Source organism: Stappia sp. ICDLI1TA098 (genome assembly GCF_054880955.1).
Genome location: NZ_JBTZBT010000001.1, coordinates 1644171 through 1699587, shown reverse-complemented (window position 1 = coordinate 1699587; position 55417 = coordinate 1644171). Strand labels below are relative to the sequence as shown.

Here is a 55417-nt window from a genome sequence, read left to right as displayed (position 1 = left end):
AGCATCGCATGGCCGGCTATGCCGTCGTCGCGCTGGCCGTCCTGCTCGCGCTCGCGGTACGCCGCCGCGCCGCTGGCAGCCAACTCGGCTGGGCGAGCGCGCTTGCCGCGCTGTGCCTGCTGGCGCAGATGACGATCGGCATCGCAACGCTTCTTGGTCAGGTGCCTTTCACGCTGGCTCTCATGCACCAGGGCTTCGCCGTCGTCGTTCTCGGTGCCTGCCTTGAATTCTGGGCACGGGCCCGGTTTGCGCCGACGCGCTGACTGAACGCCCGGGTTTCTCCTCGTCAAACAAGACGGCCGCCCGGAGGTTCCGGGCGGCCGTTTGCGTTCGTGCGCGGTGTCGACCTCAATCGGCCTTGTCGGTGGGCTGCTTCGCGCCTCCGGTCGTGACCGGGCTCGGGCAGATCATTCCCAGGTCTCCGACGGTGATGCAGGCGCTGCACCAGGTGATCCCCTGGCTCTCGGCCTGCGCGGCGAGCTCCTCCTCGCTCATGCCTTCCGGTGCGGGGATGCAGCTTTTTCCGCAAGGGGCGATCTCGGCCTTCTCGCCCGACAGCAGCCGGTAGAGCTTGCCCGTTGCGCACATGGCCGGGGCCGGCAGGAACCCGCCCACCGGCACGGCGCCCGGACCCGCGGGGCCGCTGTCCGCCGTCGCGTCAGCCGCCGTCGCGCCGTCATCAGCGGTTGCTGCGCTGTCGTTGCCCTGCGTCGCCGGCGGCGGGCCGCCGGGGGCGTCCGCCTGACAGGCGGCAAAGAGCTTCGCCAGCGTTTCCGGGTCGGTGTAGGGCACATCGGCATCGCCAAGCCCCGCCTCGTCGCGGAATTCGCTCCAGGCGGACTTCGTCTTGCGTCCGACCAGCCCGTCCTCGGGGCCGGCGTCAAAGCCGGCGGCGTTCAGGCAGGTCTGGATCCAGGTGATGTTCTCCTGCGGCGTCGGGCGCGGCTTGTCGGGCGCGCAACCGGTTCCATAGGCGCTGTAACCCTGGGCGCAGACACAGCGGTTCTTCGATCCCGAATAGACGAAGGGGAAGGTGCAGGACTGCGAGTCCCGACGCACGCATTCGCCGTTCACCACGACATTGCCGCTGGGGCAGATGCAGCCGCCGGCGGAGGCCGAGAACCTCCAGGGGGCGTCGCAGGCCGGGGGCGGCAGGATCGGGGGCACCGGAACCGGCAGCACGCAGCGGCGTTCGATGCCGGAGTAGATATAAGGCAGGCGGCAGTTCGGACGGTCCGGCAGGACGCAACGCCCGCCGCGCATCACGCGCGGCGACCGGCACTCCGGCGGGCGGGGCGGCAACACGCAGCGCCCGCCGCGCAGCACCTGCGGCGGCCGGCAGACGATGGGACGCAGCGGGTCGACGCAGCGGCCGTTGCGCCAGACCTTGGGCGCGCGGCACAGCAGCGGCGTCTCGGGGATGACGCAGCGTCCGTTCCTGAGAACGCGCGGCGCGACGCACACGACCGGCAGGTTCGGCACGACGCAGCGCCCGTTTCTGAGCACCTTGGGCGGCGTGCACACCACGACGCGCTCGGGGGCGACGCAGCGTCCGAAGCGCAGCACCCTCGGCGGCAGGCAGATGACCGGCCTGAGCCCCTCCGCCCCGCGATCCGCCGGCCGGATCTCGATGGGTTGCGCGGTGGCCGGGGCGGACAGCACGAAGCCGCCCAGGAGCAGCGCGAAGGCCGCGATGAGAAGAGAAAGGGGGCGCAAGGCCCGACCCGGCGAAAGGCTGGGGCCGGGAGGCAGCCCGGAAGTGGCAACGCATGTCATGACCAGTCCTCTGCGTTCGGTGTGCGGTCGCGGCATCCTGTCGCGGAGGCCGGCGGAACAGGAGCAGCATGCGCCCGGCAGGACAGATCATGCGTGACGGAGATCACGCCATCGCCTGCGTCTTTCGACTTTACCTTAACGCAGCGTTTTTCAGAGCGCTCATTCGCCCATCGTCGGACGCGAGGCGACGAATCCGGCGCAGGCGAGCATGACCAGCGCGACGCCGAGCGAGAGCGCCGGGCCGGGGCGGGCGCTGGCGAGGAAAACCAGATAGCCGGTCGTCATGCCACCAAGGGCGAGCAGCTTGCCGTTGCGCGAGATGGCGCCGTGTTCGCGCCAGGCGCGGATGCCGGGACCGGCCACCGGATGGGAGAGCAGCCACGCTTCGAGCGCGGGCGAGGAGCGGGCGAAGCAGCCGGCGGCGAGAATGAAGAAGATTGTCGAGGGCAGGAGCGGCAGAAACGCGCCGATGACGCCGATGACGACGAGAAGCACGCCCAGACCCGCGAAGACGAACCGACCGATACGCACTGACCTGCGCTCCATTTCATCAAAGACGCTCATATTTTCGCCAGCGACCTTCTATCAGGTTCATTTGACGGGCGACCTGACATATCTATGGCAAAGGGCAATGAAAGAAACCGTTTGCGCCAGAACACATTCCGGGGCGGGGATGAGGCGAACGGGCGGCGCATGGCGCCGCCAGAGGCAGGGCAGATCCGACACATGACGTCCGAAAACAATGCGCAGCATCTGGAAGGCGACATCAAGCCGCCGCGTCCGAGCGCGATGACGCGCCTTCGAAACTACTTCCTGACGGGCCTCGTCGTGGCCGGTCCGCTCGGCATCACCGCCTATCTGTCCTGGTCGATTGTCCAGTGGGTCGACGGCTGGGTGAAGCCGTTCCTGCCGCATTACTACAATCCCGACACCTATCTGCCGTTCCCGGTCCCCGGCGTCGGCCTCATCGTCGCCTTCATCAGCCTTGTCTTCATTGGCTTCCTGACGGCAAACATCGCCGGCCGCACGCTGCTCTCCTACGGCGAACTTCTTCTCGGCCGCATGCCGGTGGTGCGCAATCTCTACAGCGGCCTGAAGCAGATCTTCGAGACGGTGCTGGCGGAGCGCTCCAACAGCTTCAAGAAGGCCGCGATCATCGAGTATCCGCGCCCCGGCCTGTGGGCGATCGTCTTCATCGCCACGGACGCCCGAGGCGAGGTCGCACACAAGCTGGACCAGCAGGGGCGGGAGGTGACGGCGGTCTTTCTGCCGACGACGCCGAACCCGACCTCCGGCTTTCTGCTCTACGTGCCGAAATCCGAGATCATCGAACTCGACATGACCGTGGAGGAGGCGGCCAAGCTGGTCATTTCCGCCGGTCTCGTCAGCCCTGAATACGCCGATCTTGCAAGGATCGGAGACGAGGCCGCGCCGGAGCGTACCACCGCGAGGCGGGAGCGCTGAGCTGCCTCAGCCCGCCCTGAGCAGGCGGATCGCCTCGTCGCGGGCAAAGAGATAGAGCAGCACGCGAAGCGCCTGTCCGCGCGGCGAGACGAGATCCGGGTCGGTCTCCAGGACGAGGCGCGCGTCGTCGCGGGCGGTCTCGATCAGGTCGGCATGGGTCGAGGCGTCGCCGATACGAAAGCCGGGCATGCCCGACTGCCGCGTGCCGAGGATCTCGCCTTCGCCGCGCAGCCGCAGGTCCTCCTCGGCGATCAGGAAGCCGTCGTTGGTCTCGCGCATGATCGAGAGACGCGCGCGTGCGGTCTCGCCCACCGGCGCCTTGTAGAGAAGCAGGCAGGTCGAGGCCTCGGATCCGCGCCCGACGCGGCCGCGCAACTGATGCAGCTGCGACAGGCCGAAGCGTTCGGCATGCTCGATCACCATGATCGTCGCCGCGGGCACGTCGACGCCGACCTCGATCACCGTGGTGGCGACCAGCAGCCCGACCGGCCCGTCCTTGAAGGCGGACATGGCGTTGGCTTTTTCCTCGCCGCTCATGCGGCCGTGGACGAGCGCGACGCGGGGCCCCAGCATTTGTGTCAGCGTCTCGAAACGCTCTTCCGCCGCCGCGAGGTCCGACTTTTCCGATTCCTCCACCAGCGGGCACACCCAATATGCCTTGGTTCCGGCGTCGAGCGCCGAGCGTAGCCGCTCCACCACCTCGTCCATGCGCTCCTGCGGCACGGTCACCGTCTTGATCGGCTGGCGGCCTGCCGGCTTCTCGGCCAGGCGCGAGACATCCATGTCGCCGAAATAGGTGAGCACGAGCGTGCGCGGGATCGGTGTCGCCGTCATCACCAGCATGTCGACGCCTGCTCCCTTGGAGGAAAGCTGCAGGCGTTGATGAACGCCGAAACGGTGCTGTTCGTCGACGACCGCGAGCCCCAGGTTGTGGAATGCGACATCGCCCTGGAAGAGGGCGTGGGTGCCGACCACGAGGTCGATTTCACCCGCCTCCAGCGCCTCGCGGGTCTCCCGTCGGTGGCGGGTGCCGTCGCGCCCGGTCAAAACGGCGATGCGGATGCCGGCCGCCGCGCACAGCGGCGCCAGCGACTGGTAGTGCTGGCGGGCGAGGATTTCCGTCGGCGCCATCATCACCGCCTGGGCGCCCGACTCCACCGCCGCTGCGATGGACAGCAGCGCGACCGCGGTCTTGCCGGCGCCGACGTCGCCCTGGATCAGCCGCAGCATGCGGGTCGGGGCGGCCAGATCGGCCTCCACGTCGGCGATCGCCTGGTTCTGCCCGTCCGTCAGCCGGTAGGGCAGGGCGGCGAGGATCTTCTCCTTCAGCCGGCCGGAAAAGACACGGGCGATGCCGCGCGTCTGGCGCATGGAGCGGCGCACCAGCGCCAGCGCCAGCTGGTTGGCCAGGAACTCGTCATAGCTCAGCCGGGCCAGCGCCTGCTTGTCCTCCACCTCGAGTTCCTCGGGCGAGGGCTGGTGCATGGCGCGTAGCGCCTCGGCGAAACCCGGCCAGTTTGCCTGCGCCAGATAGGCCGGCTCCACCCATTCGGGAAGCTGCGGCAGCAGCGATAACGCGGCCGCCATCGCCTTTTGCAGCATCTTCGAGGAGAGGCCCTGGGTCAGCGGATAGACCGGCTCGATCAGCGGCAGGCTGTCGGCCTCGTCCGCCGGCACCACATGGTCGGGATGCACCATCTGCGGGCGGTCGTTGAAATGCTCGATGCGTCCCGAAACGATCAAGTCCTCGCCGACGGGAAAGGTCTTTTCCAGGAAAGGCGCGCGGGCGTGGAAGAAGACGAAAGTGATCTCGCCGGTGTCGTCATGGGCAAGGATGCGATAGGGCGCGCGGCTGCCGCGCGGTGGCGCCTGGTGGCGGTCGATGTGGACGTCGAGGGTGACGATGGCGCCTTCTGGCGCATGGGCGACGCCCGGGCGCAGCCGGCGGTCGATGATGCCGCTCGGCAGGTGAAACAGGAGATCGGCGACATTCGGCTCGCGCTCGGGCTCCTTGCCGAAGAGGCTGGCGAGCGTGCGCGCCGTGCGCGGACCGATGCCCGGCAGGCTGGAAACGGGCGTGAACAGGGGGTCGAGCAGGTTGGGGCGCATGTCTCTCCCGCCGGGCGGCGTGGTCCTGGTGTTGGCGTGTTCCGGTGCGTCTCGCCGGAGATCCCCGGCCTGCGTCGCCGGGTCGCGTTCGACTCGCACGGATTGAGTTTCCCGCCAAGGCCGTTATAACCCGCGAACCGGACGGTCCGTGTCAAGGCACGCGGCCGCCCTCGGCATTGGAACGGCGACAGGAGAGTGCGGATGTCCCATGATGCGGATACCCCCAAGGACGTGCGGTCGGCCGGTGGCGAGACGGGCGGAATGCTCGATGCGCGTCGCAAGCGCATGCTCTACCGCTGCCAGCATCGCGGCATGAAGGAGATGGACATTCTCCTCGGCGGTTACGCGAAGGAGCATCTTGCGGGGCTGGACGACGCCCAGCTCGACGAGCTCGAGCTGCTGATGGACGTGTCCGACCAGGATCTCTTCAAGTGGATGATCGGCAGCGGCGCGGTTCCGGCCGAGCATGACACGCCGCTCTACCGCGCCATCGTCTCCTACAAGCGCGACCTGATCGCCTCGGCCCGCTAGGCCGCAGACGCATCTGCGCATCCGGTTCCGTCACCGCGCGGCCCGGTCCATCGCGAGGACACGCAACCGTGTTGAAAGACTTATTGTCGGGAACGGCGAATGCCGTTGTCAGCGGCGTTCCGGACGGTGCTGAGGCCTATGTGCTCGCGCGTCTGGTCGCCGACGGGTCGGCGGGGCTGAAGCTCGTCTTCGTCGCCCGAGATGCCCAGCACGCGCGCACCGTCCAGGACGCGCTTTCCTATTTCGCGCCCGCCACCGAGGTTCTCGACTTTCCCGCCTGGGACTGTCTGCCCTACGACCGCGTCTCGCCAAACTCGGGCATCGTCGCACGGCGGCTCAGCTGCCTCAGCCGGCTTGCCGCCGGCGAGAAGACCTTCTCCGCGCCGGCGGTGCTGGTGACGACGGCAAACGCCGTTCTCCAGCGCGTGCCGGAGCGCGAATTCGCCGCCACGCAGACATGGCGGCTGGCGCCGGGCAATCGCGTCGATCTCGCAAAGCTTATCCGCTGGCTGGAGATCAACGGCTTCGCCCGTGCCTCGACCGTGCAGGACACGGGCGAATACGCCGTGCGCGGCGGCATCGTCGATGTCTATGCGCCCGGCATGGAAGCGCCCGTCCGGCTCGATTTCTTCGGCGACACGCTGGAATCGCTGCGTTCCTTCGATACCGAGAGCCAACGCACCACGAAGCAGCTCAAGCTGCTCGAGCTGGTGGCGATGAGCGAGGCGGTGCTGTCGGAAGAGGCGATCTCGCGTTTCCGCACCGGCTATGTCGCGCGCTTCGGCGCATCCGAGCGCGACGACGTGCTCTACCAGTCGATCAGCGACGGGCGTCGCTACGCCGGCATGGAGCACTGGCTGCCGCTCTACCATGAACGGCTGGAGACGCTCTTCGACTACACCGGCGCGGCGACGGTCGTGCTGGCGGCGGCCATTGACGATGTCGTGCGCGAGCGGCTCGACCAGATCGGCGAGCACCACGCAGCGCGTCTCGAGGCGATGGGGCAGGGCGGGACCAGCGGTTCCGTGCCCTACAAGCCGCTGCCGGTCGACGCGCTCTATCTGACCGGGGACGAGTGGCGCACGCGCCTTGCCGACGGGAGCTCGATCCGTCTCAGCCCCTTCGGCGTGCCGCCGGGAACGGGGCAGCAGGTGATCGAGCTGGATGGCAAGCAGGGTCGCAGCTTTGCCGCCGAGCGCGCCGCCGGCGACGTCAACGTCTTCGACACGCTCACCGCCCATGCCGCCGACCGGCGCAAGGCCGGCAAGCGCATCGTCATCGCCTGCTGGAGCGAGGGCTCGCGCGAGCGCCTGGCGCATGTCCTGGCCGACCATGGTCTCGACCGCGCGGCGCCCATCGCCACCGACAAGGATGCCCGCGACCTGCCAAAGGGCATGACGGGCCTGGCGCTGCTCGGCCTGGAGCACGGGTTCGAGATCGACGACCTGGCGGTCATCTGCGAGCAGGACATTCTCGGCGACCGGCTGGTGCGCCAGCGCAAGCGCCGCGCCAAGGGGGCGAACGTCCTCACCGAGGCGTCGAACCTGTCCCAGAACGATCTCGTTGTTCACGTCGACCACGGCATCGGCCGTTTCATCGGCCTGCGGACGATCGAGGCGGTCGGCGCGCCGCATGATTGTCTCGAACTGCAATATGCCGGCGGCGACAAGCTGTTCCTGCCGGTCGAGAACATCGAGCTTCTGACCCGCTACGGCTCGGAGGACACCGAGGCCCAGCTCGACAAGCTCGGCGGCGGAGCCTGGCAGGCGCGCAAGGCGCGCATGAAGAAGCGCATCCTCGAGATCGCCGACGGACTGATCCGCACCGCGGCCGCGCGCGCGTTGCGCACCGCGCCGGCGATCGTCGCGCCGGAAGGCGTCTACGACGAATTCGCCGCCCGCTTCCCCTATGACGAGACGGACGACCAGCTCAACGCCATCGACGCGGTCTTCGCCGATCTCTCCTCGGGCCGGCCGATGGACCGGCTGGTGTGCGGCGATGTCGGCTTCGGCAAGACCGAGGTGGCGCTTCGCGCCGCGTTCCTCGCGGCGATGACCGGCCGCCAGGTGGCGCTGGTGGTGCCGACGACGCTGCTCTCGCGCCAGCATTACAAGACCTTCGCCGAGCGCTTCCAGGGGCTGCCGATCAATGTCGCCCATGCCTCGCGGCTGGTGCCGCCGAAGGAGCTGGCTGCAACGAAGAAGGGTGTGGCCGATGGCTCCATCGACATTGTCGTCGGCACCCATGCCCTGCTTGGCAAGGGCATCAGCTTCCGCGACCTGGGGCTGCTCATCATCGACGAGGAGCAGCATTTCGGCGTCAAGCACAAGGAGCGGCTGAAAGAGCTGAAGTCCGAGGTTCATGTGCTGACCCTGTCGGCGACGCCGATCCCGCGCACGCTGCAGCTTGCGCTCTCGGGCGTGCGCGAGCTTTCGCTGATCGCGACGCCGCCGGTCGACCGGCTGGCGGTGCGCACCTTCATCTCGCCCTTCGATCCGGTGGTGGTGCGCGAGGCTCTGCTGCGCGAGCGCTACCGCGGCGGCCAGAGCTTCTACGTCTGTCCGCGCCTTTCCGACCTCGCCGACACCAAGGCTTTCCTCGAGGATCATGTGCCCGAGGTGAAGGTCGCCGTCGCCCACGGCCAGATGCCGCCGGGCGAGCTGGAAGACGTCATGAACGCCTTCTACGAGGGCGGGTTCGACGTGTTGCTCTCCACCACCATCGTGGAATCGGGCCTCGACATTCCGACCGCGAACACGCTGATCGTGCACCGGGCCGACATGTTCGGCCTTGCCCAGCTCTATCAGCTTCGCGGGCGCGTCGGGCGGTCGAAGACGCGCGCCTACGCGCTCTTCACGGTTCCGGCCAACAAGACGCTGACGCCGACCGCCGAGCGCCGTCTGAAGGTGCTTCAGTCGCTCGACAGCCTGGGGGCGGGCTTCCAGCTCGCCAGCCACGACCTCGACATTCGCGGTGCGGGAAACCTTCTCGGCGAGGAGCAGTCGGGCCACATCAAGGAAGTCGGCTTCGAGCTCTACCAGCAGATGCTGGAGGAGGCGGTCGCCCAGCTCAAGACCGGCGACGACACGCTGTCCAACGAGGCGTGGTCGCCGCAGATCCAGGTCGGCACGCCGGTGCTCATTCCCGAGGACTATGTTCCCGACCTGCCGCTGCGGCTGTCGCTCTATCGCCGGCTTGCCGATCTTTCGACGCCGGAGGAGATCGACGGCTTCGGCGCGGAGCTCATCGACCGCTTCGGCTCGCTGCCGGAGGAAGTCGATCACCTGCTCAAGATCGTCTACATCAAGGGCCTGTGCCGCCGCGCCAACGTGGAGAAGATCGACGCCGGTCCCAAGGGCGTCGTCATCGCCTTCCGCGGCAGCGAGTTCGCCAACCCCGGCGGGCTTGTCTCCTACATCGCCGAGCAGGGCGTTCTCGCAAAGATCCGTCCCGACCAGAAGGTGGTTCTCTCGCGCGACTGGCCGACCGCGGAGCAGCGCCTCAAGGGCGCGGCCTCGGTGCTGCTCAAGCTGGTTCGTCTCGCCGAGCAGGGGGCTGCTGCGGCATAGCCGGCGCGCCCCGGCCATGCTGTGATCCGCATCGGCCTTGCGCGAGAAAAGCACGCGAAACGCAAAGGGCCGGGCGTCACCGCCCGGCCCTTGCCGTTTGCACCGTTTGGATCGCCTCAGATCTTGCTCAGGGCGTTGTCCAGATCGGCGATGATGTCTTCCGCGTCCTCGATGCCGACGGAGATACGCACCACGTCGGAGCCAGCGCCCGCGGCCGTCCTCTGCTCGTCGGTGAGCTGGCGGTGGGTGGTCGAGGCCGGGTGGATCAGCAGCGAGCGGGTGTCGCCGATGTTGGCCAGATGCGACAGGATCTCGCAGTTGGAGACCAGCGCCACGCCGGCGTCATAGCCGCCCTTGACGCCGAAGGTGAAGACCGCGCCGGCGCCCTTCGGCATGTACTTCTTCTGGCGCTCGTGGTTCGGGTCGCCCGGCAGGCCGGCATAGGAGACCCAGGCCACCTTGTCGTGCCCTGCGAGGAATTCCGCCACCTGTTGCGCGTTGTCGCAATGGCGCTGCATGCGCAGCGGCAGCGTCTCGATGCCGGTCAGCAGCATGAACGAGTTGAACGGCGAGATGGCCGGGCCGAGATCGCGCAGGCCGAGCACGCGGCAGGCGATGGCGAAGGCGAAATTGCCGAAGGTCTCGTGCAGCACCATGCCGGAATACTCCGGGCGCGGCGTTGTCAGCAGCGGATAGCGGTCGGTCGAGGACCAGTCGTAGCTGCCGCCGTCGACGATCACGCCGCCCATGGAGTTGCCGTGGCCGCCCATGAACTTGGTCAGCGAGTGAAGCACGATGTCCGCGCCGTGCTCGATCGGACGGCAGAGGTAGGGGGTCGCCATCGTGTTGTCGACGATGAGCGGAATGTTGTGCTTCCTGGCGATCTTCGAGATCTCGGCGATGTCGGTGACGACGCCGCCCGGGTTCGCGAGGCTCTCGATGAAGATCGCGCGGGTGCGTTCGTCGATCTGCGCCTCGAAGGCGGCGGGGTCGGTGGCGTCGGCCCACTTCACGTTCCAGCCGAAGCTCTTGAACGAATGGTTGAGCTGGTTGATCGAGCCGCCATAAAGCTTGTTCGCGGCGACGATGTTGTCGCCCGGCGTCATCAGCGTGTGGAAGGCGAGGAGCTGAGCCGAATGACCCGAGGCGACGGCAAGCGCCGCCGTTCCGCCCTCAAGCGCGGCAACGCGCTCTTCCAGCACGGCCGTCGTCGGGTTGGTGATGCGGGTATAGATGTTGCCGAAGGCCTGCAGGCCGAACAGCGAGGCGGCATGGTCCACATCGTCGAAGACGAAGGAGGTCGTCTGGTAGATCGGCGTCACGCGCGCGCCGGTCGAAGGGTCGGGCTGGGCACCGGCGTGAATTGCGAGCGTTGAAAAACCGGGGATGCGGTCGGTCATGAAGTCCTCCTCGTTGAAACGTGGCCGGCATAGTGGCCGAAGGCGTTTTCCCCGTCAAAGCAAAGCAGTTGCGTTTTCCGTCACTTGGCGGAAAAGGTCAGGGGAGGTCCTCCGCGTTTCGTGCCGATGCACGCAGCAGGTGGGGAATGATTTTTCAAACCGCTCGGGAGGAGGGGCACGACGCACCCGCCTCAGGCAACCTCGCGCGGCCGGTTTACCTCGATTTTCCCGGAAAGCCCGTCGCGTGACCGGGCAAGGTCGTGGCGAGTCCGGAGGTTGATCCAGAACGCGGCGCTGGTATCGAAGTCGCGGCCAAGGCGCAGCGCCGTGCCGGTCGTCACGGGCGTTCTCCCTTGCGCGCGATCCTCATCCCCTTTGCCTGTAAAGCGCCTTGGAAGGGGGCATGCTCCTTCGCCAATCGCACCACCTGAGCCCGTTGCGATTGACGAAGATGATGCCGCTCAGAACGCGTCCTTCATTTGGTATCGTGCTGTGATGCAATCTGCCAATCAGCTCAGCCTCACTCTTTCCTGAGGCCGCGATGCTGGAAACCTGTCTTCAGCGCCGGTCGCTTCGACGAGATCATGCGCGAGTTGACGCCCGTCCAGCCGATCTCGCCGGAAAGCCGGCCGTATTCGATCTTCGGACACCGGTCCATGATCACCGTGAGGCCCTCGGCCTCCGCCAGCCGGGCGGCCTCGTTGTTCCTCACCGAAAGCTGCATCCAGATCACCTTCGGCTTCGGTTGCAGCGCAAGCGCGTCCCGCGTCACCCCGAGCGCGGCCTCTGAATTGCGGAAGATGTCGACCATGTCGATGGCGACAGGTGCCTCCGCGAGGCTGCCGTAAACGGGGCGTCCCAGGATTTCCTTGCCGGCAAGGCCCGGATTGATCGGATAGACCTCGTAGCCCTTGGCGATCAGGTATTTGAGCACAAGATAGGACGGCCGCGAGGTGTTGGCGCTCGCGCCCACCATCGCGATGGTCTTCACCTCGTCGAGGACGCGGCGGATCAGCGCGTCCTTGTAGCTGCCATGAGCGCTCATGCCGTCATTGGCGCTGCTGCTTTCCCCGTCCATGCCCATCTTACTCCCCGGTCCACGTCGGCGCGCGCTTCTCGATGAAGGCGCCGATTCCTTCCTCCGCGTCGCGGGCGAGCATGTTCTCGACCATCACCTGCGCGCAATGGTCATAGGCTTCGGCAAGCGGCATCTCCGCCTGCCGGTAGAAAGCCTCCTTGCCGATCTTCAGCGTCAGCGGCGACTTGGCCGCAATGGCCTCGGCGTATTTCGCCGTCACCTGGCCGAGGTAGTCCGCCGGCACCACCCGGTTGACGAGGCCGAACTCGCGCGCCGTGCCGGCGTCGATGATCTCGCCGGTGAGCAGCATCTCCATCGCCTGCTTGCGCGAGACATTGCGCGACAGCGCCACCATCGGCGTCGAGCAGAAGAGGCCGATGTTGACACCGGGCGTGCAGAAGCGCGCCTTGTCGCTGGCGATCGCCAGGTCGCAGGAGGCGACGAGCTGGAGTCCGGCCGCGGTGGCCATGCCGTCGACCTCGGCGATCACCGGGCGCGGATGGGTGACGATGGTCTGCATCAGCCGCGAGCAGCGCTGCATCACCTCGGTGAAATAGGCTCTACCACGGTCGTCGTGGCCGCGCGCGCCGGTCATTTCCTTCAGGTCGTGGCCGGCGCAAAAGACATTGCCGGTCGACTTGAGCAGAATCACCCGCACGTCGGCGTTGTCTGCCGCCGCCTCGAGCGCCTGCTGCAGGGCGGCCATCATTTCCTCCGACAGCGCATTGCGCCGCTCCGGGCGGTTCATCGTCAGCGTCAGAACGCCATCCGCCAGATGGCTTGCAACCGGCCCGCCATCACTCTTCGCGGAACCGTCCTTCGCCGCCAGTGTCGCCTCGCCCATGCGCTTGTCTCCCGTCCTCGCCGCACGTGCCGGCGGCTGCGTTCATTGTCGAATTCGCTCCCTTATAGCGGATGGCGACCCGCCCGACAAAGCGCTCCGGCGCGGCCTGGTGCTTGCCGGTTCGCGCGCCGGCCTGTAACCAGGAGAGGGTCAGGAATATGACGCGGCGCGCCGGGGAGGGCGGCCGGAACCGGGGGGAAAATCGCTTGCAGCCTGTGATGACCGTCGCCGAGCTCGACGCATTCCTCGAGCGCGACTTCCCGCAAATCCATGTCGACGGCCGCATCTATGCGGTGGAGGAGATCGCTCCGGGCCGGGCCGTGCTTTCGGTCAAGGCGCTCGAGCGGCACCTGCGCCCCGGCGGCACCATCTCGGGTCCGACGATGATGGCGCTGGCCGATCTGGCCGCCTATGCGGTGATCCTTGGCCATATCGGTCCGGTGGCGCTTGCCGTGACCACCAATCTCAACATCAATTTCCTCAGGAAGCCCGCGCCCGGCGATCTCGTCGCAACCTGTTCGCTGCTCAAACTCGGCAAGCGGCTGGCCGTCACCGAATGCGCCATCGCCGGACGGGAGGGCGGGGATCCGGTCGCTCATGCGACCGCCACCTATTCGATCCCGCCGAGATGAGCCGGAAAAGCGTGTGTTTTTGTGTGGTAATATAATACCGTTTTTGTAAGTATCTGATTTGTATTGTTATTTTGGAGCGCGGTGTGAATTAAGGTCGTTGACAGGTCGCGTGAAGCCGCGTAAATCCCCTGACGACGAGAGCGGGTCCGGTTCGGGCCCGTTTTCCTTGACCTCCAAACGGTGCGGCTGATGCGGCCCGCGCGAGGTCCCAACCCGCACCGAACACACGGATCGCACCCATGAAGACCTACTCCGCCAAGACGGCCGAGGTCGAGAAGAAGTGGATCTTGATCGACGCCGATGGCGTTGTTGTCGGCCGCCTGGCCGCCTTCATCGCCAACACGCTGCGCGGCAAGACCAAGCCGACCTTCACGCCTCATATCGACTGCGGTGACAATGTCATCGTCATCAACGCCGAAAAGGCAGTGCTGACGGGCAAGAAGTACACCGACAAGAAGTACTACTGGCACACCGGTTTCCCTGGCGGCATCAAGGAGCGCACCGCGCGCGCCATCATCGAAGGCCGCTTTCCGGAGCGCGTTCTCGAGCAGGCCATCAAGCGCATGATGCCGGGCGGTCCGCTGAGCCGCACCCAGCTCAAGAACCTCCGGATCTACGCCGGTGACACGCATCCGCATGAAGCCCAGTCGCCGGTTCCGGTCGACTTCAAGGCCTTCAACGCGAAGAACGACGGAAAGAGGGCGTAATCCATGGCTGAGCTGCAGTCCCTCGAGGATCTCGGCGGCGTGATGGACGCTGCCACTCCCGAAGCTCCCGTTCACGTCCAGAAGATCGATTCTCTGGGCCGTGCCTATGCCACGGGCAAGCGTAAGGACGCCATCGCGCGCGTCTGGATCAAGCCGGGCACCGGCAAGATCACGGTCAACAAGAAGGATTACGTCGCCTATTTCGCGCGTCCGGTCCTTCAGATGATCCTGCGCCAGCCGATCATGCTGACCAATCGCGATGGCCAGTATGACGTGATCGCCACGGTTTCCGGCGGCGGTCTGTCCGGCCAGGCCGGCGCCCTGCGCCACGGCATTTCCAAGGCTCTGACCTATTACGAGCCCGAGCTGCGCGGCCTTCTCAAGAAGGAAGGCTTCCTGACCCGCGACAGCCGCGTGGTCGAGCGTAAGAAGTACGGCCGCCGGAAGGCGCGTCGGAGCTTCCAGTTCTCCAAGCGCTGACCGCTTCGGACCGAACGCTTTCGACATCACGAAACGGCCCGCCAACTGGCGGGCCGTTTTGCGTTTGGCGGCACGGAAGGCGGGGTGGAGCCTGTCGGTCTGCCGCACGTCGCCCTCAGCCCTTGCGGGTGGCGAGCAGGATGCTCGTCTCCGAGGCGGCGATGCCGTCGACGAGGCGGATCGAGGACAGAAGCCGGTCGAAGTCGGCGAGCGTCTCCGTCTCCAGCTCGGCAACGAGGTCCCAGCGCCCGTTGGTGGAATGCAGCGCGCGCACCTCCGGGAACCCCTGGAGCCGCCGTGCGATGGTTTCCGTCCGGTGGCCCTCCACCTCCACCATCATCACTGCCCGCACGCCGGCGGCGGCCTGGTCGCTGCCAAGCTGCACGGTGAAGCCGAGGATGACGCCGGCGGCGACAAGCCGGTCGATGCGCGCCTTGACGGTCGCCCGCGAGACGCGAAGCTCGCCCGCCAGGCTTGCCACCGGCAGCCGTGCATCGTGACGAAGCAGGGCGATCAGCTTGCGGTCGAGATCGTCCATTGTCGGTTCTGGCCTTACATATTGATCAATTTTGCTTTTCAGATTGCGTTATCTTACGATCATATCGACACTTTTCCAACTATTCGTCATCCGGCTGGCGTTGCATCCTCTGCTCTGGGCGCCCTGACGTGGAACGACCCGCCAGTCTCTGGCGTTTCGTCCATGCGTCGGGTCGTTGCCTGGCGGGACAGCCCGAAAGGATGAGCAGATGACCACCGACAGAACCCGCCCGATCGCACTTCTCGGCGTGCCGGTCGAAGCCGGAACCGGCCGACGCGGCGCGGCGATGGGGCCTGCGGCCCTGCGCGTGGCCGAGCTTGCCGCCCGGCTCGAAGCGCTCGGCTGGCAGGTTTCCGACCGTGGCGACATCGCGCCCATTCCGCCGGGCGAGATCGCGCCGCTGCATTTCCCCGGCCGCGCCTATCTGCCCGAGACGGTTGCCGGCTGGGTGCGTCCGTTGCATGACGCGGCCTACGGGCTGGCCCGCGAGGGCATGGTTCCGGTCTTTCTGGGCGGCGACCATTCGCTCTCCATGGGTTCGGTCACCGGCGTCGCGCGCCACTGGCATGAGCAGGGGCGCCCGCTCTTCGTTCTCTGGCTCGACGCCCACGCGGACTTCAACACGCCGATGATCTCGCCCTCCGGCAACATGCACGGCATGTCGCTGGCGCTGGCCGCCGGCGAGACGGAGCTGCTGCCGATGATGGCGGAGCCTGACCGCCTCGCGCCCGTGTCGCCGGAGCGGATCTGCGTCTTCGGCGCCCGCTCCATCGATCCGCAGGAGCGCAAGCTGCTGCGCGCTCGCGGCGTCACGGTGCATGACATGCGCCAGATCGACGAGAATGGCGTGTCGATTCTCATTCGGGACTTCATCAGGCGTATCAAGCATGAGAACGGTGTTCTTCATGTATCGCTTGATGTTGATTTCCTCGATCCCGACGTTGCTCCGGGCGTGGGAACCACGGTTCCCGGCGGCGCCACCTACCGCGAGGCTCATCTGGTGATGGAGCTTCTGGAGGACGCTGGCGTCACCGTCTCGCTCGACGTGGTCGAGCTCAACCCCTTTCTCGACGAGCGCGGCCGCAGCGCCATCGCCCTTGCCGAACTGGTTGCAAGCCTCTTCGGCCAGGACGTGATGGACCGGCCGACACAGGCCTTCGCCTGACCCTTTCCCTAAACCCCAGCGGAGATACGCCGATGAGCCGCCTTCCCGAAGATTTCATTGCCGCCGAACACAGGCTCGGAGCGCACAACTACAAGCCCATCGACGTTGTCATCGAGCGGGGCGAGGGCGCCTGGCTGCACGATGTCGAGGGGCGTCGCTACCTCGATTGCCTCGCCGCCTATTCGGCGGTCAACCAGGGCCATTGCCACCCGCGCATCCTCAAGGCCATGACCGAGCAGGCGGGCAAGCTGACGCTCACCTCCCGCGCCTTTCGCAACGACCAGCTCGCCGGCTTCTACGAGGATCTGGCGGAGCTCACCGGGGCGCACAAGATCCTGCCGATGAACTCCGGCGCAGAGGCGGTCGAGAGCGCCGTCAAGGCGGTGCGCAAGTGGGGGTACGAGGTCAAGGGCGTGCCGGAGAACAAGGCGGAGATCATCGTCTGCTCCAACAATTTCCACGGCCGCACCCTCGGCATCGTCGGCTTTTCCACGGACCCGACGGCACGCGCCGGCTTCGGCCCCTTCGCTCCCGGCTTCCGCGTCGTTCCCTTTGGCGACTATGCGGCGCTGGAAGAGGCGGTGACGGAGAACACCGTTGCCTTCCTGGTCGAGCCGATCCAGGGCGAGGCCGGCATTCTCATTCCGCCTGCCGGCTATTTCACCCGTGTTCGCGAGCTTTGCACGGCCCGCAACGTCACGCTGATCCTGGATGAGATCCAGACCGGGCTCGGGCGTACCGGCCGGCTTCTGGCGGAGGAACACGAGGGCATCGAGGCCGATGTGACGCTGATCGGCAAGGCGCTGTCGGGCGGCTTCTATCCGGTCTCGGCCGTTCTTTCCAATTCCGAGGTCCTGGGCGTGCTGAAGCCCGGCGAGCACGGCTCGACCTTCGGCGGCAACCCGCTGGCCTGCGCGGTGGCGCGCATGGCGCTGAAGGTGCTGGTCGATGAGGGCATGATCGAGAACTCGGCCGAGCAGGGGACCTACTTCCGCGAGGGCCTGTCGCGGATCCGGTCGAATGCGGTGAAGGAGGTGCGCGGGCGCGGCCTGATGATCGCCGTCGAGCTGCACCCGGAAGCCGGCGGCGCACGGCGGTTCTGCGAGGATCTGCGCAATGAGGGGATCCTGGCTAAGGACACCCACGATCACACCATCCGCATCGCCCCGCCGCTGGTCGTCACGCGCGACGAGGTCGACTGGGCGCTGGAACGCTTCGACAAGGTGCTGACGCGGATGGCCGCGGCGGCCTGATAAGCCTCAGGAGCCAGTGCGCCGGCGCTTGGCGTCGCGGGTCCTGTTGTCATTGTCGGGAACGACGCTCCACGAGCGGTAGACCGGGTGCGCATCGCGCATCCGGTCGTAGAGCTTCGCCATGACGGCGAGAAAGGCCATCTTGCCCGCGTAGGTGAGCACCGTGCCGGCGACCAGCGCGGGCAGGTTGGTCGAGAGCGCACCCCAGACGCCAAGGAAGAAGCCGACGCCGGTGACCAGTGACAGCGCCATGGCGCGGCGGTTGTCACCGGCCGGGATCGGCACCACGAGCCGGTTGAGCCAGACGCGCTCGCCGAAGGTGGCGCGCGCGTGCCAGGTGTCGAAGCGGCGCGGCGGCGGGAACAGGCGCGGATTGATCCACAGCCACACGGCCACCAGCGCGAGCAGGCCAAGTGCCGCCGGCCAGCCGAGCCAGGCATGCGACCACAGCGCCAGATAGAGGAAGGGCAGAGTGGCGAAGCGCGTCCACACGCTCCAGCCGCTGGCGTGCCGGTGCCAGGTCTCGCTGTCCATCCCAAGGAGCCCGGCGCTGCCGGGCTTGATCGGCCTGTAGGCGGCATATCGCGCCGGGCGGGGAGCGCTGCCGTTGTCTTCTTGGTGTAGCGTCATGGACCTGGTCTTTCGGCTCGGCCCCCGGTTCCTCCTCCGGGGGAACGCGATCCTACCCCATCGCGCCGTCGTGTTCCATGCGCGCGCCCCCGACGTGGTGAAGCATGTCTTTAGGCTGTCGGCTCAGATCCGCGTCTTGCGCGGATCGGCGGCGTCGAGGATGCGCAACTGCGGCGTCTCCCGACCCTGCCAGGTGTCCAGCGACAGCGATCCGGCCACATGCACGGGCTCGCCGCGCTTCTCGAGAAGGAAGGCCCCGAGCGGCGTGTCCGCGGCCTTGAAGGCGATGGCCTTGAGGCTGCCACCACCGCCGTCGCCCAGTGTCAGGCGAATGTGACCGTTGCCGACCGTGTCGGCGAATTTCACCCGGTGGCTGGGAAGTGCGAAAACCGGTTCGGAATGGCCCGCGCCGAAGGGACCGGCCCGTTCCAGCTCCTTGATCAGGCTCACCGTGGCGGCACTCGCCGTCAGCGCGCCGTCGATCTTCAGTTCATTCGACAGCCGTGCCGCCTCGACGGCGGTTCCCAGTTCCGCGTCGAGGAACGCAGTCAGGTCCTGTGTCCTGTCGCGCCGCACGGTGAGACCCGCGGCCATCGCGTGGCCGCCGCCCTTTTCCAGGATGCCTTCGGCCACCGCCTTGCGCACCGCCGCGCCGAGGTCGACGCCGGGAATGGAGCGGCCCGAGCCCGTACCCTTGCCGTCGGCGTCATAGGCGATGGCGAAGGCCGGGCGCCGGTAACGCTCCTTCAGCCGTGAGGCGACGAGGCCGACGACGCCGGGATGCCAGCCGTCGGAACCGGTGAGCAGCACGGCGGGATCGTTTGACTGGGTCGCGGCGAAGGCCTGTGCGTCGCCCTCCAGCAGCATGTCGGCCTCGATCGCCTGACGTTCGGCGTTGAGCCGGTCGAGCGTTTCGGCGATGCCGCGCGCCTCGTCCATGTCGTCGGTGGTCAGCAGCCGCGCGCCGAGCGCTGCATCGCCGATGCGCCCGCCCGCGTTGATGCGCGGGCCGATCAGGAAGCCCAGGTGATAGGGCGAGGCCGGCCCGTTGACGCGGGCGACATCGGACAGCGCTGCGAGGCCGCAGTTGGCGCGCGCGTGCAGCGCCAGCAGGCCCTTGCGCACGAAGGCGCGGTTCAGCCCCTTGAGCGGCACCACGTCGCAGACCGTGCCGACGGCGGCAAGATCGAGCAGCGCCAGCAGATCCGGCTCGCGCCGTCCCCGGAACGCACCGCGCCGCCGCAGTTCGCGGTTGAGGCCGACGACGAAGAGAAAGGTCACGCCGACGGCGGCGAGATGACCGAGGCCGGAAAGATCGTCCTGCCGGTTCGGATTGACGAGGCCGCGTGTCTCGGGAAGCTCCTCGCCGACCTGGTGGTGGTCGAGGACGACCACGTCGAGACCGACGGCGCGTGCCTCGGCGAAGGCCTCGAAGGAGACGCTGCCGCAGTCGACGCAGACGAGCAGGCCGGCGCCATCCTCCCGCAGCATGCGGATCGCCGGGCCGTTGGGGCCATAGCCCTCGATGATGCGGTCGGGAATGTGGATGCGCGAGGCCGCGCCGATGGCCGAGAGATAGCGCGACAGCAGGGCGGAGGAGGTGGCGCCGTCGACATCGTAGTCGCCGAAGATGGCGATCCTGTCGCCGGCGGTCACCGCGTCGGCGACGCGGGCGACCGCCGCGTCCATGTCGGTCAGCGTCGAGGGATCCGGCATCAGCGCCTTGATCGTCGGATCGAGGAAGCCTTCCGCCTCGTCAAGGCCGACCCCGCGCGCGGCGAGCACGCGCGAGACGATCTCCGGCAGGCCGAGGCGCTGCGCCATGGCAAGCGCCGTCGTCGCCTGCTGGCGCGAGGGCCGCTCGCGCCAGATGCGCTCGCCGACCGAACGGCCGACGCCGAGGACCGTGCGGGCCCCCTCGTCGTCTGCTGCCTCCGGTCCCGCCATGCGGTCCTCGCTTGCCACGTTTTCCTTCAGCCGATCAGTCCAGCAGGAACTTCTCGACATGGGTGTGGCGCGCCTTGATGTAGCGCACCGTGCCAGTGGTGGAGCGCATGACCACGGTGTGGGTGGTCACGTCGTTCCGTCCGAAGCGCACGCCCTGGAGGAAGTTGCCGTCGGTGACGCCCGTGGCGGCGAAGAGCACGTCGCCGGTCGCCATCTCTTCCATCGTGTACTTGCGCTTGATGTCGTCGATGCCCATGCGGTAGGCGCGCTCGACCTGCTCGTCGCGGGTGATCACGAGACGGCCCTGCATCTGGCCGCCGATGCAGCGCAGCGCGGCTGCCGCCAGCACGCCTTCCGGTGCGCCGCCGATGCCCATGTAGAGATCGATGCCGGTCTCGTCCGGGTCGGTCGTGTGGATCACGCCGGCCACGTCGCCGTCGCCGATCAGGCGGATCGAGACGCCGGTGGCGCGCAGTTCCTCGATGATGCGGGCATGGCGCGGACGGTCGAGCACGCAGACCGTGATCTCGGCGAGCGGCACGCCCTTGGCCTTGGCCAGCGCGTTGACGTTGTCGGAGACGGAGGCGTCGAGATCGACCAGGCCGGCGGGGTAGCCCGGGCCGATGGCGATCTTTTCCATGTAGCTGTCCGGCGCGTTGAGCAGCCCGCCCTTCGGTGCCATGGCGATGACGGCCAGCGAGTTCGGCAGGTTCTTGGCGCAGATCGTCGTGCCCTCGAGCGGGTCGAGCGCGATGTCCACCGCCGGACCGTCGCCGGTGCCGACCGTCTCGCCGATGTAGAGCATCGGCGCTTCGTCGCGCTCGCCCTCGCCGATGACGACGGTGCCGTCGATCGGCAGGCAGTTCAGTTCGCGCCGCATGGCGTCGACGGCGGCCTGATCGGCGGCCTTCTCGTCGCCGCGTCCGCGCAGGCGCGCGGCGGCGACCGCGGCACGCTCCGTCACGCGGGCGAGCTCGAGGGTCAGGATACGGTCGAGAACGTCACTGTTTTCGGCGGCGGCGGAGGTGGACATCGGATTTCCTCGAAAGGGGATGGAGAAGGGATCAGGCGAGTTTCTCGATACGGATCATCTGCGGGGTGCCGGCGATGACGTTCTGCGCGGAAATCGTCGCCAGCGCCCGCTTCACGGCCGCCTCGGTGGTTTCATAGGTGATGAGTGTGACAGGCTGCGGGGCACCGGCCTCGCCTGCCTTGGCGCCGGCGCGGTCGCGCTGCATGATCGATTCAAGCGAGATGCTTTCGACGGCCATGATCCGCGCGATTTCGGCGAAGGCGCCGGGCCGGTCATAGACCGCCAGGCGGATGTAGTAGCCGCCTTCGTGCATGCGCATGCCCGCCGCCTTGTAGGGCGCCAGACCCGCGACCGGCTGGCCGAGCACCGGCACGCGGATGTCGCGGGCGATGTCGGCGACATCGGCAAGCACCGCCGAGGCGGTGGCGTTTCCGCCCGCGCCCGGTCCCGCCAGCACCACCTCGCCGACGACATCGGCGTCGATCGCGACGGCGTTGAGCACGCCGTCGATACGGGCGATGGCGGAGGTCTTGGGAACCATCGTCGGGTGCACGCGCTGCTCGATGCCGGTGTCGGTGCGCTGCGCGACGCCCAGCAGCTTGATCCGGTAGCCGAGTTCGTCGGCGGCCTGGATATCGGCGCTGGTGATCGAGGCGATGCCCTCGAGATAGATGGCGTCGACGTCGATCTCGCAGCCGAAGGCGAGCGAGGTCAGGATCGCCAGCTTGTGGGCGGTGTCGTTGCCCTCGATGTCGAAGGTCGGGTCGGCCTCGGCGTAGCCGAGCCGCTGCGCCTCGGCGAGGCAGGCGGCGAAGTCGAGCCCGTCCTGCTCCATGCGCGTCAGGATGTAATTGCAAGTGCCGTTGAGGATGCCATAGACCCGCGACACGTCGTTGCCGGCCATGGACTCGCGCATGGTCTTGACGATCGGGATGCCGCCGGCGACGGCCGCCTCGAAGGAGAGGCTGACGCCGTTGTCCTCGGCGAGGCGCGCCAGCTCGACGCCGTGGCGGGCGAGCAGCGCCTTGTTGGCGGTGACCACATGCTTGCCCGCGGCAAGGGCTGCGCGCACGCTGTCCTCGGCCGGGCCGCTGTCGCCGCCGATCAGTTCCACGAAGACGTCGATGTCCGGCGCGGCGGCGAGCGCCGCCGGGTCGTCGAACCAGGTGACATCGGCGAGGTCGATCCCCCTGTCGCGGCCGCGCGTTCGCGCGCTGACCGCGGCCACACGCACCGTGCGGCCGCAGCGCGCCGCGAAGGCGTTCGACTTCTTCTGCAACTGGCGCACCATCGAGGCGCCAACCGTACCGAGGCCGGCGACGCCGACGCGCAGTTCAGGTTTCATGAAGATCGCATTCCGTTTGCAAGCGGGCAGGGCCGGCCGAGGTGTCAGCCCTTGGCCCCGATGGGGATCACGTTGTGCAATTTTTCGTCCGCGGTTTCAAGGAAACGGCGCAGGTTGCGTGCCGCCTGGCGGATGCGCTGTTCGTTTTCCACCAGCGCGATGCGTACGTGGGTGTCGCCATACTCGCCGAAGCCGAGGCCTGGCGCCACGGCGACGTCGGCATGCTCGATGAGCAGCTTGGCGAATTCGACGGATCCCAGATGGCGGAATTTCTCCGGGATTGGCGCCCAGGCGAACATGCTGGCCTCGGGCGCGGGCACCGGGAAGCCGGCGCGGCCAAAGGCGTCAACCAGCGCGTCGCGGCGCTTGCGGTAGACCGAACGCGCGGCGACGATGCAGTCGTCGGGCCCGTTCAGGGCTGCGGTCGCGGCCACCTGGATCGGCGTGAAGGCGCCGTAATCGAGATACGACTTGACCCGGGCGAGCGCCGAGATCAGCCGCTCGTTGCCGACGGCGAAGCCCATGCGCCAGCCGGGCATGGAGAAGGTCTTCGACAGCGAGGTGAACTCGACCGCCACGTCGATGGCGCCCGGCACCTGCAGGATCGAGGGCGGCGGCGTCTCGCCGAAATAGATTTCCGAATAGGCCAGGTCGGACAGCACGAAGATGTCGTGCTTCTTCGCGAAGGCGACCACGTCCCGGTAGAACTCGATATCGGCCACATAGGCGGTCGGGTTGGCCGGGTAGCACAGGATCATGGCGATCGGCTTGGGCACCGAGTGGATGAGCGCACGCTCCAGCGCGTGGAACACCTCCGGTCCGGGCTCCGCCGGAATGGCGCGCAGGACCGCCCCGGCCATCAGAAAGCCGAAGGCGTGGATCGGGTAGCTCGGATTCGGCACCAGCACCACGTCGCCGGGCGCGGAAATCGCCTGCGCCATGTTGGCGAAGCCTTCCTTGGAGCCGAGGGTGGCGACCACCTGCGTTTCCGGGTTGAGCTTCACGCCGAAACGGCGCTCGTAATAGCCGGCTTGCGCGCGTCGCAGTCCCGGAATGCCCTTGGAGGCCGAATAGCGGTGGGTGCGCGGATCCTGCACGGTCTCGACGAGCTTTTCGACGATATGCTTGGGCGTCGGCAGGTCGGGGTTGCCCATGCCCAGGTCGATGATGTCGGCGCCACCTGCGCGTGCCTTTGCCTTGAGCCGGTTTACCTGTTCGAAGACATAGGGCGGCAGGCGCCGCGTCTGATAGAACTCTTCCATTGGCTCATTCCTCAAGGCGAAGGGGTCCCGCAAGCCGGTATCGTCACGCGACTGTCCTGACCGGGGCTTGCGGGCATATACCAGCAGGACCGTGTCCGCGCATCGGCAAAAAGGGTGAAATCCATCTCAAAAAAGGCCTCTCCTGTCGCCGCCGCGGCTTCGACAGGCCGGCGGCGCGCCGCCGCCACGAGGGCGGCCGTCAATCGCCTGCTGCTGCCTCGATCTCGCGGATGGCCGCGTTGCCATGGGTCGCGCGCAGCTCCTCGAGCTGGCCGGCCGTCATGGAGGCGCCGGGACCTGCGGGTCCACCGCGCGAACGGGCGATGCTGACGAGGCTGTTGCGCTGCGCGGCGGCCTCGTCCGCGCTCAGCAGGCTGCCGGGCGCGCGCGCCGTGCCGGCGGCGATGGCGGCGGCGGCCGATGTGCCGTTGCGCGGGGGCGTCAGAAGGTCGCGGGGGGCGGCATAGGCGGAAGGGGCGGCGGTCGTCGGCGTCGCCGCGACGCCTGTGCCGTCGGGAAGGGGTGTTGCTGCGGTGGATGTGGGCTCGAGCGCGTCGATCAGAGTTCCCGAGGGCGCATAGGCGCATCCGCCCAGAAGCGCGGCCATGCAGGTCGCCAGAGCCAGTCCTTGCAATCGCATCAGCGTCTTTTCCGGTTCGTCCCGAACTTTCGCATGTGCACGCCTTGCGTGCCCCGCAGGACGTACGACATTGTAGGCGCGTTGTCCAACTTGTCAGTCGTGCGTCACGAAGTGCTATTATGCCGGGAAGTGGGACCGGCTCCAATACAGGTGTTTCGGGACGCGGCCAGAAGGCCCCAGTCGCCATAAAAAGGGGGGATTTGCGGGAATGACGGACCAGACGCCCAATCCGCTGCTTCAGTATATCGTCAAGAACCCGGAGGCCTTCGCCCACAACCTCGCCCGTGTGGTGGAGAATGCCGGCAAGGCGATGGCCGCCTATGTGGAACCGCGCGAGAAGGGCGAGATCAAGTCCGGCCTCGCCGACGAGATGAGTGTCATCTTCAAGACGCTCGGCCAGGTGGGCGAGTTCTGGATGTCCGATCCGCAGCGCGCGATCGAGGCGCAGAGCCGTCTTTGGACCGGTTACATGAGCCTGTGGAACTCGTCGCTCAAGCGGATGATGGGAGAAACGGTCGATCCGGCGATTTCCCCCGACCCGCGCGACAAGCGCTTCGGCGATCCGGAGTGGAACGACAACCAGTTCTTCGATTTCGTCAAGCAGCTCTACCTGATCACCTCCCGATGGGCCGAGGAGATGGTGGTCGAGGCCGCAGATCTCGACGAGCACACCCGCCACAAGGCGGATTTCTACGTCAAGCAGATCGCGAACGCGCTGTCGCCGTCGAACTTCGTGCTCACCAACCCCGAACTCCTGCGCGAGACGCTGGAATCCAACGGCGAGAACCTCGTGCGCGGCATGAAGCTGCTGGCCGAGGACATCGCCGCCGGCAAGGGCGAGTTGAAGATCCGCCAGTCCGACCTGGGCAAGTTCAAGGTGGGCGAGAATCTCGGAATGACGCCGGGCAAGGTGATCGCCGAGAACGACGTCTGCCAGGTGATCCAGTACACGCCGGTGACGGAGACGGTTCTGAAGCGTCCGCTGATGATCGTGCCGCCGTGGATCAACAAGTTCTACATTCTCGACCTCAACCCCGAGAAATCCTTCATCCGTTGGGCGGTGGAGCAGGGCCATACGGTGTTCGTCATCTCCTGGGTGAACCCGGACGAGCGCCAGATGCGCAAGAGCTTCGAGCACTACATGCGCGAGGGCGTGCTGGAGACGCTCGACGTGATCAAGCGCGCCACCAGGACCGAAGAGGTCAACGCCATCGGCTATTGCGTCGGCGGCACGCTTCTCTCGGTGACGCTCGCCTACATGGCGGCGGTGGGCGATACGCGCATCAAGAGCGCGACCTTCTTCACCACGCAGGTCGATTTCACCCATGCCGGCGATCTCAAGGTCTTCGTCGACGAAGAGCAGATTGAGGCGCTCGAGCGCCAGATGGTCGAGAAGGGCTATCTGGACGGCTCGAGGATGGCCTCGGCCTTCAACCTGCTGCGCTCCAACGATCTGATCTGGCCCTATGTGGTCAACAACTACCTGAAGGGGCGCGAGCCGTTTCCCTTCGACCTGCTGTTCTGGAATTCCGATTCCACGCGCATGCCGGCGGCGAACCACTCGTTCTACCTGCGCAACTGCTACCTCGAAAACCGGCTGACCCAGGGCACGATGGAGATTGCCGGCGAGAGGCTCGATCTCGGCAAGGTGACGATCCCGATCTACAATCTTGCCACCCGCGAGGACCATATCGCGCCACCGCTGTCGGTCTTCGTCGGCTCCCAGTTCTTCGGCGGGCCGGTCGAATATGTGCTCTCCGGCTCCGGCCACATCGCCGGCGTCGTCAATCCGCCGTCCCGCAACAAGTACCAATTCTGGACGGGGCCGCGCCCGAAGGGCGTGCTGGATGACTGGATTGCGCAGGCGGAGGAGCATCCCGGCTCCTGGTGGCCGCATTGGGACAGCTGGATCCGCTCCCTCGACGACACCACGGTGAAGGCGCGCAAGCCCGGCGCGCACCGGATGAAGATCATCGAGGACGCGCCCGGCCGTTACGTCAAGGCCGCGAGCTGAGCGCAGCCCGTCGCGGCGCCATTGTTTTTCCCTGATCCGGGCGGAGGCTCTCCGCCCGGCACAATCTGCCCTCTCTTGGCCAACCCGGCAGGAACTGCCTCTCCCGTTAAGGAAGGCGAAACCGGTCGAGCGCTAACGTGATGGCGGATGATGACAAGGGATTGGATGATGTCTCCACGGGCACAGCTCCGCCGGCTGATGGCGGATGTCGACGGCGCTGCCGATAATGCCGAACGCGCCCTGCGCCGGCTTCAGGCCAATGGTGTCGTGGGCGCCGTGGAAAAGCGCGCGCCTCCGGTGACGCCGCTGCGCGCCGGTCTCATCCTTGCCAGCCTGCTGATGGCGGCGAAGATCATTTCCACCCAGGACTGATCGGAAAACGGCCGTTTCGGCCTGATCCCGCCTGTCTCGTCGCGCTCTTGCCTTTTCATGCGCTGACGCAGACCGCGTTTGCAGCGTGAACGCGTTTATTGCCCGGCGAACTTTCACATCTTCATGATATTCAACTTGGTGTCGGCCCGATTCGCAAGGCCGCGGCACCCGGTGCGGGGGCGTCCGTGCGGCCTTTCGGCATCTGCCCTCGGCGTGGCGCGTGGTCGCGGCTGATGGACAAGCGGCCGAGGCACTTGCATTGCGGGCCCGCCCGCGCCAGCATTCCGCCCAGTCTTTTGCCCCGTCTTTTGTCCAGTCTTTCGCGCTGCATTCCGCAATGATCCAGACCGGTGTTTCCTCCATGACAGAACCTGCCTCCGGCGCTTTCCGGATTGCTCTTTGTGCCTTCAACCTGGCGAGCGGTGGCTCCACGCCCGCCGCCTTCGTCGCCGGGATCGATGCGCGGTTGACCCGCGCCAGGGAGGAGGGCGCACGCCTTCTCGTGCTTCCCGAATATCTGAGCGAGGCCTGTCTCGCCTGGAAGCCGGCCGATCTTCCGGTCACCGGCGAGCTCGCCTTCATGGCGGAGGAGGGAGAGCGGATCCTGCCGTCGCTTGAGGCGCTGGTCGCCCGCCACCAGGTCGCCCTCGTTGCCGGGTCCATGCCCTGGCCAGACGGCAAGGGCGGCTTTTTCAACCGTGCGCTGGTGCTTCTGCCCGACGGACGACGCATCGTGCACGACAAGCTGGCGCTCACCCCCTTCGAGCTTGATCCCGAGAGCTGGCTGCTGACGCCTGGCACGGATCTCGCCGTCTTCGAGTTCGCCGGGCTGAAGATGGCGGTGCTGATCTGCCTCGACGTGGAAATGCCGGCGCTGTCGTGCCTGCTGGCGCGCAATGCGCCGGATCTTCTGGTCGTGCCGTCGATGACCTCCAATCTCGCCGGCTATTCGCGCGTCTTCGGTTGCGCCCGCGCGCGGGCCGTGGAGCTGATGGCGGCGGTTGCCGTGTGCGGTGCCGTCGGCGTTGCCGAGGGGGCGACCCAGCCGGCGTCCAATGTTTCCGGTGCGTCACTGTTCCTTCCCTGCGAGCCGACGCTCGGTTACACGGGCATCGGCGGCGAGATCGCCGCGACCGACGGTGAGGACGGATCCGAACCCTTCCTCGTCGCGGATGTGCCGGTCGGCGAGATCCGCAAGCTGCGTGCCGGTGGCGCCGAGGTTTGGCCGGGCAACTGGTCCGCCGCCGACGTGACCCTCAGGAGCATCTAGAAAATCATGAGCGATACGGATCCTGCCGAGTCTCTCGGCTCCGACAAGGCCTGCGGCGCGGCGATCGTCATCGGCGGTCTGGCCGGCGGTCTGGGCGTGGCGCTGATGGCGATGGCGGCGCATCTGCCCGACGGCGAGCGGTTGTTGACCTCTGCCCAGATGCTGCTCTTCCATGCGCCGGTGTTTCTTGCGCTGGCGGCCCTGCACGGCACCGGCCCGCGCTTCCTTTTGCCGCTGACGGTGATCCTGCTCACGCTCGGGGTTTCGCTGTTCTGCGGCGACGTCACCATGCGGGTGCTTGTCGACCACCGGATCTTCCCGATGGCGGCGCCGACGGGCGGCGGGCTGATGATTGCCGGCTGGACCGGGGTGCTCCTGCTCGGCGTCGCGCGGCTGATGCGTCGCGCCTGAGCCGGCCGTGAGGTTGCGCGCTGCCGCCGATGCGACGCAAAGCCTCGCCGGGATGTCGTTTTTCGGCAAGCCTGGACACCGGATCGGCGGCACAACACGAGGGACGGCATCGCCCGGCGCGCGTGCGGGCCACGCCGTCGACGGGACCGTCGGGCGCGAGAGGACCACATGACACGCTTCTCCTTCTGGGATCTGGCGCTCAAGGCGTTCAACGCTCATCAGGACTGGGGACGCCAGTGGCGTCAGGCAGAGCCGAAACCCGCCTATGATGTGATCATCATCGGGGCGGGCGGCCACGGGCTCGCCACCGCCTATTACCTTGCCAGCCAGCACGGCATCCGCAACGTGGCGGTGCTCGAAAAAGGCTGGCTCGGCGGCGGCAACACCGGGCGCAACACCACCATCGTGCGCTCCAACTACCTGTGGGAGGAGAGCGAGGGGCTCTACGACCACGCCATGGACCTGTGGCAGGGCCTCTCCCAGGAACTCAACTACAACGTCATGTATTCCGCGCGCGGTGTGATGATGCTCGCCCATACGGTGCATGACGTGCAGGTGTTCAAGCGCCACGTTCACGCCAACCGGCTGGCGGGCGTGCAGAACGAATGGCTGAGCGCGCAGGAGGCAAAGGCCTTCTGCCCGCCGCTCAACATCGAGCGCAACATCCGCTATCCGGTGATGGGCGCGGCACTGCAGCGCAAGGCCGGCGTCGCCCGCCACGACGCGGTGGCCTGGGGCTACGCGCGCGGGGCCGACCGGCTCGGCGTCGACATCATCCAGAACTGCGCCGTCACGGGCATCCGCCGCGGCGCCGATGGCGCGGTGGAGGGGGTCGAGACCTCGCGCGGCTTCATCGGAGCCCGAAAGGTCGGCGTCGTTGCGGCCGGCCACACATCCGTCGTCATGGACATGGCCGGCCAGCGCATGCCGCTGGAGTCCTATCCGCTGCAGGCGCTCGTGTCCGAGCCGGTCAAGCCGTGCTTTCCCTGCGTGGTCATGTCGAACACGGTCCATGCCTATATTTCCCAGTCCGACAAGGGCGAGCTGGTCATCGGCGCGGGCACGGACCAGTATGTCTCCTACAGCCAGACCGGCGGCCTGCAGATCACCACGCATACGGTCGATGCGATCTGCGAGCTCTTTCCCCAGTTCCGCCGCATGCGGATGCTGCGCAACTGGGGCGGCATCGTCGACGTGACGCCGGACCGCTCGCCGATCATCGCGAAGACGCCCGTCCCCGGCCTTTACGTCAATTGCGGCTGGGGCACCGGCGGCTTCAAGGCGACGCCGGGCTCGGGCCATGTCTTCGCCCACACGATCGCGCGCGACGAGCCGCACCCGATCAACGCCCCCTTCACGCTGGATCGGTTCCGCACCGGCCGGCTCATCGACGAGGCGGCCGCCGCCGCCGTCGCCCACTGAGGGTTTTCATGACCAGCCAGCCCGTCAATCTCGCCGAGAAGCTCTCGCTGTTCACCGAGCACTGGTCGCCGAAGATCGTCGGCGCCTTCAACGGCCACGACCTGATGGTGGTCAAGGTCCAGGGCGAGTTCGTCTGGCATGAGCATGCGGAGACGGATGATTTCTTTCTGGTGCTGTCCGGCCGGCTCACCATTCGCATGCGCGAGGGCGACGTGACGCTCGGCCCGGGCGAGTTGTTCGTCGTGCCGAAGGGCGTCGAGCACTGCCCGGTCGCCGAGGTCGAGACCCATCTCATGCTGATCGAGCCCTCCGGCACGCCGAACACCGGCGACGCGGCGACCGCCGCCGCCAAGACGAGGATCTGAGGAGCCGCCATGCTGTTGATCCCCTGTCCCTATTGCGGCGTCGACCGTCCGGAGATCGAGTTCCACTGTGCCGGCGAGGCGCATGTCGCCCGCCCCGGCGATCCTTCCGCGCTCACCGACGAGCAGTGGGCGGAGTTCCTCTACATGCGCTCGAACCCGAAGGGGCTGCACGCCGAGCGCTGGCGCCACCTGCATGGCTGCGGCCGCTTCTTCAATGCCGTGCGCGACACGGTGAGTGACCGCTTCCTCGCCATCTACAAGGCTGGCGAGCCGCGTCCCGACATGGAGGCGCTGGCGCGCGCGGCACAGGCCGGGGAGGGCGCGCGATGAGCCAGTCCTTCCGCCTTCCCGGCAAGGGCCGGACCGACAGCACCCGGCCGGTGTCCTTCACCTTCGACGGCCGCCGCCTGCAGGGATGCGCCGGCGACACGCTCGCCTCCGCGCTGCTTGCCAACGGCATCCACCTGGTTGGCCGCTCGTTCAAGTACCACCGCCCGCGCGGCATCCTGACGGCGGGCTCCGAGGAGCCCAACGCGCTGGTCGGGGTGGCGAAATCGGCGGAAGCCGCCGCCCGGGGCCAGATGACGCCGAACCTCAGGGCGACCCAGGTCGAGATCCACGAGGGCCTTGTCGCCGAGAGCCAGAACCGCTGGCCCACGCTGTCCGTCGACATCGGCGCGGTCAACGACCTGCTCGCGCCCGTCTTCGTCGCCGGCTTCTACTACAAGACCTTCATGTGGCCGAAGAGCTTCTGGAACAGGGTCTATGAGCCGCTGATCCGCGCCGCCGCCGGTCTCGGCCGCGCACCGACAGCCGGTGACAGCGACCGCTACGCCAACCGTTATGCCCATTGCGACGTGCTTGTCGCCGGTGCCGGTCCAGCTGGCCTCGTTGCGGCACTTGCCGCGGCGCGGGCCGGCGCGCGGGTCATTGTCGCCGACGAGCAGGCGGAGGCTGGCGGCTCGCTGCTGCACGACACCGGCGCCATGGTCGAGGGCCGTCCTGGGCCTGCCTGGGTGACGGACGCGCTTGCCGAACTGCGCGACAATCCGCGTGTCACGCTGCTTGTCCGCACCACCGTCTTCGGTTGTTTCAACCACAATTTCGTGGCTCTCGCGGAGAGGCTCTCCGACCATCTCGAGACGCCGGACGAGGCTGCGCCGCGCGAGCGGTTGTGGCAGGTGCGCGCCCGCGAGATCGTGTTCGCCACCGGGGCCATCGAGCGCCCGCTCGTCTTCCCGGAAAACGACCGTCCGGGCGTGATGATGGCGGAGGCAGCGCGCATCTATGCCAACCGCTATGGCGTGCTGCCGGGCGCGGCGATCACCGTTTTCGCGGCCTGCGACAGTGCCTGGCGCGCGGGGCTCGAGCTGCAGGCGCTCGGCGGCAATGTCGTCGCCATCCTCGATCTCAGGCAGGAGGTCGATGCCGCGCTTGTCGCGGCGGCGCGCGAGGCCGGGATCCGGACGGAGCTTGCCTGTTCCGTGACCGGCGTTGTCGGCCGTGCCCGCGTCAAGGGCGTGCTGCTCGGACGTCTGCGCGCCGACGGTCGGGTCACGGCCGCCGGCGAGATCGCCTGCGACACGCTGCTCATGTCCGGCGGATGGACGCCGAACATCTCGCTGCACTCGCAGGCGCGCGGCAAGCTCTCCTATGACGCGGAACGCGGCGCGTTCCTGCCGCTTGACCCGGCCTCGGGCCATCGCTCAGCCGGCTCCGCCGCCGGTGTCGACGGTCTTGCCGCCGTGCTTGCCTCGGGCGCGGCCGCCGGCGCGGCCGCGGCGACGTCGGCCACCGGCGTGGCGACGGAGGCGCCGGTGTTCACGGCAACCGGCGCGCCGGCCTGCGCCGGCTGGTGGCTCGGCGCCGTGCCGCACGACCGCGACGCGGCGCGGGTGCGCGCCTTCGTCGACTTCCAGAATGACGTCACGGCCAAGGATGTGAAGCTTGCCGTGCGCGAGGGCATGCACTCCATCGAGCACATCAAGCGCTACACGACGACGGGCATGGCCACCGACCAGGGGCGGCTGTCCAACATGAACGCGCTCGCCATCGCCTCGACGGAGCTCGGGCAGGCGCTTCCCACGGTCGGTCTCACCACCTTCCGCCAACCTTACACGCCGGTCACCTTCGGCACGCTGGCGACGACCTCGCGCGGTGATCTCTTCGATCCGGTGCGCAGGACGCCGATCCATGACTGGGCGCAGGAACAGGGCGCGGCTTTCGAGGACGTGTCGCTGTGGAAGCGCGCCTGGTATTTCCCCAAGGCGGGCGAGGACATGCACCAGGCGGTCCTGCGCGAGTGCCGCACGGTGCGCGAGAGCGTCGGCATCTTCGATGCCACGACACTCGGCAAGATCGAGGTGGTCGGGGCGGATGCGGCCGAGTTCCTCGAGCGCATCTACACCAATCCCTGGAAGAAGCTCGGCGTCGGCCGGCTGCGCTACGGGCTGATGCTCAACGAGGCCGGCTTCATCATGGACGACGGCGTCGTCGGCCGCATCGCGCCGGACCGGTTCCACGTCACGACGACGACGGGCGGCGCGCCGCGCGTGCTCGCCCACATGGAAGACTACCTCCAGACCGAATGGCCGGATCTCGATGTCTGGCTGACCTCGACAAGCGAGCAATGGGCGGTGATCGCCGTGCAGGGGCCGAAGGCGCGCGAGGCCATTGCCCCGCTTGTCGACGACATCGACCTGTCGAGCGAGGCCATGCCGCACATGTCGGTGCGCGAGGGCCACGTCATGGGCGGCATTCCCTGCCGGCTGTTCCGCATGAGCTTCACCGGCGAAATGGGCTTCGAGATCAACGTGCCCCCCTCGCGGGCCCGGGCGGTCTGGCTGGCGGTCTTCGCCAATGTCGAGAAGCTCGGCGGTTGCGCCTATGGCACGGAGGCGATGCACGTCCTGCGCGCCGAGAAGGGCTACATCATTGTCGGCCAGGAGACCGACGGCACCGTGACGCCGGACGATGTCGGCATGTCCTGGGCCATCGGTCGCAAGAAGCCCGATTTCGTCGGCAAGCGCTCTCTTGCCCGCCCCGATATCCTTGCCGAAGGGCGCAAGCAGATGGTGGGGCTGCTGACAAAGGGCGGTCGCGCGCTGCTGGAGGAGGGGGCGCAGGTGACGCAGGAGGCCGCGCCGGCCACCGGAACGCCGGCGCTCGGCCATGTGACGTCGTCCTACCATTCCCACGCCGCCGGAGGGCCCATCGCCCTTGCCATGGTTGCCGATGGCCGTGCACGTCTGGGCGAGACGTTGCATGTGCCGATGCCCGGCGGCGCGATCGCCGTCGAGGTGGTGTCTCCCGTCTTCGTCGACCCGCAAGGAGGCCGGCTCAATGCCTGACGCGATGTTTCACGAAGCCGTTCCCGGCGCGCCGCTGATCGGGCGGCAGACGCTCTCGGGCGCCTCGGTCACCGTCTCGCGCGCCGCGCCGCTGGTGCGGTTCGTCTTTCGCGGCGGGGCCGCCGCCGCCGGCAAGGCGGGAGCCGCCTTTGGCGCGTCGCTGCCGATGCACCCGCTCGGTAGCAATGTCGTCGGCGCGCGCGCCGCGCTCTGGCAGGGGCCGGATGAATGGCTTCTCCTTGCCCGACCGGCCGAGCCCGAGCCCGGGGCGGTCGACGCACTGGCGCGGGCGCTTGCCGCCGAGAGCGCCACGGCACTCGACGGCACGCCCCATTCTCTGGTGGATGTTTCGGAGCGCAACGTCGCGCTGCTGATCGAGGGCGAAGGGGCGGTCGAGCTCCTCAATTCCCATGTCTTCCTGGATCTTTCGCCGGAGGCCTTCGCACCCGGGACGGTGTCGCGCACACTCTTCACAAAGGCCGAGATCGTGCTCTGGCGCTGCACGGAGACACGCTTCGCTCTGGAATGCTGGCGCAGCTTCGCGCCCTATGTCGAGGGCCATCTGGCAGAGGCGTGAGGCCGGGGCACAATCGGTGGGGTGCAACGCGCCCGAGATAGTCTTGCGTGCCGGGTCAGGCCTTGCATTTTGACATTGTTGAGGTTTTTCATTTACCAGTCCGCCGCTTACCGTTGAGGCAAAGCCTGTTTTCTCGTTCGAATCCTCGGTTCGGTGTTATTTTCTCCTTGGCGATTGCGGAAAACGGATAGCGCATGTGCTGTGGGACGTAGATTTTCCGTCCCGAGTGCGTGCTTTCGCTTTCCCGAAGCCGCGAGTGTGTTTGTCGCGTCGTTGGCCCCGGTCGACGGTCGCTTGAGAAGTGAGAACCAGGAATGTGTGACGATCATCAGCTCAACCTGTCGCGTCGCGGCCTGTTCGGTCTCGGCGCCGCCGCCGCCTCCACCGCCTTCGTCGGTGGCTTCATGTTGCCCGGCGCAGCCGCGGCACAGGAAACGGCGCCGGCTCCGAACGACATTTCCCCCGATGAGGCGCTGCAGCGGCTTGTCGAGGGCAACGGCCGCTATGTCACGAGCGCGCCGCGAAACGCCGATTTCTCGGTCGGCCGCGCCGCGCGCGCCGGCGCTCAGTATCCCTTCGCCGGCCTGCTGTCCTGCGCCGATTCGCGCGTCGGCCCCGAGCTGGTCTTCGACCAGGGCCCGGGCGAGCTCTTCGTCATGCGGGTTGCCGGCAATTTCGTCGATGTGAGCGGCCTGGCGAGCATCGAGTATGGCGTCGCCGTGCTTGGCATTCCGCTGCTCGTCGTGCTCGGTCACAGCAACTGCGGCGCCGTTGCTGCCACGATCGACGTCGTTGAGAATGGCACCGAGCTGCCGGGGCATCTGCCGGAGCTGGTCGACGCGCTGAAGCCGGGCGTCGAGAAGGCGCTTGCCGAAAAGCCCGCCAATCCGCTCGACGCTGCGACCCGCCAGAACGTGCTCTACAACGTAGAGAAGCTGAAGGCGGCGACGCCCATCGTGTCCGAGGCGGTTGCGGCCGGCAAGGTCAAGGTTGTCGGCGCGCTCTATGACATCGCCACCGGCAAGGTCGAGTTCATCTGATTTGGGCTGGCGGCGCGGATGTTCCGCGCCGCCGCTTTTTCGCGTCCCCTGCTTTTTTGCGTCCCCTGAGCGCGGCGAACCGCCGTGCCTCACACGAAGCCGCGTTTCCTCAGCAGCGCGCTTGCGTCCGGCAGCGCGCCGCGAAACGCCACATAGGCGTCCTTGGGATCCTGCCGGCCGCCGGCCGAATAGATCGCCTCGCGCAGCCGGCGCGCCAGATCCGCGTTGAAGATGTCGCCCGTCTCCTCGAAGGCGGTGAAGGCATCCGCGTCCATCACCTCCGACCACATGTAGCTGTAGTAGCCGGCCGAGTAGCCGTCGCCCGAGAACACATGGGCGAAGTGGGTCGGCCGATGGCGCATGACGATTTCGTCCGGCATGCCGAGCCGCGACAGCGTCTGCGTCTCCAGCTCCGCCACCTCGACCCTTTCCGCGCCCTTGCGGCTGTGCACGTCGAGATCGAAAATGGCCGAGGCCAGATATTCCACCGTCGAGAAGCCCTGGTTGAAGTTGCGCGCCGCCAGGACCCGCTCCATCAGCTCGGCCGGCATCGGCTTGCCCGTTTCCACGTGGACGGCAAAGCGCGACAGCACCTCCGGCTCCGACAGCCAGTGCTCGTAGAGCTGGGAGGGGAGTTCGACGAAGTCGCGCGAGACCGAGGTGCCGGAGATCATCGGATAGGTCACGTCCGACAGAAGCCCGTGCAGCGCGTGGCCGAACTCGTGGAACAGCGTGCGCGCGTCGTCGAAGGTGAGCAGCGTCGGCTCGCCCTTCGGCGCCTTGGCGAAGTTCATCACGTTGACAATGATCGGGCGGATGTCGCCACCGAGCTTCTGCTGACGGCGAAAAGCGCTCATCCAGGCGCCACTGCGCTTGGTCGAGCGGTTGAAATAGTCACCGAGAAAGAGGCCGACATGCGCCCCGTCGGCGCCCGTCACCTCGAAGGCGCGCACATCCGGATGGTAGAGGCCGAGCCCCTCGACCTGGCGAAAATTCAGTCCGAAGAGCCGCTGCGCGGTGTCGAAGGCCGCCTCGATGATGCGTTCGAGCTGGAAATAGGGCTTCAGCTCCGCCTCGTCGAGCGCATGGTCGCGCAGGCGCAGCTTCTCGGCGTAGAAGCGCCAGTCCCAGGGGGCGATCGTTACGTTGTCGCCGATCTCGGCGGCCAGTGCCTGGAGCGCGGCTGCCTCGCGCTTGGCCTGGGCGACGGCCGGCGTCCACACGGTCGTCAGCAGGTCGCGCACGGCCTCCGGCGTGCCGGCCATCGTGTCGTCGAGCTTGTAGCTGGCGAAATCCGCGAAGCCGAGCAACTCGGCGCGCTCGCGCCGCAGCCGCAGGATCTCGGCGATCACCTCGCGGTTGTCCGTGTCGCCAGCGTTCTCGCCGCGCCGGATCCAGCCGTTGAAGGCGATCTCGCGCAGGTCGCGGCGGGTCGAGAACTGCAGGAAGGGCTCGATCAGCGAGCGCGACAGCGTGATCACATGCTTGCCCGCATGGCCACGCTCGCTTGCCGCCTCCGCCGCCGCCTGGCGCAGGAAGGAGGGAAGGCCGGCGAGGTCCTCCTCCGTCTCCAGCAGAAGCTGGAAGCCGGCCTCGTCGGCCAGCACGTTCTGCGAGAAGCGGGTGCCCAGAACGGCGAGTTCCTGGGTGATCTCGGCCATGCGGGTGCGGCCCGCCTCGTCGAGAGCGGCGCCCGCCCGGGTGAACATCAGATGGTAGCGCTCGAGCACACGGGCCGCCTCGGCGTCGAGGCCGGATGTCGCGCGGGCCTCCCAGAGCGCGGCGACACGGGCATAGAGGTCCTGGTTGAGCAGGGTCTGGCTGGAATGGCGCGCGAGTTTCGGTGCGATGTCGCGCTCGATGCGCTGCAGGTCGGCCGAGGTGTGGCTGCCGGCGAGATTGAAGAACACCGAGGCGACGCGGGTCAGGTCGCGACCGGCAAGCTCCATCGCAGCGATGGTGTTGTCGAAGGTCGCGGGCTCGGGGTTCGCGGCGATGGCGTCGACCTCGGCACGCGCGCTGGCGAGCGCCGCCTCGAAGGCCGGCTCGTAGTGCCAGGTCTCGATCTCCGCGAAGGGCGGCAGGCCGAAGGGGCCGTTCCAGTCGCGCAGAAGCGGGTTGTCCGTGGCGGTATCGCTCATGAAGGGTCTCTCAAGGCTTGATTGCGGTCGGCGGGCGGCCCCGGAAGGCGGCGCGCCCGACCTCATATGGGATGCGGTCCTGATGTCGACTATGGGCCCGGTGCGCCTTGCTGTCAGCCCGCGCCTGCCGGTTTGCGCGCCGGGAAACGCCGAACCGTTCGAATCCGCGGCGTCCGGGAGAGGTTTCGTTAAGCCGGGGAGCCTAGCATTTGCCCATGTCCGCCCTGACCACGTCCCTTGCCGGTATGCTCGGCGCTCAGAAACGGTTCGAATCGTCCGCCCGGCAGATCGTCGCCAGCGGCGCCGAGGCCGGCAATGCCGTGTCCTCCGCGCCCTCGGGTGCGCCGCAATCCCCGCCTGCGGGCGGGGCCGCTCCCCTCGCCGGAGGGCCTCCCGGCGTGCAGTTCTCGCCCGACATGGCCAGCGCCATGATCGACATGCTGTCGGCCGAGCGCAGCTTTGAGGCGAACGCCACCGTCGCCCGCCGCAGCGCCGACATGGAGCGGGCATATCTGGACATGACCGCGCCCCGGCGGGACGAATAGTCCGACCGCGCGGCCATCGCCCGTGCCGGTCCGCGTCTGCGACAATTCCGCGTCCTTTCCCGACAGTTTTTCGAAAACCTGCATCCGGAGTTGCCGGAAATGCACGCGTGGACAGCCGCGCGCGGCATGCGCTGTGGCTGGTGATCGGAAGACTGTTCGGAAATGGGGGGGCAGAAAAACAAACGCCCACCGGGGGAGGAGGTCCGGTGGGCGTTCATTATAGGTGGTCAGCCTGGGAGGAGGTAAGCTGACCGGTAACGCGACGGGCTGGGAGGAGGAGTGCCCGTCTCGTTGACCCTGATATGGGGGAGTCTTGGCAAAGATGCCAGTGCATCTATCGCATAGCTGCCCCGCTTTTGGTGCAATGCAGCACGATTAGGTGCGGTGCAATGCCGCAGGTGGGCGCGATAAAGCCCGGAATTCCCTGCGTAAACGAAAAAAGCGCCAGCCGGTCAACCGGTTGGCGCTTTTTTTATCAGGTCCGCCGCATCGGGACTTTCGTCCCCCGACCAGGTTGTTCTGGTCGGCTCGTCGCCGCTTTAGCGGGTGTGGGTGCGGGCGATGAACTGAATGTCGCCGCGGCCGATGCCGAGATCGGCGAGCTCGCGGTTGGAAAGGCGGGACAGCTCGTCATACGTGCGACGATACTTCTGCCAGGACTGGTACTTGCGAACGATGTTGTTGATCATTGGAGCGTCTCCATCACTTTTGTTCTGGGCCTGAGCCCTTGTCGTTGGAAAAGGAGCGAAACGGGCCGGCGCGGCGATTGCTGCGCTGCACTGCGTTTCGTTCGTTGTCATATGGGAGCATTCGCGGCGTTTGTAACGCGCGAAAGCGGCATGTCCGACCTGCGCTTACCGCAGGGCGAACGACCCCTGAAACACCATTGGCCGGGGAGGCGGGTGGCCTCCCGCGTCAGACACGGACACGGCATCGGGGGGCTTTAAAAAATGCGATCGCCCGCCGGAGGGAGGAGAACCGGCGGGCGACGCAATTTCCGGAAAGGGCTGGGAGGAGGATGCCCTTCCGGGACACGAAAGGAGATAGGGGAGGAGGTCTATCTCCTTGGTCGTGATCGTTTATCGGCTGGCGCGACGGGCGATGAAGTGAATGTCGCCGCGTGCGATGCCGAGATCGTCGAGCTCACGGGTGGAAAGACGGGAAAGCTCGGACACCGTGGTCTGGTACGTCTTCCAGTTGCGGTACTTGCGGGTCAGGGTGTCAAACATTGTCGTCTCTCACAGCGTCTGGCGCGTGTCCGGTTCAGTCCGGTGCGGCGCCTCAATTCGATGACCAAGAGATAGTTTTTTCGGTTCGTGAAAAAAAGAGCGATTTCTGCACATCAGCCATGCGGATTGTGCATTGCAACAAGGATTGATGCGGCAACGCACCATAAATCCTCGGGAAACCCGCCTAGTGATTTGTTTTTGTGGGTGTTCCAGCCAGGGCGAGGGGCTGAATTCGGTCTGGTGGAGCGGCGGTCGGGCAGAGGCTTCGGGCACCTGTCGCGGTCTTCGGCAGGGCCCCGCCGGACCGGGCCGGGGAGTGCGCGGCGTGCACTGCAGCATTCTCCCCGACTCGGATGCGGAAAACGCTCCGCGAAAGCCGCAACACGCAGCCAGGGGCGGAGGCGCCTCGGCGGCGTGTTGCCTGTGCTGGTCCGTTATTCGGCGGCGGTGGCGCTGCGGCGCAGCGGACGGCGCTCCAGCACCTCCTTGAGGAACTGGCCGGTATAGCTTCCGGCGACCTCGGCGATCCTCTCCGGCGGCCCCTCCGCGACGACGGTGCCGCCGCCATCACCGCCTTCGGGGCCGAGGTCGAGAATCCAGTCGGCGGTCTTGATGACCTCGAGATTGTGCTCGATGACCAGCACCGTGTTGCCCTGGTCGACCAATTCGTGCAGCACTTCCAGAAGCTTGGCGACATCGTGGAAGTGCAGGCCGGTGGTCGGCTCGTCGAGGATGTAGAGCGTGCGACCGGTGGCGCGTTTTGACAGCTCCTTGGCGAGCTTGACGCGCTGCGCCTCGCCGCCGGACAGGGTGGTGGCCTGCTGGCCGACCTTGACGTAGCCAAGGCCGACACGCACCAGCGTCTCCATCTTGTCGCGCACCGCCGGCACCGCCTGGAAGAAGCGGGCGCCCTCCTCGACGGTCATGTCGAGCACATCGGCAATCGACTTGCCCTTGAACTCGACCTCCAGCGTCTCGCGGTTGTAGCGCTTGCCCTTGCAGACGTCGCAGGTGACGTAGACATCTGGCAGGAAGTGCATCTCGATCTTGATGACGCCGTCGCCCTGGCACGCCTCGCAGCGTCCGCCCTTGACGTTGAAGGAGAAACGCCCCGGCTGGTAGCCGCGCGTCTTTGCCTCGGGAAGCCCGGCGAACCACTCTCGGATCGGCGTGAAGGCGCCGGTGTAGGTTGCCGGGTTGGAGCGCGGTGTGCGGCCAATCGGAGACTGGTCGATGTCGATGACCTTGTCGAGATGCTCCAGCCCGTCGATGTGATCGTGAGGGGCTGGGGTCTCGCGGCTGCCGTTGAGCCGGCGGGCAGCCGCCTTGTAAAGCGTGTCGATCAGGAAGGTCGACTTGCCGCCACCGGAAACGCCGGTGATGCAGGTGAAGGTGCCGAGCGGCACATCAGCCGTCACGTTCTTCAGGTTGTTGCCGCGCGCGCCGGAAACCCGCAGCTTCCGGCCCTTGATGAAGGGCCTGCGCTCGGGCGGCAGGGGGATCGTCATCGCGCCCGAAAGATACTGTCCCGTCAGCGACTTCGGATCGGCGAGGATCTCCTCCGGCGTGCCCTTCGAGACGACCTCGCCGCCGTGAATGCCGGCGCCCGGGCCGATGTCGACCACATAGTCGGCATTCAGAACCGCGTCCTCGTCGTGCTCGACGACGATCACCGTGTTGCCGAGGTCGCGCAGGTGCTTGAGCGTGTCGAGCAGGCGCGCGTTGTCGCGCTGGTGCAGGCCGATGGACGGCTCGTCAAGAACATAGAGAACGCCCGTGAGCCCTGATCCGATCTGCGAGGCGAGGCGGATGCGCTGGCTTTCGCCGCCCGAGAGCGTGCCCGAGTTGCGCGACATGGAGAGATATTCCAGGCCCACGTCATTGAGGAACTTCAGCCGCTCGCGGATCTCCTTGAGGATCCGCAGCGCAATCTCCGACTGCTTGTCGGTGAGGGCGCCGGGAAGCTCCTCGAACCAGTCTCCGGCCTCGCGGATCGACATCTTCGAGATTTCGCCGATGTGCAGGCCGGAGATTTTCACGGCAAGCGCCTCCGGCTTCAGCCGGTGGCCGCCGCAGGCCGGGCAGGGGCGGTCCGACTGGTAGCGCGAGAGCTCGTCGCGCACCCAGTCCGAATCCGTCTCGCGCCAGCGCCGTTCGATGTTGTTGACCACGCCCTCGAAGGTCTTGGCGGTGCTGTAGCTGCGCACGCCATCGTCATAGACGAAGTCGATCTTGTTCCGGCCGGAGCCGAAGAGGATGGTGTCCTTCATCTCCTCGGGAAGATCCGACCAGGCGGTCGCCATCGGCACGGAGAAGTGGCGGCAGATGGCCTCCAGCGTCTGGGCGTAATAGGGCGAGGTCGAACCGGTCTTGGCCCAGGGCAGCACCGCGCCCTCGCGCAGGGTGAGCGAGTGATCCGGCACGACGAGATCCGGCTCGAAGGCCAGCGTCGTGCCGAGACCGTCGCACGAGGGGCAGGCGCCGAAGGGATTGTTGAACGAAAACAGTCGCGGCTCGATCTCCGAGATGGTGAAACCGGACACCGGACAGGCGAATTTCTCGGAAAACAGCATCCGTTCGTGGGTCTCGTTGCGGTTCTGCAGCACCGCGTCCTCGGCCGCCGGCGGCAGTGGCTTGTCGGCGAACTCTGCGATGGCGAGCCCGTCGGCGAGCCCGAGCGCGGTCTCGATCGAATCCGCCAGCCGCCCGGCGATGTCCTCGCGCACCACGATGCGGTCGACGACCACGTCGATGTCGTGCTTCAGCTTCTTGTCGAGCGCCGGCGCGTCGGCGATCTCGTGGAAGAGGCCGTCGATCTTGACCCGCTGAAAGCCCTTTTTCATCAGCTCGGCGAGTTCCTTGCGGTATTCACCCTTGCGCCCGCGCACGACGGGCGCGAGCAGGTAAAGCCGCGTGCCTTCCTCCAGCGCCAGGACCCGGTCGACCATCTGGCTCACGGTCTGGCTTTCGATCGGCAGGCCCGTCGCCGGGGAGTAGGGCACGCCGATGCGGGCGAACAGCAGGCGCAGGTAGTCGTAGATCTCGGTGACCGTGCCGACCGTCGAGCGCGGGTTGCGCGAGGTCGTCTTCTGCTCGATGGAGATGGCCGGCGACAGGCCGTCGATCTGGTCGACATCCGGCTTCTGCATCATCTCAAGGAACTGACGCGCGTAGGCCGAGAGGCTCTCGACATAGCGGCGCTGGCCTTCGGCATAGATCGTGTCGAAGGCAAGCGACGACTTGCCCGAGCCCGACAGGCCCGTCATCACGATCAGCTTGTCGCGCGGCAGGTCGATGTCGATATTCTTGAGATTGTGCTCGCGCGCGCCGCGTACGCTGATGACGCGGCGATCGGCTGCGGCGATGTCCGGGGTCGAACGCGACTTTGGCATGTGAATGCAAATCCCTGATGGCGATGTCGGCGCACGGCAGCAGGCAGGGACGCACGGCTGCCTTGCCCGTGACCGGAAAGAGCGATGAACGGGCCGCAGAGGCGGCGGGAGGGCCGTTCTACGACATGGATGGGCCTGCGTCGATTGGCATGGGCCGAACGCGCTTCATACGCGCGACCTTGCGAGTCCGATGAGTGAACATAGCGGGAACGTTGTCCGCTGCACAAGTCATCTTCGCATGGTTTTCAACCGCGCCCCTGCGGCAACACCGCCTCTATATGGGGGGCTCTTGATGAAAATCCCGGGGTTGGCTGCATTATTCCGCCAGATGAGCGCGGCGGCGGGAGCGACACGAGCTTGTGTCGGGCTCGTGATTGTGGAACAAAAACGGAACCGTTTGGCTTGGGCGGCGGCGTTCGCATGCCTCGTGCGCCGTCGTTTGTGGAAAAGCACCGCTTTGCGGGCCTTGCCGGGGACGCGGGCCCTTCGGCGCGCCTATGATGCGCCGCGAGGACGGCAGGGCGCGACGGGTGTCGGGCGCGACCGCACGGGACAGACAGTCAGCCGCCGCGGGGCAACGCAAGCCGCGCGCGACAACACCATATGAATATGGCGCAAGGCCCGTGATGATCGGCCGGCGCCGGGCGGGGTGCGGCGCTGGAGCGCGGCACCGGCCCCACGAGACAGGACAAGGAGACGAGGATGTCGGGAAGCGTCAACAAGGTGATCCTGGTGGGCAATCTGGGAGCCGACCCGGAAGTCCGGCGCATGCAGGACGGCCGTCCGGTCGTCAATCTGCGCATCGCCACCTCCGAGACCTGGCGCGACCGCAGTTCCGGCGAGCGCCGCGAGCGCACCGAATGGCACCGCGTCGTGATCTTCAACGAGGGCCTGGCCAAGGTTGCCGAGAATTATCTGCGCAAGGGCTCGAAGGTCTACATCGAAGGCCAGATCCAGACCCGCAAGTGGCAGGACCAGTCCGGCCAGGACCGCTATTCGACCGAGGTCGTGCTTCAGGGCTTCAACTCGACGCTGACCATGCTCGACGGGCGCGGCGAGGGCGGTGGCGCGGCCGGTGGCGGTGGCGGTGGCCAGTCGATGGGCGGCGGTGGCGGCGGTCAGTCCGTCGGCTATGACGACGGCGGCTACGGCCAGTCTTCCGGTGGTTTCGGCGGCGGCAGCGGTGGTGGCGGTGGCGGCGGTCGCTCCGGCGGCGGCGGCGGCTCGGGCGGCGGCTTCGGTGGCCCCGGCGACATGGACGACGAAATTCCGTTCTGATCCTGTCGGACAGAGAACGAAAAAAAGGCCGCCCTCGTTGGCGGCCTTTTGCTTTTGACGACCTGCGTCTGGCGGGCGCGACGCCCCTCAGCTCCTGTCGTGCATCGCGTCGGCGGCGGCCATCTCCTCGTGATGGCGGGTCGCCTGCACTTCGATGAACACCCGGCGCACGATGGGGAAGCGGGCCTTCACGGCCACTTCCAGAGCGTAGATCGCCTCTTCGACATTGCCGACGGTGAGATTGTCCTGGAAGTCGATGGACAGCGCCAGCAGCACGTCGCGCGGGCCGCGGTGCAGGGTGCGGATTTCGTTGAGCCGCGAGACGGTCGGCGTCGCCTCGACCACGGCCCGGATCGTCTCGACGACCTCGGGATCCGCGCCTTCTCCGACGAGGAGCCCCTTGGTCTCCAGAGCCAGGAAGAAGGCGGTCGCGGCAAGGATCAGGCCGATGCCGATGGATGCGGCGCCATCGAGCCAGGGAAGGCCGAGATATTCGACGCCGAGCAACCCGGCGAGCGCGACCACCAGGCCAGCCATGGCGGCCGTGTCCTCGAAAAGAACGGTGAAGATCGCCGGGTCCTTGCTCTCGCGCACCGCCTGGATGAGGCCGCGCTGGCCGCGCACCTGGTCGAACTCCTTGTAGGCGACCCACCACGCGCCGGCCTCGAAGATGATCGCCAGTCCCAGAACGGCATAGGCAATGATCGGCGAGGAGATCGGGTGCGGTTCGATGATCTTCTGTATGCCCTCGTAGATCGAAATTCCCGAGCCAACGGCGAAAATCAGGATGGCGACCACGAAGGCCCAGAAATACAACTCGACGCCATATCCAAAAGGATGTTTTTCGTCAGCCGGTTGCCGGGACTTTTTCAACCCATGCAGGAGGAGCCCCTGATTGCCCGTGTCGACGAGGGAGTGGATGCCCTCGGACAGCATGGCGGAGGAACCGGTATAGGCGGCGGCAATGAATTTCGTGATCGCGATGAGCGAGTTGCCGGCAAGCGCGGCGTAGATGACCTTCTTCGAGCCGGATGCGGCCATGAAATCGTCTCCGTGCGGGGTGTGTCCAGTATCGCGCGTTCGCTCCCTTATAACGCGGAGAACGGCAAACCGAACACCGGGAGCGGGCAACAGGGCATATGTTGCTTTTTCCGTCGCATCTCTCGGCTATGGTTCGCGAAACGCAAAACGACCGATTCCCGGAGCTGTCTCCATGTTTCTCACCGCGCTCTTCACTCTGCTCTTCGTAACGCTCTGCGTCGCGGCCTATGGCCCCAGGAAACTGATCATGCCGCTTGCCGGCGTCAGCTTCGTCGTCGCCGTGCTGGTCTACATGCACCACGCCACCGACGCGCTTCCCCTTTCCTTCTGAGGCCGACCATGATCTCCAGGACGACCGAAACCACGCTCAACGCCCTCGGCCTTTTCGCCATCTCGGCGGTGCTTCTCTTTGCCTTCTTCGATCAGGTCGTGAACGGCGAGCTGCCGTGCCCGCTCTGCCTGTTGCAGCGGGCGGGGTTCCTGCTGTTGTCCATCGGACCGGTTCTGAACATTGCGCGCGGTCCGCGTGCCTCCCACTATGGCATCACCATTCTGGCGGGCCTTCTCGGCGCGGGCTTCGCCATGCGTCAGGTGCTCCTGCACATCGAGCCCGGCGACGCGGGCTATGGCACGCCCTTCATGGGGCTGCATTTCTACACCTGGGCCTTCGTTGTCTTCGTCTTCGCGGTCGCCGCCTGCGCGGCCATGCTGATGCTGCGCGCGCCCGAAACCGCGGATGAGAGCGGGCTGACGCCGAAGCCGGGCCTGTTCGGCCGCCTCGCCGTTCTCTCGGTGGTGTTGATGGCCGCCCTCAATGGCGCCAGCACGCTCCTGGAGTGCGGCTTCGAAGCCTGCCCGGACAACCCGGTCAGCTATCAGTTGCTGTCGCCCGCCAGCCTTTGAGGGCAGGCCCCGCTGAGGGCAGGGCCCGCGCCGGGGCTGACGCGCGTAAGGTTTCCTGGAAGATTGCCGCGGCGGGCGCTCCGATGCCCGCCGCGGTTCGCGTTTCGGCACCGCGCTTTGCGGCCTCGGCCTCGCAAGGTCGGCGCGATTGACGCCCCACACCGCGCTTCGTATCACTGTGCGCGTGTTTGAACGCCCTTCGATGCGTGTCCGGGAGCCTGCAATGTCGACGCCTCTTGCCATTCGCCAGATGACGCCTGTGGATCTGGAACGTGCCCTGGACTGGGCCGCTGCGGAGGGCTGGAACCCGGGCGTCGACGACCTCAAGCCGTTTCTGGCGAGCGATCCGGAAGGCTTCCTGGTCGGCGAGTTGCAGGGCGAGCCGGTCTGCTGCATCTCCGCCGTTCGCTACAGCGACGACTATGGCTTCATCGGCTTCTACATCTGCCACCCCGACCATCGCGGCAAGGGCTACGGCAAGGCGATCTGGGATCGTGCCATCGCGCATATGGGCGCGCGTACCGTCGGCCTCGACGGTGTGCCGGCGCAAGAGGAAAGCTATCGCTCGGCGGGCTTCGCCAGCGACTATCGCACCATCCGCCACGGCGGACTTGCCATGGCGGAGCCGCCGCTCGATCCACGCATCTCGATGCTCGGCCAGGGCATCCTCGCCTCCGTCCTCGCGTATGACCGGCCCTTCGTGCCGGCCGGCCGCGACCGCTTCCTGAAGAACTGGTGCTCGCCGATGGCCGACGGGCGCCAGGGCTTCATCTTCATGGAGGACGGAGAGTTGAGGGGCTATGGCGTGATCCGCCAGTGTCGGGAAGGCTTCAAGATCGGCCCGCTCTTCGCCGACACGCCGGACATCGCCGACGCGCTGTTTCGCGCGCTTGCCGGACAGGTGCGGGGCCAGTTCGTCTATCTCGATGTTCCAGAGCCCAACGACGATGCGCTGGCGCTGGCGGAGAAATACGAGCTTTCGCCGGAGTTCGAGACCGTGCGGATGTACAAGGGGCAGACGCCGGCGCTCGCGCTGGCGCGCACCTACGGGGTCACGACGCTCGAGCTTGGCTGAGGCGGGCGGGCGAGGGCGCTAGGCGCTGCCCATGGCGATGATCGCGCGAATGCCGTCGACGATGAACTGGACGGAAAGCGCGGCAAGCAGCACGCCGAGCAGGCGCGTGATGACCATCGCGGCGGTGTCCCCCAGCAGCCGCTCGATGCGGTCGGCCAGCAGGAACGACACAAAGCACGCACCGACGATCACCAGGATGACGCCGGCAAGGCCGAACATCGACACCGTGTCCGGTGCCTGCGAGGCGGTGAGGATGACGGCGCTGATGGCGGCCGGGCCGGCGATCAGCGGGATTGCGAGCGGGAAGACGGCAACGTCATGCAGGTCTTCCTGATGCGACACGGCCTTCTCGGCCGACTCCGACTTGCGCCGGTTGCGCTTCTCGAAAACCATCTCGACGGCGATCATGAGCAGCAGCAGCCCACCGGCGATCTGGAAGGCCGGCTGGGAGATGCCGAGCACGCCGAGCACGCTTTTTCCAGCCACCAGGAACAGGAAAAGGATCGCCCCGCCGATGAGCGTGGCGCGCAGCGCGATGGCGCGCCGGGTCTGCCGCGTCGCGCCGGCGGTGACGGCAAGAAACATCGGCGCGAGGCCCACGGGATCAATGGTCACGAACAGCGTCGCGAAGGCATTCACGAGGTATTCGGCAAGCATGGGGCCTCCGCATTCCGACTCATCGCCGCCCCTTTATAGCAGCCAAAACACGGCTCCCGGCAGCGGTGCCCGACGGCACTTCCGAAGTTTATGCCGAGTTATATTTAAGATATTGAAATTAAAGGATTATTATCCGCGTCACAAAGGGTCTTGGATTTGTCGTGAGGCGCGGAATCGGCTATAAGAAGCGCTGTAAATTCAACAACCGCGAGACACCCCTTGACAGATCGGGACACGAACGCGCCATCGGGCGGCCTGCCGTCCGACATCAGGCCTGTTTCCATTACCGACGAGATGAAGCGCAGCTATCTCGATTACGCCATGAGCGTGATCGTCAGCCGCGCACTTCCCGACGTTCGCGACGGCCTCAAGCCCGTTCATCGGCGCATCCTCTATTCGATGCACGAGAACGGCTACGAGTGGAACAAGCCCTATCGCAAGTCGGCCCGCGTGGTCGGCGATGTGATGGGTAAGTACCACCCCCATGGCGACAGCGCGATCTACGACGCGCTCGTGCGCATGGCGCAGAATTTCTCGCTGCGCCTGCCCCTCATCGATGGGCAGGGCAACTTCGGTTCGGTCGACGGCGACCCGGCCGCGGCCATGCGTTACACCGAGTGCCGGCTGCAGAAAGTCACCCAGCGCATCCTGGACGACATCGACAAGGATACGGTCAACTTCCAGGACAACTACGACAACTCGGAGAGCGAGCCGGTCGTTTTGCCGGCGAAGTTCCCGAACCTGCTCGTCAACGGCGCTGGCGGCATCGCCGTCGGCATGGCGACGAACATTCCGCCGCACAATCTCGGCGAAGTGATCGACGCGGCCGTCGCGCTGATGGAAAACCCGGCGATGACGACGGCCGAACTGATGGAGATCGTGCCGGGACCGGACTTTCCGACCGGCGGCATCATCCTCGGCCGCTCCGGCATCCGCTCGGCCTATGAAAGCGCGCGCGGCTCCATCGTCATGCGCGGCCGGGCCGAGATCGAGGAGATCCGCAAGGACCGCTACGCCATCGTCATCACCGAGATCCCGTATCAGGTGAACAAGGCGACGATGATCGAGAAGATCGCCGAGCATGTGCGGGAAAAGCGCATCGAGGGCATCTCCGACATCCGCGACGAGTCCGACCGTACCGGCATGCGTGTCGTCGTCGAGCTGAAACGCGACGCCGTGCCGGACGTGGTGCTGAACCAGCTTTACCGCTATTCGGCGCTGCAATCGACCTTCGGCGCCAACATGGTGGCTCTGAACGGCGGGCGGCCGGAGCAGCTTGGCCTGAAGGACATGCTCAATGCCTTCATCGACTTCCGCGAGGATGTCATTGGCCGGCGCACCCGCTTCCTGCTCAACAAGGCGCGTGATCGCGCCCATGTCCTCGTTGGCCTGGCAATCGCCGTCGCCAACATCGACGAGGTGATCGCGCTGATCCGCAAGGCGCCGGACCCGGCAACCGCCAGGGCCCAGCTCATGGAGCGAAAGTGGCCGGCGCGCGATGTGGAATCGCTGATCCTGCTGATCGACGACCCGCGCCACATGGTCAGCGACGAGGGCACCTACACGCTGTCCGAGGAGCAGGCCCGCGCCATTCTCGAACTGCGCCTGCAGCGCCTGACCGCACTCGGCCGCGACGAGATCGGCGACGAGCTCAACAAGATTGGCGAGGAGATCAAGGATTACCTCGACATCCTGCGCTCGCGCGTCCGCATTCTCGATATCATCCGCGAGGAACTCGCCGCGATCCGCGAGGAGTTCGCCACCCCGCGTCGCACCGAGATTGTCGATGGCGGGGCGGACCTCGAGGACGAGGACCTGATCCAGCGCGAGGACATGGTCGTCACGGTGAGCCATGCCGGCTACATCAAGCGCGTGCCGCTCGACACCTACCGGGCGCAGCGTCGCGGCGGCAAGGGCCGCTCGGGCATGGCCACGAAGGACGAGGATTTCGTCACCCGCCTCTTCGTCGCCAACACGCACACGCCGATGCTCTTCTTCTCCTCGCGCGGCATCGCCTACAAGATGAAGGTGTGGCGTCTGCCGCTCGGCGGCCCGACCGCCCGTGGCAAGGCGCTCGTCAACATGCTGCCTTTGGAGGCGGGCGAGCAGATCACCTCGATCATGCCGTTGCCGGAGGACGAGGAGACCTGGGGCAACCTCGACGTGATGTTCGCGACCCGTCGCGGCACCGTCAGGCGCAACAAGCTCTCCGACTTCACGCAGATCAACAAGAACGGCAAGATCGCGATGAAGCTGGAGGAGGGCGACGGCATCGTCGGCGTCTTCACCTGCACCGAGCATGACGACGTGATGCTGACCACGGCGCTCGGCCAGTGCATCCGCTTCTCCGTGACGGACGTGCGCGTCTTCGCCGGCCGCAACTCCGTCGGTGTGCGCGGCATCGCGCTCGCCGAGGGCGACGAGGTCATCTCCATCTCGATCCTCGGCCATCTGGACTGTACCGCGGACGAACGCACGGCCTATCTGCGCTGGCGCCGCCTGATGCGGGGCGAGGGCGATGAGGCGGCCGCCAATGGCGATGCCGCTGCCGGCGATGAGGAGGCCGAGGGCGAGGGCGAGCTGACGCCGGAGCGCTACGCGATGATGAGCGCGGCCGAGCAGGTGATCCTGACGCTGTCGCAAAACGGCTTCGGCAAGCGCTCCTCGTCGTTCGAGTACCGGGTTACCGGGCGCGGCGGCAAGGGCATCACGGCCATGGCCGTGACCAAGCGCAACGGACCGCTGGTCGCATCCTTCCCCGTGGAGGAAAACGACCAGATCATGCTCGTCACCAACGGCGGACAGCTCATCCGTTGTCCGGTCGACGGCATCCGTATCGCCGGGCGCGCGACGCAGGGCGTCATCGTCTTCAACACTGCCGAGGGCGAGGAGGTGGTTTCCGTCTCGCGCGTCTCGGAGGACGACGGCGAAGAAGACGGACTGGAAGCCGGCGGTGCGCCGGAGGCTGGTCCGGAGGCCGGGGATGGCGCCGCTGCCCCTTCGCCCGATGAGGGCGAGGGCGAGGGTGGCGAGGGCTGAGGCCTTTTCCTCCTGAAAGCAGACAACAACAAGGGATCGGGCCATCTGGCCCGGTCCCTTTTCGTTTCCGCTCGGCGGGCTCTTCTGGGCGGAGCAGGCGCGCCAGATGATCCTCAAAAACGACAAAGGCGACGCCTGGGGTTTGACCAGGGCGTCGCCTTTTGACGTTTGGCAGTTCCTGCGGCCGTCACGCGGCCGATGGGGTCAGGAGCTTGAAGGAACCCTGGCCAGAACCGACATGCGGGCACTTCCGTCGCGCGCCTCGAAGGTTTCGAAATGGACCTGCCGGGTCGTCTCGCGTCCGCTGATGGCGGAAACGCAGGCTGGCGACCAGTTGCCCCAGCTGTCGCCCGCGCAGGCCGAAGGCAGCGCGGAATTGAGGCGGTCCGTCTTGGGAGCTTCGACGGCCACCGACTGGTCGGGGGCCGTCGTCACGGTGTGGATGATGCTCGCCATGCCGGCGAAGGCGGCGAGTGCGACAACGCCGGCAATGGCGAAGTCCCGGATGCGATGCTGGGTGTGCAGCGCGCTATCGTCATGAATGAAGGTCATATCGTCACGTCCCTGCTTGCTCTTTTGATGTCGCCACCCTGGAGCAATTCCGGCAAGGAGACCGTGACGCGGATCACGAACCTGCGGATTGCCCCTCGGGGCTGGCCGTGCCGATAAGCTTGAGCTGTGCCGGCGCGGTCCAGTCGGGCTTTCGGACCTCAAAACAAAGCGGATCCTCGTCGCGGAAGATCACGCCCTTGCAGGCATCGGCGATGTTGGCCGTACGCGCCTGTTCCTGGTTCGCTGTCAGCACCTGGGTGCTGGTCGTTGCCTCGTAGTGACGCTCGGAAGCTTCGCCCAACGTCACCACGCCAATTGTGAGAACCGCCGCCAGAGCGGCGACTCCTGTCGTCCAGATAGCCATCGCGGAGGACGGCTGATGAATTTTGTGAATCGTCATCATAGGCTGGATATGGAGCTTTTCCGCTTAGCCGGCAAGAGACGATCTCATCAGATTGATGTGAACGATCTTTGTTCAGTGGGTAAACGATCCAACCTGTGGATTGGTTCCATCCCTGAACGGACTTGCCTCGGTCGGTTCGCGCCCGGCGGATGCCGGCGCTTTTGCCCGACGGCCGGGCAGGACGGACAGTCAGTCGAGGTGCGCGTGGCGACGGCGCGGGGAGCCCGCCGCCACGCGACCGAAACGCCCGAGGTCAGAAGGTCGCAGCGCGCACGAACCTCGCGCTCGACATGGGTGGGCGCAAAATCATGCACGGGGGCGCGGACGCCGATCGTCGTGCATCGGACCGGCGTGCCGCGCCGGCCATCATCATCTGCTGGACGGCAGGCGGGTCAGGATCGTGGTGTTGCCCGATGTCGATGCGGCGGTGATGAAGCCGCCGCCCGGCGCGCCCATGCCGGCGAGCTCCGCGCAACCGGCCCCCGTGTCGAGCATGGTCGTCGCATCGCAAGCGACCTTGACCGCCCGTTCATGACGGTCTCCCTTCATCGCCGAAGCGCTGTTGACGGGAGCCACAGTGAAGCCGGTCATCAGGGTGCCTGAAACGACAAGAGCAAGGGCTCCTGCTGAAGCACCGCAGAGTGCCATGACTGCAAAGGATCGCATGTTCGCCTCCTTATGTTTATTAGCAACAGTCTAGCACAAAGTAACGTTACGTGAAATAAATTCAGGAACTGTTGCGATTGCGCAACTGCTTCAGAGGGTTCCGCTTGTGCGCGCGGGCGCGGACCGTTAGAGAAAGCACCATGACTCGCACCGCGCTCTATCCGGGATCCTTCGATCCCATGACCAATGGTCACGTCGACATTCTGCGCCGCTCTCTCGGTCTTGCCGACCGCGTGGTGGTCGCCATCGGCGTTCAGGCCTCCAAGACGCCCAACTTCTCGTTCGAGGAGCGGGTGGCGATGATCGGTGCCGTGGCACTGGAGGAGTTCGGCGCCGAGGCGGCCGCGCGCATCGAGGTCGTCTCCTTCACCGGCCTCGTGGTCGAGGCGGCGCGCGCGCAGGGGGCATCCATCCTGGTGCGCGGTCTGCGCGACGGCACCGATCTCGACTATGAAATGCAGATGGCGGGCATGAACCAGAAGATGGCGCCCGACGTGAACACGGTGTTCCTGCCGGCTAGTCCTGAGGTGCGCCACATCACCGCCACGCTGGTGCGTCAGATCGCAAAGATGGGCGGCAATGTCGCCCCCTTCGTGCCGGCGCATGTCGTCGAAAGACTGGCGGCAAGGACCACCGCGGCCGGCTGAACCGAATTCCCGTTCCGGCATCCGACCGGAAGACTGGAGCCTTTCCGATGACGCGTATCATATCGCTGATCTCCGCGCTTGCCCTGAGCCTTGTGCTTGCCGTGTCGGCGAGCGCGCAGGATCTCGATCCCGAAAACACGCTGCTTCTCGACCTGAAGGACGGGCAGGTGGTGATCCGCCTGCGGCCGGATCTCGCGCCCGCTCACGTCGAGCGGCTCAAGACCCTGACGCGCGAGGGCTTTTACGACGGCATCGTCTTTCATCGCGTTATTGACGGCTTCATGGCCCAGACCGGCGATCCGACCGGCACCGGCATGGGCGGCTCGAAGCTTCCCGACCTGAAGGCCGAGTTCTCCGACGCGTCATTCAAGCGCGGCACGCTTGGCATGGCCCGATCGCAGTCGCCCGACAGCGCCAACTCCCAGTTCTTCATCATGTTCAACGACGGCCCCTGGCTCGACGGCCAGTACACGGTCTTCGGCGAGGTGGTCGAGGGCATGGAGTTCGTCGACAAGATCAAGCGTGGCGAGCCTGTTGCCGATCCCGACAAGATCGTGCGCATGCGTGTCGCCGCCGACGCCAGCAACTGACCCGAAACCAAACACACAAGACACCGAGACAAGGAGATATCAGGTGGCCGATTACAAGGATCCCGAGAACACGCTGCTGATGGAGACCACCAAGGGCCCCATCGTCATCGAGATGAAGCCCGACCTGGCGCCAAACCACGTCGCCCGCATCAAGGAACTTGTGCGCACCGGCTTCTATGACGGCATCGTCTTCCACCGGGTGATCGACGGCTTCATGGCCCAGACCGGCTGCCCGAACGGCACCGGCACCGGCGGTTCCGGCAAGAAGCTCAAGGCGGAATTCTCGCCCACGAAGCATGGCCGGGGAACCTGCTCCATGGCCCGCGCCATGGATCCGAACTCCGGCGACAGCCAGTTCTTCATCTGCTTCACCGACGCACCCTGGCTCGATGGCCAGTACACGGTGTGGGGCGAAGTGATCGAGGGCATGGACAATGTCGACCAGATCAAGCGCGGCGAGCCGGTTCGCGATCCCGACAGCATCACCTCGCTGAAGGTTGCGGCCGACGCCTGAGCGTCCGTCTTTCGTCGCCCGCGCATTCGTCGTCTCACGGCAGATGCGCGGGCGTCTTTGCGTTTCATTGCCGCTCGCCCCGGCTTTCCAGTCCCCGGTTTCCCATGCGCGTTGATGACTTCGACTTCGAGCTGCCGCCGGAGCGCATTGCGCTGAGGCCCGCCCGTCCGCGCGACAGCGCCCGTCTTCTCGTGGTGCGTCCCGGCGCGCGGGAGCCGTTGGGCGACCGGATCGTGCGTGAGCTGCCGGATCTGCTCGAACCAGGCGACGCGCTCGTCTTCAACGACACGCGGGTGATCCCCGCACAGCTCGAGGGATCGCGCGCGCGCGGTGACGTGGTGGCACGGATCTCGGCGACGCTGCATCTGCGCTCCGGTCCCGACCGCTGGTGGGCCTTTGCGCGTCCGGCCAAGAAGCTCGTCGTCGGCGATCGCGTCCGCTTCGGCGAGACCGCAGGCAACGTCTGCCTGCTTGCAACGCTCGAGGCCACGGTCGCCGAGAAACGCGACACGGGCGAGGTTCTCCTCGCCTTCGATCTTTCCGGCCCCGCTCTTGACGAGGCAATCGCCGCCGTCGGCCACATTCCGCTGCCGCCCTACATCGCCGCCAAGCGCGGCGAGGATGCGCAGGACCGGACCGACTACCAGACGATGTTTGCCGAAAAGGACGGCGCGGTCGCGGCCCCGACGGCAGGTCTGCATTTCACGCCGGACCTGGTGGCGGCGCTCGAGGCGCGCGGCATCGAGCGGCACAAGGTGACGCTGCATGTGGGCGCCGGAACGTTCCTGCCGGTGAAGGCCGACGACACGGCCGATCACAAGATGCACGCCGAGCGAGGTGAGGTCTGCGCGGCCACCGCCGCGGCACTCCAGGCGGTGCGCGCGCGGGGCAACAAGGTGGTCGCCGTCGGCACCACGTCGCTGCGCATTCTGGAAAGCGCGGCACAGGGCGAGGGCGGTCTTGCCGCTTTTTCCGGCGAGACATCGATCTTCATCACGCCCGGCTACCGGTTCCGCGCCATCGACGCGCTGATGACCAATTTTCACCTGCCGCGCTCCACGCTCTTCATGCTGGTCAGCGCGCTGTCTGGGCTGGAGACGATGCGCGCCGCCTATGCGCACGCCATCGACACCGGCTACCGCTTCTATTCCTATGGCGATGCTTCGCTGCTGTTCCCCGGAGAGGCCGAATGAGCGATCCTTTTTCCTTCCGCCTGATCGCGACTGACGGCATGGCCCGACGCGGCGAGATCGTGACGCCGCACGGGCAGGTCTCGACCCCCGCCTTCATGCCGGTGGGAACCCAGGCGACCGTCAAGGCGATGTATCCGGGGCAGGTGAGGGAGCTCGGCGCCGACGTGGTGCTCGGCAACACCTATCATCTGATGCTGCGACCGGGCGCGGAGCGCATTGCCCGGCTCGGCGGGCTGCACAAGTTCATGAACTGGCCGCACACGATCCTCACGGATTCGGGCGGGTTCCAGGTCATGTCGCTGGCGCAGCTTCGCAAGCTCACCGAGGA

Annotated in this window: 53 protein-coding genes and 1 pseudogene (2 of these 54 only partly in view); 30 read left to right on the top strand and 24 right to left on the bottom strand. The window is 66.7% G+C overall.

The window, feature by feature from the left end; all coding sequences use genetic code 11:
• Positions 1–263, top strand: the 3' portion of a protein-coding gene (locus ACSLUQ_RS07700) for a COX15/CtaA family protein (protein WP_461808172.1). Its footprint begins 829 nt before the window's first position; only the last 263 of its 1092 coding nucleotides appear in the window; its start codon lies beyond the left edge, outside the window; its stop codon occupies positions 261–263.
• Between the two features lie 85 nt (positions 264–348).
• Here ACSLUQ_RS07700 and ACSLUQ_RS07695 read toward each other — a convergent pair whose 3' ends face one another.
• Together ACSLUQ_RS07695 and ACSLUQ_RS07690 are read right to left on the bottom strand one after the other, a co-directional pair.
• On the bottom strand, positions 349–1716 hold the full coding sequence (locus tag ACSLUQ_RS07695) for a peptidoglycan-binding domain-containing protein (protein ID WP_461808171.1): 1368 nt from the start codon (positions 1714–1716) through the stop codon (positions 349–351).
• Positions 1717–1935: 219 nt separating this feature from the next.
• Positions 1936–2307, bottom strand: a complete 372-nt coding sequence (locus tag ACSLUQ_RS07690) for a YbaN family protein (RefSeq protein ID WP_461808170.1) — start codon at positions 2305–2307, stop codon at positions 1936–1938.
• Positions 2308–2502: 195 nt separating this feature from the next.
• Between ACSLUQ_RS07690 and ACSLUQ_RS07685 the strand changes: the two genes are divergently transcribed.
• Positions 2503–3240 carry a DUF502 domain-containing protein gene (locus tag ACSLUQ_RS07685; protein ID WP_417774463.1) on the top strand — a complete coding sequence of 246 codons (738 nt, stop codon included), beginning with the start codon at positions 2503–2505 and terminating at the stop codon, positions 3238–3240.
• A 6-nt stretch (positions 3241–3246) separates the two neighbouring features.
• On the opposite strand, the gene recG is transcribed toward ACSLUQ_RS07685, so the two are convergent.
• Positions 3247–5349 (bottom strand): ATP-dependent DNA helicase RecG, encoded by a 2103-nt coding sequence (gene recG / locus ACSLUQ_RS07680; RefSeq protein WP_461808169.1) that lies wholly within the window; start codon positions 5347–5349, stop codon positions 3247–3249.
• A 201-nt stretch (positions 5350–5550) separates the two neighbouring features.
• Between recG and ACSLUQ_RS07675 the strand changes: the two genes are divergently transcribed.
• Together ACSLUQ_RS07675 and mfd are read left to right on the top strand one after the other, a co-directional pair.
• Positions 5551–5880, top strand: a complete 330-nt coding sequence (locus ACSLUQ_RS07675) for an FAD assembly factor SdhE (protein ID WP_461808168.1) — start codon at positions 5551–5553, stop codon at positions 5878–5880.
• A gap of 68 nt (positions 5881–5948) precedes the next feature.
• Complete coding sequence (mfd, locus tag ACSLUQ_RS07670; protein ID WP_461808167.1) at positions 5949–9449, top strand: transcription-repair coupling factor; 3501 nt, start codon at positions 5949–5951, stop codon at positions 9447–9449.
• 116 nt (positions 9450–9565) lie between these two features.
• On the opposite strand, the gene ACSLUQ_RS07665 is transcribed toward mfd, so the two are convergent.
• The 5 genes and pseudogenes from ACSLUQ_RS07665 to ACSLUQ_RS07645 form a co-directional block, all read right to left on the bottom strand.
• Entirely contained in the window at positions 9566–10849 is a 1284-nt protein-coding gene (locus tag ACSLUQ_RS07665; protein ID WP_417774467.1) for an O-acetylhomoserine aminocarboxypropyltransferase, read from the bottom strand.
• A gap of 191 nt (positions 10850–11040) precedes the next feature.
• Entirely contained in the window at positions 11041–11190 is a 150-nt protein-coding gene (locus ACSLUQ_RS07660; protein WP_461808166.1) for a hypothetical protein, read from the bottom strand.
• 34 nt (positions 11191–11224) lie between these two features.
• Positions 11225–11329, bottom strand: a pseudogene (locus ACSLUQ_RS07655) (IS5/IS1182 family transposase); the annotation flags it as partial.
• Positions 11330–11369: 40 nt separating this feature from the next.
• A complete protein-coding gene (locus tag ACSLUQ_RS07650; RefSeq protein WP_461808165.1) occupies positions 11370–11927 on the bottom strand; it encodes a CoA-binding protein in 558 nt (185 codons plus the stop codon).
• A gap of 7 nt (positions 11928–11934) precedes the next feature.
• A complete protein-coding gene (locus ACSLUQ_RS07645) occupies positions 11935–12771 on the bottom strand; it encodes an enoyl-CoA hydratase (RefSeq protein ID WP_417774471.1) in 837 nt (278 codons plus the stop codon).
• Between the two features lie 218 nt (positions 12772–12989).
• Here ACSLUQ_RS07645 and ACSLUQ_RS07640 point away from each other — a divergent pair, with 218 nt between their 5' ends.
• From ACSLUQ_RS07640 to rpsI, 3 genes are all read left to right on the top strand, one after another.
• Positions 12990–13403 carry a PaaI family thioesterase gene (locus tag ACSLUQ_RS07640; protein WP_417774479.1) on the top strand — a complete coding sequence of 138 codons (414 nt, stop codon included), beginning with the start codon at positions 12990–12992 and terminating at the stop codon, positions 13401–13403.
• A gap of 239 nt (positions 13404–13642) precedes the next feature.
• A complete protein-coding gene (gene rplM, locus ACSLUQ_RS07635) occupies positions 13643–14110 on the top strand; it encodes a 50S ribosomal protein L13 (RefSeq protein ID WP_417774472.1) in 468 nt (155 codons plus the stop codon).
• A gap of 3 nt (positions 14111–14113) precedes the next feature.
• A complete protein-coding gene (gene rpsI, locus ACSLUQ_RS07630; RefSeq protein WP_417774473.1) occupies positions 14114–14590 on the top strand; it encodes a 30S ribosomal protein S9 in 477 nt (158 codons plus the stop codon).
• A gap of 115 nt (positions 14591–14705) precedes the next feature.
• Here rpsI and ACSLUQ_RS07625 read toward each other — a convergent pair whose 3' ends face one another.
• Positions 14706–15128 carry an Lrp/AsnC family transcriptional regulator gene (locus ACSLUQ_RS07625; protein ID WP_417774474.1) on the bottom strand — a complete coding sequence of 141 codons (423 nt, stop codon included), beginning with the start codon at positions 15126–15128 and terminating at the stop codon, positions 14706–14708.
• A 208-nt stretch (positions 15129–15336) separates the two neighbouring features.
• Here ACSLUQ_RS07625 and rocF point away from each other — a divergent pair, with 208 nt between their 5' ends.
• Both rocF and rocD read left to right on the top strand, forming a co-directional pair.
• A complete protein-coding gene (rocF, locus tag ACSLUQ_RS07620; protein ID WP_417774475.1) occupies positions 15337–16293 on the top strand; it encodes an arginase in 957 nt (318 codons plus the stop codon).
• A 32-nt stretch (positions 16294–16325) separates the two neighbouring features.
• Positions 16326–17546: an ornithine--oxo-acid transaminase gene (gene rocD / locus ACSLUQ_RS07615; RefSeq protein ID WP_417774476.1), complete on the top strand. Its 1221-nt coding sequence runs from the start codon at positions 16326–16328 to the stop codon at positions 17544–17546.
• 6 nt (positions 17547–17552) lie between these two features.
• Here the strand turns inward: rocD and ACSLUQ_RS07610 are convergent, their stop codons facing one another.
• The 6 genes from ACSLUQ_RS07610 to ACSLUQ_RS07585 form a co-directional block, all read right to left on the bottom strand.
• The gene (locus ACSLUQ_RS07610) at positions 17553–18176 is read right to left on the bottom strand and encodes a DUF6653 family protein (RefSeq protein WP_461808164.1); all 624 of its coding nucleotides are present in this window, start codon (positions 18174–18176) and stop codon (positions 17553–17555) included.
• 123 nt (positions 18177–18299) lie between these two features.
• Complete coding sequence (gene recJ, locus ACSLUQ_RS07605; RefSeq protein WP_461808481.1) at positions 18300–20123, bottom strand: single-stranded-DNA-specific exonuclease RecJ; 1824 nt, start codon at positions 20121–20123, stop codon at positions 18300–18302.
• 34 nt (positions 20124–20157) lie between these two features.
• Positions 20158–21156 carry a class II fructose-bisphosphatase gene (glpX, locus tag ACSLUQ_RS07600; RefSeq protein ID WP_461808163.1) on the bottom strand — a complete coding sequence of 333 codons (999 nt, stop codon included), beginning with the start codon at positions 21154–21156 and terminating at the stop codon, positions 20158–20160.
• Positions 21157–21187: 31 nt separating this feature from the next.
• Entirely contained in the window at positions 21188–22501 is a 1314-nt protein-coding gene (locus ACSLUQ_RS07595; protein ID WP_461808162.1) for a homoserine dehydrogenase, read from the bottom strand.
• Between the two features lie 44 nt (positions 22502–22545).
• Entirely contained in the window at positions 22546–23763 is a 1218-nt protein-coding gene (locus tag ACSLUQ_RS07590) for an LL-diaminopimelate aminotransferase (RefSeq protein ID WP_417774491.1), read from the bottom strand.
• Positions 23764–23962: 199 nt separating this feature from the next.
• On the bottom strand, positions 23963–24403 hold the full coding sequence (locus ACSLUQ_RS07585) for a hypothetical protein (protein ID WP_461808161.1): 441 nt from the start codon (positions 24401–24403) through the stop codon (positions 23963–23965).
• A gap of 208 nt (positions 24404–24611) precedes the next feature.
• Between ACSLUQ_RS07585 and ACSLUQ_RS07580 the strand changes: the two genes are divergently transcribed.
• The 10 genes from ACSLUQ_RS07580 (at position 24612) to ACSLUQ_RS07535 (ending at position 35224) form a co-directional block, all read left to right on the top strand.
• Positions 24612–26417, top strand: a complete 1806-nt coding sequence (locus ACSLUQ_RS07580; RefSeq protein WP_461808160.1) for a PHA/PHB synthase family protein — start codon at positions 24612–24614, stop codon at positions 26415–26417.
• Between the two features lie 168 nt (positions 26418–26585).
• Positions 26586–26789 (top strand): hypothetical protein, encoded by a 204-nt coding sequence (locus ACSLUQ_RS07575; RefSeq protein WP_417774494.1) that lies wholly within the window; start codon positions 26586–26588, stop codon positions 26787–26789.
• Between the two features lie 361 nt (positions 26790–27150).
• The gene (locus ACSLUQ_RS07570; protein ID WP_461808159.1) at positions 27151–28059 is read left to right on the top strand and encodes a nitrilase-related carbon-nitrogen hydrolase; all 909 of its coding nucleotides are present in this window, start codon (positions 27151–27153) and stop codon (positions 28057–28059) included.
• 6 nt (positions 28060–28065) lie between these two features.
• Entirely contained in the window at positions 28066–28470 is a 405-nt protein-coding gene (locus ACSLUQ_RS07565) for a DUF423 domain-containing protein (protein WP_461808158.1), read from the top strand.
• 168 nt (positions 28471–28638) lie between these two features.
• Positions 28639–29892, top strand: coding sequence for a sarcosine oxidase subunit beta family protein (locus ACSLUQ_RS07560; protein ID WP_417774497.1), 1254 nt, complete (start codon positions 28639–28641; stop codon positions 29890–29892).
• Positions 29893–29900: 8 nt separating this feature from the next.
• Positions 29901–30257, top strand: a complete 357-nt coding sequence (locus ACSLUQ_RS07555; protein ID WP_417774498.1) for a cupin domain-containing protein — start codon at positions 29901–29903, stop codon at positions 30255–30257.
• Between the two features lie 9 nt (positions 30258–30266).
• On the top strand, positions 30267–30587 hold the full coding sequence (locus ACSLUQ_RS07550) for a sarcosine oxidase subunit delta (protein WP_417774499.1): 321 nt from the start codon (positions 30267–30269) through the stop codon (positions 30585–30587).
• A complete protein-coding gene (locus tag ACSLUQ_RS07545) occupies positions 30584–33607 on the top strand; it encodes a sarcosine oxidase subunit alpha family protein (RefSeq protein WP_461808157.1) in 3024 nt (1007 codons plus the stop codon). Before ACSLUQ_RS07550 ends, ACSLUQ_RS07545 begins: the two co-directional genes overlap by 4 nt.
• Positions 33600–34184 (top strand): sarcosine oxidase subunit gamma, encoded by a 585-nt coding sequence (locus ACSLUQ_RS07540; RefSeq protein WP_461808156.1) that lies wholly within the window; start codon positions 33600–33602, stop codon positions 34182–34184. The genes ACSLUQ_RS07545 and ACSLUQ_RS07540 overlap by 8 nt, the downstream gene beginning before the upstream one ends.
• Positions 34185–34498: 314 nt before the next feature.
• Positions 34499–35224, top strand: coding sequence for a carbonic anhydrase (locus ACSLUQ_RS07535; RefSeq protein WP_417774254.1), 726 nt, complete (start codon positions 34499–34501; stop codon positions 35222–35224).
• A gap of 89 nt (positions 35225–35313) precedes the next feature.
• On the opposite strand, the gene ACSLUQ_RS07530 is transcribed toward ACSLUQ_RS07535, so the two are convergent.
• Positions 35314–37365: a M3 family metallopeptidase gene (locus ACSLUQ_RS07530; RefSeq protein WP_461808155.1), complete on the bottom strand. Its 2052-nt coding sequence runs from the start codon at positions 37363–37365 to the stop codon at positions 35314–35316.
• Positions 37366–37580: 215 nt separating this feature from the next.
• Between ACSLUQ_RS07530 and ACSLUQ_RS07525 the strand changes: the two genes are divergently transcribed.
• The gene (locus ACSLUQ_RS07525; RefSeq protein WP_417774256.1) at positions 37581–37910 is read left to right on the top strand and encodes a flagellar basal body rod protein FlgC; all 330 of its coding nucleotides are present in this window, start codon (positions 37581–37583) and stop codon (positions 37908–37910) included.
• A 539-nt stretch (positions 37911–38449) separates the two neighbouring features.
• Here the strand turns inward: ACSLUQ_RS07525 and ACSLUQ_RS07520 are convergent.
• The 3 genes from ACSLUQ_RS07520 to uvrA form a co-directional block, all read right to left on the bottom strand.
• The gene (locus ACSLUQ_RS07520; protein WP_417774257.1) at positions 38450–38599 is read right to left on the bottom strand and encodes a DUF1127 domain-containing protein; all 150 of its coding nucleotides are present in this window, start codon (positions 38597–38599) and stop codon (positions 38450–38452) included.
• Positions 38600–38989: 390 nt separating this feature from the next.
• The gene (locus ACSLUQ_RS07515) at positions 38990–39139 is read right to left on the bottom strand and encodes a DUF1127 domain-containing protein (protein ID WP_417774258.1); all 150 of its coding nucleotides are present in this window, start codon (positions 39137–39139) and stop codon (positions 38990–38992) included.
• A gap of 434 nt (positions 39140–39573) precedes the next feature.
• The gene (gene uvrA / locus ACSLUQ_RS07510) at positions 39574–42531 is read right to left on the bottom strand and encodes an excinuclease ABC subunit UvrA (RefSeq protein ID WP_461808154.1); all 2958 of its coding nucleotides are present in this window, start codon (positions 42529–42531) and stop codon (positions 39574–39576) included.
• Between the two features lie 702 nt (positions 42532–43233).
• Here uvrA and ssb point away from each other — a divergent pair.
• Entirely contained in the window at positions 43234–43809 is a 576-nt protein-coding gene (gene ssb / locus ACSLUQ_RS07505; RefSeq protein WP_417774260.1) for a single-stranded DNA-binding protein, read from the top strand.
• 87 nt (positions 43810–43896) lie between these two features.
• Here ssb and ACSLUQ_RS07500 read toward each other — a convergent pair whose 3' ends face one another.
• The gene (locus tag ACSLUQ_RS07500; RefSeq protein ID WP_417774261.1) at positions 43897–44850 is read right to left on the bottom strand and encodes a cation diffusion facilitator family transporter; all 954 of its coding nucleotides are present in this window, start codon (positions 44848–44850) and stop codon (positions 43897–43899) included.
• A 172-nt stretch (positions 44851–45022) separates the two neighbouring features.
• On the opposite strand from ACSLUQ_RS07500, the gene ACSLUQ_RS07495 reads away from it, so the two are divergent.
• The 3 genes from ACSLUQ_RS07495 (at position 45023) to ACSLUQ_RS07485 (ending at position 46828) form a co-directional block, all read left to right on the top strand.
• On the top strand, positions 45023–45181 hold the full coding sequence (locus tag ACSLUQ_RS07495; RefSeq protein WP_417774262.1) for a DUF5993 family protein: 159 nt from the start codon (positions 45023–45025) through the stop codon (positions 45179–45181).
• 8 nt (positions 45182–45189) lie between these two features.
• Entirely contained in the window at positions 45190–45753 is a 564-nt protein-coding gene (locus ACSLUQ_RS07490; RefSeq protein WP_417774263.1) for a disulfide bond formation protein B, read from the top strand.
• 223 nt (positions 45754–45976) lie between these two features.
• Positions 45977–46828, top strand: coding sequence for a GNAT family N-acetyltransferase (locus ACSLUQ_RS07485; RefSeq protein ID WP_461808153.1), 852 nt, complete (start codon positions 45977–45979; stop codon positions 46826–46828).
• 18 nt (positions 46829–46846) lie between these two features.
• On the opposite strand, the gene ACSLUQ_RS07480 is transcribed toward ACSLUQ_RS07485, so the two are convergent.
• On the bottom strand, positions 46847–47485 hold the full coding sequence (locus ACSLUQ_RS07480; RefSeq protein ID WP_417774265.1) for a MarC family protein: 639 nt from the start codon (positions 47483–47485) through the stop codon (positions 46847–46849).
• 294 nt (positions 47486–47779) lie between these two features.
• Here ACSLUQ_RS07480 and gyrA point away from each other — a divergent pair, with 294 nt between their 5' ends.
• On the top strand, positions 47780–50524 hold the full coding sequence (gene gyrA, locus ACSLUQ_RS07475) for a DNA gyrase subunit A (protein ID WP_461808480.1): 2745 nt from the start codon (positions 47780–47782) through the stop codon (positions 50522–50524).
• A gap of 204 nt (positions 50525–50728) precedes the next feature.
• Here gyrA and ACSLUQ_RS07470 read toward each other — a convergent pair whose 3' ends face one another.
• The 3 genes from ACSLUQ_RS07470 to ACSLUQ_RS07460 form a co-directional block, all read right to left on the bottom strand.
• Positions 50729–51076 (bottom strand): hypothetical protein, encoded by a 348-nt coding sequence (locus ACSLUQ_RS07470; RefSeq protein ID WP_461808152.1) that lies wholly within the window; start codon positions 51074–51076, stop codon positions 50729–50731.
• A gap of 73 nt (positions 51077–51149) precedes the next feature.
• Positions 51150–51440 (bottom strand): hypothetical protein, encoded by a 291-nt coding sequence (locus ACSLUQ_RS07465; protein ID WP_461808151.1) that lies wholly within the window; start codon positions 51438–51440, stop codon positions 51150–51152.
• A 408-nt stretch (positions 51441–51848) separates the two neighbouring features.
• The gene (locus tag ACSLUQ_RS07460; protein ID WP_417774268.1) at positions 51849–52145 is read right to left on the bottom strand and encodes a hypothetical protein; all 297 of its coding nucleotides are present in this window, start codon (positions 52143–52145) and stop codon (positions 51849–51851) included.
• A 140-nt stretch (positions 52146–52285) separates the two neighbouring features.
• Here ACSLUQ_RS07460 and coaD point away from each other — a divergent pair, with 140 nt between their 5' ends.
• The 5 genes from coaD to tgt all read left to right on the top strand — a co-directional run.
• Entirely contained in the window at positions 52286–52792 is a 507-nt protein-coding gene (gene coaD / locus ACSLUQ_RS07455; RefSeq protein WP_417774269.1) for a pantetheine-phosphate adenylyltransferase, read from the top strand.
• A 47-nt stretch (positions 52793–52839) separates the two neighbouring features.
• Positions 52840–53382 carry a peptidylprolyl isomerase gene (locus ACSLUQ_RS07450; protein ID WP_417774270.1) on the top strand — a complete coding sequence of 181 codons (543 nt, stop codon included), beginning with the start codon at positions 52840–52842 and terminating at the stop codon, positions 53380–53382.
• A 79-nt stretch (positions 53383–53461) separates the two neighbouring features.
• Positions 53462–53896 (top strand): peptidylprolyl isomerase, encoded by a 435-nt coding sequence (locus tag ACSLUQ_RS07445; protein WP_461808479.1) that lies wholly within the window; start codon positions 53462–53464, stop codon positions 53894–53896.
• A 104-nt stretch (positions 53897–54000) separates the two neighbouring features.
• Complete coding sequence (queA, locus tag ACSLUQ_RS07440; protein WP_461808150.1) at positions 54001–55089, top strand: tRNA preQ1(34) S-adenosylmethionine ribosyltransferase-isomerase QueA; 1089 nt, start codon at positions 54001–54003, stop codon at positions 55087–55089.
• Positions 55086–55417, top strand: partial view of a tRNA guanosine(34) transglycosylase Tgt gene (gene tgt, locus ACSLUQ_RS07435; RefSeq protein ID WP_461808149.1) — the 5' end (the start) only. Its footprint extends 814 nt past the window's final position; the window shows 332 of its 1146 coding nt (coding positions 1–332); the start codon lies at positions 55086–55088; its stop codon lies off the right edge, out of view. The genes queA and tgt overlap by 4 nt, the downstream gene beginning before the upstream one ends.

Excerpts from the sequence above, each read along its gene's own strand:
- ACSLUQ_RS07685 (WP_417774463.1), top strand. The coding sequence starts at position 2,503 with ATGACGTCCGAAAACAATGCGCAGCATCTGGAAGGCGACATCAAGCCG.
- recG (WP_461808169.1), bottom strand. The coding sequence starts at position 5,349 with ATGCGCCCCAACCTGCTCGACCCCCTGTTCACGCCCGTTTCCAGCCTG.
- ACSLUQ_RS07675 (WP_461808168.1), top strand. The coding sequence starts at position 5,551 with ATGTCCCATGATGCGGATACCCCCAAGGACGTGCGGTCGGCCGGTGGC.
- ACSLUQ_RS07665 (WP_417774467.1), bottom strand. The coding sequence starts at position 10,849 with ATGACCGACCGCATCCCCGGTTTTTCAACGCTCGCAATTCACGCCGGT.
- ACSLUQ_RS07650 (WP_461808165.1), bottom strand. The coding sequence starts at position 11,927 with ATGGACGGGGAAAGCAGCAGCGCCAATGACGGCATGAGCGCTCATGGC.
- ACSLUQ_RS07645 (WP_417774471.1), bottom strand. The coding sequence starts at position 12,771 with ATGGGCGAGGCGACACTGGCGGCGAAGGACGGTTCCGCGAAGAGTGAT.
- ACSLUQ_RS07640 (WP_417774479.1), top strand. The coding sequence starts at position 12,990 with ATGACCGTCGCCGAGCTCGACGCATTCCTCGAGCGCGACTTCCCGCAA.
- rplM (WP_417774472.1), top strand. The coding sequence starts at position 13,643 with ATGAAGACCTACTCCGCCAAGACGGCCGAGGTCGAGAAGAAGTGGATC.
- rpsI (WP_417774473.1), top strand. The coding sequence starts at position 14,114 with ATGGCTGAGCTGCAGTCCCTCGAGGATCTCGGCGGCGTGATGGACGCT.
- ACSLUQ_RS07625 (WP_417774474.1), bottom strand. The coding sequence starts at position 15,128 with ATGGACGATCTCGACCGCAAGCTGATCGCCCTGCTTCGTCACGATGCA.
- rocF (WP_417774475.1), top strand. The coding sequence starts at position 15,337 with ATGACCACCGACAGAACCCGCCCGATCGCACTTCTCGGCGTGCCGGTC.
- rocD (WP_417774476.1), top strand. The coding sequence starts at position 16,326 with ATGAGCCGCCTTCCCGAAGATTTCATTGCCGCCGAACACAGGCTCGGA.
- ACSLUQ_RS07610 (WP_461808164.1), bottom strand. The coding sequence starts at position 18,176 with ATGACGCTACACCAAGAAGACAACGGCAGCGCTCCCCGCCCGGCGCGA.
- recJ (WP_461808481.1), bottom strand. The coding sequence starts at position 20,123 with ATGGCGGGACCGGAGGCAGCAGACGACGAGGGGGCCCGCACGGTCCTC.
- glpX (WP_461808163.1), bottom strand. The coding sequence starts at position 21,156 with ATGTCCACCTCCGCCGCCGCCGAAAACAGTGACGTTCTCGACCGTATC.
- ACSLUQ_RS07595 (WP_461808162.1), bottom strand. The coding sequence starts at position 22,501 with ATGAAACCTGAACTGCGCGTCGGCGTCGCCGGCCTCGGTACGGTTGGC.
- ACSLUQ_RS07590 (WP_417774491.1), bottom strand. The coding sequence starts at position 23,763 with ATGGAAGAGTTCTATCAGACGCGGCGCCTGCCGCCCTATGTCTTCGAA.
- ACSLUQ_RS07585 (WP_461808161.1), bottom strand. The coding sequence starts at position 24,403 with ATGCGATTGCAAGGACTGGCTCTGGCGACCTGCATGGCCGCGCTTCTG.
- ACSLUQ_RS07580 (WP_461808160.1), top strand. The coding sequence starts at position 24,612 with ATGACGGACCAGACGCCCAATCCGCTGCTTCAGTATATCGTCAAGAAC.
- ACSLUQ_RS07575 (WP_417774494.1), top strand. The coding sequence starts at position 26,586 with ATGTCTCCACGGGCACAGCTCCGCCGGCTGATGGCGGATGTCGACGGC.
- ACSLUQ_RS07570 (WP_461808159.1), top strand. The coding sequence starts at position 27,151 with ATGACAGAACCTGCCTCCGGCGCTTTCCGGATTGCTCTTTGTGCCTTC.
- ACSLUQ_RS07565 (WP_461808158.1), top strand. The coding sequence starts at position 28,066 with ATGAGCGATACGGATCCTGCCGAGTCTCTCGGCTCCGACAAGGCCTGC.
- ACSLUQ_RS07560 (WP_417774497.1), top strand. The coding sequence starts at position 28,639 with ATGACACGCTTCTCCTTCTGGGATCTGGCGCTCAAGGCGTTCAACGCT.
- ACSLUQ_RS07555 (WP_417774498.1), top strand. The coding sequence starts at position 29,901 with ATGACCAGCCAGCCCGTCAATCTCGCCGAGAAGCTCTCGCTGTTCACC.
- ACSLUQ_RS07550 (WP_417774499.1), top strand. The coding sequence starts at position 30,267 with ATGCTGTTGATCCCCTGTCCCTATTGCGGCGTCGACCGTCCGGAGATC.
- ACSLUQ_RS07545 (WP_461808157.1), top strand. The coding sequence starts at position 30,584 with ATGAGCCAGTCCTTCCGCCTTCCCGGCAAGGGCCGGACCGACAGCACC.
- ACSLUQ_RS07540 (WP_461808156.1), top strand. The coding sequence starts at position 33,600 with ATGCCTGACGCGATGTTTCACGAAGCCGTTCCCGGCGCGCCGCTGATC.
- ACSLUQ_RS07535 (WP_417774254.1), top strand. The coding sequence starts at position 34,499 with ATGTGTGACGATCATCAGCTCAACCTGTCGCGTCGCGGCCTGTTCGGT.
- ACSLUQ_RS07530 (WP_461808155.1), bottom strand. The coding sequence starts at position 37,365 with ATGAGCGATACCGCCACGGACAACCCGCTTCTGCGCGACTGGAACGGC.
- ACSLUQ_RS07525 (WP_417774256.1), top strand. The coding sequence starts at position 37,581 with ATGTCCGCCCTGACCACGTCCCTTGCCGGTATGCTCGGCGCTCAGAAA.
- ACSLUQ_RS07520 (WP_417774257.1), bottom strand. The coding sequence starts at position 38,599 with ATGATCAACAACATCGTTCGCAAGTACCAGTCCTGGCAGAAGTATCGT.
- ACSLUQ_RS07515 (WP_417774258.1), bottom strand. The coding sequence starts at position 39,139 with ATGTTTGACACCCTGACCCGCAAGTACCGCAACTGGAAGACGTACCAG.
- uvrA (WP_461808154.1), bottom strand. The coding sequence starts at position 42,531 with ATGCCAAAGTCGCGTTCGACCCCGGACATCGCCGCAGCCGATCGCCGC.
- ssb (WP_417774260.1), top strand. The coding sequence starts at position 43,234 with ATGTCGGGAAGCGTCAACAAGGTGATCCTGGTGGGCAATCTGGGAGCC.
- ACSLUQ_RS07500 (WP_417774261.1), bottom strand. The coding sequence starts at position 44,850 with ATGGCCGCATCCGGCTCGAAGAAGGTCATCTACGCCGCGCTTGCCGGC.
- ACSLUQ_RS07495 (WP_417774262.1), top strand. The coding sequence starts at position 45,023 with ATGTTTCTCACCGCGCTCTTCACTCTGCTCTTCGTAACGCTCTGCGTC.
- ACSLUQ_RS07490 (WP_417774263.1), top strand. The coding sequence starts at position 45,190 with ATGATCTCCAGGACGACCGAAACCACGCTCAACGCCCTCGGCCTTTTC.
- ACSLUQ_RS07485 (WP_461808153.1), top strand. The coding sequence starts at position 45,977 with ATGTCGACGCCTCTTGCCATTCGCCAGATGACGCCTGTGGATCTGGAA.
- ACSLUQ_RS07480 (WP_417774265.1), bottom strand. The coding sequence starts at position 47,485 with ATGCTTGCCGAATACCTCGTGAATGCCTTCGCGACGCTGTTCGTGACC.
- gyrA (WP_461808480.1), top strand. The coding sequence starts at position 47,780 with ATGAAGCGCAGCTATCTCGATTACGCCATGAGCGTGATCGTCAGCCGC.
- ACSLUQ_RS07470 (WP_461808152.1), bottom strand. The coding sequence starts at position 51,076 with ATGACCTTCATTCATGACGATAGCGCGCTGCACACCCAGCATCGCATC.
- ACSLUQ_RS07465 (WP_461808151.1), bottom strand. The coding sequence starts at position 51,440 with ATGGCTATCTGGACGACAGGAGTCGCCGCTCTGGCGGCGGTTCTCACA.
- ACSLUQ_RS07460 (WP_417774268.1), bottom strand. The coding sequence starts at position 52,145 with ATGCGATCCTTTGCAGTCATGGCACTCTGCGGTGCTTCAGCAGGAGCC.
- coaD (WP_417774269.1), top strand. The coding sequence starts at position 52,286 with ATGACTCGCACCGCGCTCTATCCGGGATCCTTCGATCCCATGACCAAT.
- ACSLUQ_RS07450 (WP_417774270.1), top strand. The coding sequence starts at position 52,840 with ATGACGCGTATCATATCGCTGATCTCCGCGCTTGCCCTGAGCCTTGTG.
- ACSLUQ_RS07445 (WP_461808479.1), top strand. The coding sequence starts at position 53,462 with ATGGAGACCACCAAGGGCCCCATCGTCATCGAGATGAAGCCCGACCTG.
- queA (WP_461808150.1), top strand. The coding sequence starts at position 54,001 with ATGCGCGTTGATGACTTCGACTTCGAGCTGCCGCCGGAGCGCATTGCG.